The sequence below is a fragment of the Streptomyces sp. NPDC047706 genome, from assembly GCF_043204795.1.
Lineage (GTDB): Bacteria > Actinomycetota > Actinomycetes > Streptomycetales > Streptomycetaceae > Streptomyces.
Genome location: NZ_JBIDCW010000011.1, coordinates 163,803 through 218,861, shown reverse-complemented (window position 1 = coordinate 218,861; position 55,059 = coordinate 163,803). Strand labels below are relative to the sequence as shown.

Sequence of the window (55,059 nt, the reverse complement as noted above, 5' to 3'; positions counted from 1 at the left end):
GCGTGCCGTCGCCGCCGTTGTGACCCCGGCCCGTGAGTGGAACGATGCCCGGCACCACCCGTGAGAGGGGAAGCATCGTGACCGACGGGGATCACCGGCCGGACGCCGCCACCGTGTTCGACGCGATCGGGGAGTCGTACGAAAGGGCGTTCGCGGGTTCGCGGGCGCACCGGGCGTCGCTGGAGTGGCTGCTCGGGCAGCTGAAGCCCGGCAGCCGGGTGCTGGACGTCGGCAGCGGGACCGGACGGCCCACGGCACGGATGCTTGCCGACGCGGGCCACCACGTCCTCGGTGTCGATGTGTCGCCCGTGATGGTGGACCTCGCGGCCCGGCAGGTGCCGGGCGCCGCCTTCCGGTGCGCCGACATCCGCGAAATGTCCCTGCCGGACCGTTCGTTCGACGCGGTGTGCGTGTACTTCTCCCTGCTCCAGCTGTCCCGCGCGGAGCAGTCCGTCCTCGTCGGGCGGCTGGCGCGGGCGGTGCGGCCCGGCGGCCGTCTGGTGCTCGCCACCGTGCCGCTGGACGTGGAGGACGTCGAGGCCGTCTTCATGGGGCAGCCCGTGCGGGTGACGAGTTTCGGCGCAGAGGAGTTCGCCGCGACGGCGGTCGACGCGGGACTGACGGTGCTCCGGCAGGAGCGCACGGTCTTCACCCCGGCGCATCCGGACGCGATCCCCGAGCCGCACCTGTTCCTGTACTGCCGGCGCGACGAGGACCCGGCCGGCTGACAGGGCGCCGGGGCCGGTTCTGGGCGACGATGGCCGGAAGGTGATGGACCGCGACGAGGGGCCGAAGGCGACGTCCCCCGCGGGCGCCCGCCGGCGAAGGGACTGTGCCGTGCAGGAACTGGCGATCATCGAGGCGCCCTCCGTCCTGGGGCTGCGGCCGTCCGGCGTCGAGGACCTCCCCGCGGCACTGCTGGCCGCCGGGCTGCTGGACGTCCCGGGCGCGGTACGGGCCGGCCGGGTCGAACCGCCCCCCTACGACGCGACGCGGGACCCCGGCACCGGCGTCCTCAACTGCACCGGCATCGCGCAGTACTCGGTCCGGCTCGCCGACGCGCTCGGCGCCGTGCTCGACTCCGGCCGCTTTCCCGTCGTGCTCGGCGGCGACTGCAGCATCCTGCTCGGCAACCTGCTGGCCCTGAAGCGGCGCGGCCGCCACGGCCTGCTGTTCCTCGACGGGCACACCGACTTCTACCAGCCCGAGGCGGAGCCCGCGGGCGAGGCCGCCTCGATGGATCTGGCCCTGGTCACGGGCCGTGGCCCCCGGCTGCTCACCGACATCGGGGGCCGCGGGCCCCTGGTGCGCGACGGCGACGTGGTCGTCCTCGGTTACCGGGACGCCGTGGAATCCGCGGAGTTCGGCATGCAGCCCCTGCCACCCGGGCTGTACGCGCTGGACCTCGACGGGGTACGCGCCGTCGGCGCCGGAACGGCCGCGCGCCGGGCAGTCGAGCGACTGTCCGGCGTGCCCGGCGGCTACTGGGTCCACCTGGACGTCGACGTCCTGGACGACGCGGTCATGCCCGCCGTCGACTACCGCCAGCCCGGTGGGCTGACGTGGCTGGAGCTGGAGGACGTGCTGAGCACGGCCCTGGGTGACGAGCGGGCCGTCGGCCTGGACGTCACGATCTTCAACCCCCGCCTGGACCCCGACGGGAGCATCGCGGCCGATCTGAGCGAGTGCCTGCGTCACGGGCTGACGGCCCGCGCGCGGGCAGGCTGACCGCACACGCGGCGAGGGTGCCGTCCTCCGCGCCTGCCGTCCCCACGCCCGTGCTGGTCCGCCGGACCAGCGCCCCTTGACCGGTCGAAGTGTGAGTGGTTAAGTACTCACATGAAGACAGAACAGCGCCGGCTCTCCACCGCCGAGGAGCGCAGGGAGACCGTCCTGCGCACCGCCATCGGGGCGTTCGCGGCGCGCGGCTATTTCGGCACCACCACGACCGAGGTGGCCAAGGCGGCCGGGATCTCGCAGGCCTACGTCTACCGGCTGTTCCCGAACAAGGAGGCGCTGTTCACCGCCGTGGTGGAGCAGTGCTTCGTCCAGGTGCGCGCCGCCTTCGAACGGGGCGCCGCCGAGGCGAAGGGCAGCACGCCGGAGGCGGTACTGGAGTCGATGGGCGACGCCTACGCCCGCCTGATCAGCGACAACGACCTGCTGCTGGTGCAGCTGCACGCCCAGGCGGCGGCCATCTCGGAGCCGGCCGTCAGGGACGCCGTCAGGGCCGGGTACGCCCGGACGGTCGAGTACGTACGCGGCGCCTCCGGCGGCGGCGCCGAGCAGATCCAGCAGTTCTTCGCCACGGGCATGCTCTGCCACCTGATCGTCTCCATCGACGCCACCGCCGTCGACGCGCCCTGGACGCGCACGCTCGCGGCGGGCATCGCGCACTACTGACCCGAGCGAACCGACCCGGGCGGCCATCCGATCCCCCACCGGACCGACAGCAGCCTCCCCTTGCACCGCATGTGTGAGTGGTTAACCACACACACGCTGACCACTCACCCCGTGAAGAAGGAGCCTCAGTCATGAAGGCCACCGAAGTCGTCCTCCCCGCAGCCGGAGAGCCCGAGAGCCTCGAGCTGAGGGTCCGGGAGCTGCCGAAGCCGGGCCCGGGTCAGGCCCTGGTGCGGGTCGAGGCCAGCGGCGTGACCTTCGCCGAGCAGCAGATGCGGCGGGGCAAGTACTACGACATGCCGAAGTTCCCGTTCGTACCCGGCTACGACCTCGTCGGCGTCGTCGAGGAACTCGGTTCCGGACAGTCCGCCCACGTGGCCGTGGGGCAGCGCGTCGCCGCCCTCACCAAGACCGGCGGCTGGGCCGGCCACGCCCTCCTCGACGCGGCGGATCTGGTGGCCGTCCCCGAGGGGATCACGGCGGCGGAGGCCGAGACGCTGGTCACCAACGGCGCGACGGCCTGGCGGATGCTGTTCCGCACGGCGAAGACCCGCAGCGGTGACACCGTCCTCGTCCACGGCGCCAACGGCGGCGTCGGCAGCGTGCTGGTCCAGCTGGCCCGCAGTAGCGGCATCCACGTCATCGGCACCGCCTCCGCCCGCAACCAGGAAGCGGTCGCCGCCATGGGCGCCACCCCGGTCGACTACCGCGGCGACGTCGCCGCCCGTGTCCGCGAGCTGGCCCCGGGCGGGGTCGCGGCGGTCTTCGACCACGTGGGCGGCAAGGGCATCGACGACTCCTGGCGGATGCTCGCACCCGGCGGCACCCTCGTCTCGTACGGCAGCGCCTCGACCCGCGACCAGGCGGGCAGCGGCACGGTCGCGGTCCTGAAGCTGATCGCGAAGCTCGCGGTCCGGAACGCGCTGCCCAACGGGCGCAGCGCCTGCTTCTTCAATCTGTGGGCGGGCAAGGCGCGGCGCCCCGAGCGGTACCGGGCCGAGCTGCGGAAGGACCTGACGATGATCTTCGAGCTACTGCGGTCCGGCACGATCGAGACCAGGATCGACCGGGTCTACCCGCTCCGGGAGGCCGCCGCGGCGCTGCGGCACGCCGAGTCCGGCACCGCCGTCGGCAAGGTCGTGATCGCCCCGGGCGCCGGGCAGGCGGAGTGAGGCCCGGAGCGCGTTCCGGTGGACGGGCAGCACCGTCGCGGCTTCGCCCGCGGCCGGACGGCGGCGACGGATGGGCAGCGCAGGGCCGGCGGGCAGGTTCGCGCTCGGCCCCGGGCAGGGGTAGCGAAGCGACGGCGGGCGGCAGGCCCAGGGGCCCCACGAGCAACTTATGGTTCCCATAAGATGGCCTTATGAGCTCATAGAGCGGACCCGCGTACCAGGTTAGGCATGCCTTAGCTTAGGCTTCCCGTCGAGTCGCATCATCATCGCTCGAAGGGAACCTGATCATGACGCGCCCGCTGCGGGTAGCCATCGTCGGAGCCGGCCCGGCCGGGATCTACGCCGCCGACGCCCTGCTCAAGTCCGGCGTGGCCGCCGAACCCGGCGTGTCCATCGACCTCTTCGAGCGGATGCCGGCGCCGTTCGGTCTGATCCGTTACGGCGTCGCCCCCGACCACCCCCGCATCAAGGGCATCATCACGGCCCTCCACCAGGTCCTCGACAAGCCGCAGATACGGCTCTTCGGCAATGTCGACTACCCGGCCGACATCAGCCTGGACGACCTGCGCTCGTTCTACGACGCCGTGATCTTCTCCACCGGCGCCACGGCCGACCGCGCGCTGCCGATCCCGGGTATCGAGCTCGACGGCTCGTACGGTGCCGCCGACTTCGTGTCCTGGTACGACGGCCACCCGGACGTGCCGCGCACCTGGCCGCTGGAGGCGGAGAAGGTCGCCGTCCTCGGGGTCGGCAACGTGGCGCTCGACGTGGCGCGCATCCTCGCCAAGACCGCGGAGGAGCTGCTGCCGACGGAGATCCCGCCGAACGTCCACGAGGGCCTGCGGGCCAACCGGGCCAAGGAGATCCACGTCTTCGGCCGGCGCGGCCCGGCGCAGGCCAAGTTCAGCCCGATGGAGCTGCGCGAACTCGACCACTCGCCCAGCATCGAGGTCATCGTCGACCCCGAGGACATCGACTACGACGACGGCTCGATCGAGACCCGGCGCGGCAACAAGCAGGCCGACATGGTCGCCAAGACTCTGGAGAACTGGGCGATCCGCGACGTCGGCGACCGCCCGCACAAGCTGTTCCTGCACTTCTTCGAGTCCCCCAGCGAGATCCTGGGCGAGGACGGCAAGGTCGTGGGCCTGCGCACCGAGCGCACCGAGCTGGACGGCACCGGCAACGTCAAGGGCACCGGCAACGTCACCGACTGGGACGTCACGGCGGTCTACCGGGCCGTCGGCTACCTCTCCGACAAGCTGCCCAAGCTGCCCTGGGACCTCGACTCCGGCACCGTCCCCGACGAGGGCGGCCGCGTCATCGAGGAGGGCGGCACGCACCTTCAGTCGGTGTACGTCACCGGCTGGATCCGCCGGGGCCCGGTCGGACTCATCGGCCACACGAAGGGCGACGCCAACGAGACGGTGGCCAACCTGCTGGACGACTTCGCCCACAGCCGGCTGCACACCCCGTCGGCGCCGGCCCCCGAGGCCGTCGACGCCTTCCTGGCCGAGCGGAACGTCCGCTTCACGACGTGGGACGGCTGGTACAGGCTGGACGCCGCCGAGAAGGCGCTGGGCGAGCCGCAGGGCCGCGAGCGCGTGAAGATCGTCGAGCGTGAGGACATGCTGCGGGAGAGCGGCGCGTAGGCGCCGGGCGAACCCGGCGGTGAGGGGCCCGGCGATCCGCCGGGCCCCTCGGCGTCTTACGGACCGGTGACATGACGGGCGCGGTGCGGCTCCTGGCCCGGTGTGCCGACCTAGCGTGTGGCCATGCGCGTACTGATCACCGGCGGTGCCGGATTCATCGGGTCCCATGTCGTCGAGGCACTGGCGGCGGCCGGGCACGAACCCGTCGTGTACGACGTACGCGGGGATCCCCGCTCGGACGTACGGGACCTCGATGCCGTACGCCGCGCCCTGCCCGGCATCGACGCCGTCTGCCATCAGGCGGCGATGGTCGGGCTGGGCACGGGTTTCGCCGACGCGCCCGAGTACGTCTCCAGCAACGACCTCGGTACGGCGGTGCTGCTCACCGCCATGGGTCAGACGGGCGTACGCCGGCTGGTGCTGGCGGGATCGATGGTGGTGTACGGCGAGGGGCGCTACCGCTGCCCGCGGCACGGCACGGTGCGGCCCGGACCGCGAGCGGTCGCCGACCTGGCGGCGGGACGCTTCGAGCCCCCGTGCCCCGACTGCGGTGCCGCTCTGGAGCCCGGCCTGGTCGAGGAGGACGCGCCGCTCGATCCGCGCAACGTGTACGCGACGACGAAGCTCGCACAGGAGCATCTGGCGGCGGCGTGGGCGCGGGCCACGGGAGGCTCGGCGGTGTCGTTGCGGTACCACAACGTGTACGGGCCCCGGATGCCCCGCGACACGCCCTACGCCGGGGTGGCCTCCTTCTTCCGCTCCGCGCTCGCCCGGGGCGAGGCGCCGCGCGTGTTCGAGGACGGTCGGCAGCGGCGGGACTTCGTCCACGTACGCGATGTGGCGGCGGCCAACGTGGCCGCGCTGGAGGCGAGTTCGGAGCCGGGCGCGCTCACGGCGTACAACACCGGCAGCGGTGAGCCGCACACGGTGGGCGAGATGGCGCGGGCTCTGGCAGCCGCGTACGGCGGACCGGAGCCGGTGGTGACCGGCGAGTACCGGCTGGGCGACGTTCGCCACATCACCGCCGACTCCGCCCGGCTCCGCTGCCGGCTGGGCTGGAAGCCCGGCGTCGGATTCGCGGACGGGATGCGGGAGTTCGCGCGCGCCGAGCTGGGCGCGGAGCAGGGTCCCACGCTCCCCTGACGTCCGTGTTCCGTAAGCAGTCGGAAGCCCGATATGCCCGTTTCCCATTCGTAGGGTGAACCCGTGACAACCCCTCCCCCACCCCCGCCCGTCGACGTGGTCCTCCCCTGTCTGAACGAGGCCGAGGCCCTTCCCTGGGTGCTGGAACGCATCCCCGCCGGATGGCGTGCCCTCGTCGTGGACAACGGCTCCACCGACGGCTCGGCGGACGTCGCCCGCGCGCTCGGCGCGACCGTGGTCCACGAACCGCGCCGCGGCTTCGGCGCCGCCTGCCACGCGGGACTCACCGCCGCGACCGCCGACGTCGTGTGCTTCTGCGACTGCGACGCCTCGCTCGACCCGTCCCTCCTCGTCCCGTTCGTGCGCGAGGTGCGGGCCGGCGAGACCGACCTGGTCCTGGGCCGGCGCAGGCCGCGTGGCAGGAGGGCCTGGCCCGCGCACGCGCGTGCGGGCAACCTCGCCCTGGCGGTGCTGCTGCGTCGGCGCACCGGACTGCGGCTGCACGATTTGGGCCCGCTGCGGGCAGCCCGGCGTGAGGCACTGCTCACCCTGGAACTCACCGACCGGCGCAGCGGCTATCCGCTCCAGATGGTCGTGCGCGCCGCCGACGCCGGCTGGCGCGTCGCCGAGCACGACGTGCCGTATCTGCCCCGCACCGGCGCGTCCAAGGTGACCGGAACCTGGCGTGGCACCTGGCAGGCGGTACGGGACATGCGCCGTGTGCTGGCCGAGCCCGCTTCGGCACGGGAGGGTAGCCACCGATGACCACGCTCCTCGTCATCGCCAAGGAGCCACGCTCCGGACGCGTCAAGACGCGGCTCACGCCGCCGTTCACGCCCGCCGAGGCGGCCGCGCTGGCCGAGGCCGCCCTGGTGGACACGCTGCACGCGGTGGCCGCGACTCCGGCCCGCCGCCGGGTCCTGGTGCTGGACGGACGTCCGGGGCCCTGGCTGCCGCCGGGCTTCGACGTCGTACCGCAGTGCGCCGGCGGGCTGGACGAGCGGCTGGCGGCGGCCTTCGCCGGATGTGCCGGGCCGGCGCTGCTGATCGGGATGGACACACCGCAGGTGACGCCGGAGCTGCTGACCGTGGACTTCGCCCGGTGTGACGCGTACTTCGGCCCGGCCGAGGACGGCGGCTTCTGGGCGCTGGGGCTCGCCGAGCCCGCGCCGGAACTGCTGCGCGGCGTCCCCATGTCGACGCCCGTGACCGGAGCCGTTCAGCACGACCGGCTGACCTCCGCCGGGCTGCGGGTGCGGGAGCTGCCCCGGCTGCGGGACGTCGACACGGCCGCCGACGTGGCGGCGGTGGCGGAGCTGGCGCCGCGCGGCCGGTTCGCCGCCGAAGTGGCCCGGCTGCGGGCGGCCACCGGCCGATGAGCGCCCCCTACGAGGCGACGCGGACCGGGCGGCTGCTTCCCTGGACCGCCGACGACCCCTATGCGCGCGCCCTGCGCACCGGCCGCGGCCCGCTGTTCCTGCGCCGCAGCGACGGCCGGCTGCTCCCGCTGGACGTGGAGCGGTGGTGCGCCCGTCCGGACGAGGCCGACCTCACCGTGCTGGACCGCTGCGAGGGCGCCGTGCTCGACGTCGGCTGCGGCCCCGGCCGGCTGGTCGCCGAACTCGCCGCCCGGGGCCGGCGGGCGCTGGGTGTCGATGTCAGCGAGGCCGCCGTCGCGCGCACCGCGCGCCTCGGCGGCCAGGCCCTGCACCGGTCGGTCTTCCAGTCGCTGCCCGGCGAGCGCCGGTGGGGCACCGCCCTGCTGATGGACGGCAACATCGGCATCGGCGGCGACCCGCACGCGTTGCTCGGCCGGCTGGCCCGGCTGCTCGCGCCCGGCGGTCTGGTGCTCGCCGAGACGGTCACCGTGGACATCGACGAACGCGTACAGGTCCGTGTGACCGACGGGCAGGGCGCGACGGGCGCCCCGTTTCCGTGGGCCCGCCTCGGCACCCCGGCCCTGCTGCGGCTCGCGCGCGTGCTGGGCCTCGCCGTGGACGGTCAGTGGTCGGTGGGCGGCCGCCGCTTCGTCGCCCTGCGCACCCGCAGTGCCAGCAGCAGTGCCGAGCCGCCGAACAGCACGGCGGTGATCAGCAGCCAGCGGCCGAGGAATCCGTCCGCCGAGAGCCCGGTGACCAGCCGGTAGCGCTCGTCGACGCTCCCGCTGATCAGCGGGAACCACACGAGCAGCAACAGGCCGGACAGAACGGCCGGGACCCGGACGTACGGCACCCACTCCCGTCGCCGTGCGGCGCCCAGCGTGCCCGTGAGGGCCCGGTCGGCCGCCGAGTACAGCGGCAGCAGCACCAGGTCGTGCAGCAGGGCCGCGCCCACGAACCAGAGCACGACCCCGAACCAGTCGCCCGCGAGCAGCCGTACGCCCGCGTACCCGGCGAGCGCGAACGAGCAGGCGAGCAGCAGGATCTGGAACGGGCTCCCGACGGCGAGGCGCGGCCGGGGCAGCGTGGGGGGCATCAGAGGTCTCCGAAGGTCATCCGGGCCACCCATTTGGTGTTCAGCACGCCCGGCGCGGCGGGCACGATGATCCGGGCGGGGTAGCCGTGGTCGAGGGTCAGCGGCTCGCCGTTGACGTCCAGGGCAAGCAGGGAGCGCGGGTCGGCCACCTGGTTGGCGCGCAGCGCGGCCCGGCGGAAGGCGCCGCGCCGTTGCAGGGACTCCACCAGGACGTCGGCCGGCTCGTCGTACCCGGCGAGGGCGGCGAGGTCCCGCAGCCGTACGCCGCGCCACCACTGGTCGGAGGTCGACCAGCCCTCCACGCACGCGATCGGCAGGGCGGCGCTGTGCAGCGGCAGCCGCAGCAGCTCCTCCCGGCCGAGCAGGACGGCGCCCGCCGGACCCGTGACGACCAGCCGCCAGGTGTCGCCCGCGGTCTCCCGGTCGTCGATCCCGGCGTACGCCGCCGTCTTGTTGATCTGGAAGCCGCCGGGGCCGCTGCCCGGCTCCGGTCCCCCGCGCGGCACGAGGAGGGCGGTCTGGCGCAGCGGGCCGTCGAAGCTGCGGCCCGCGGAGGTGACGAACAGCAGCAGCGAGGCGCCGCCGACCAGCCCGAACGCGCCCCGCCGTGACACGGTGGGCTCGGCGGGCCGCGGCGAGAGAAGGTCGTTCTCCTCCGGTCTCCCGTCCCGCTCCGGGCGGAGCCGGCGCAGATTACGCAGGGCGATCGGCAGCTTCAGGGCGGCGTGCGCGGCGAACGCGGCGAAGAACACCCAGGCGCCGTAGAAGTGCAGCGTGTAGAAGGAGCCGGGGAAGAGGTAGTCCAGCTGGACGTTGAGCACCCCCGTCGTGAACTGGAAGAGGGCGCCCCCGACCAGCAGGAGCAGCGAGATCCGCTCCAGCGCGTGCGCCAGCGAGCGGGCCGGCGGCAGCGTGAACAGCCGGGGCACCACCGACCACAGCTTGGCCAGCAGGACGGGGATGAGTGTGATCCCGAGGGTGACGTGGACGCCCTGGCTGAGGCGGTACAGCCAGTACGGGCTCGTCGGCCAGGAGAACAGGTAGAAGCCGAGGATCCCCTTGCCGGGAGTCATGTCGTTCACCGGCGACAGGTTCGGGTTGTAGGCCGCGTACGACAGCAGTCCGGTCACGAAGAGCACCGTGATGCCCACGAGCAGGACGATCCCCAGCACGGCGGTGAACCGGGGGCCGCGCAGGGGGCTGCGCCAGAAGCCGGGCGAGGAGGGAAGCCGTTGGTCGCGCATGTCCTGACGGTAGGCCTGGAACGGCGGGGAAGGCGCCGCGCGACCCATGACAAAACGCTGACGTCGGGGCGCCGGACGCCCTCACGCGGCCGTCGGCGGCCTAGCGTCCTGCGTGTGATGCGCTCCTCTCATCTCCGTGACCTGGCCGCCGCCCTGGCCGCCGTGCTGCTCTTCGTGGCGGCGGTGCTGGTCGGCCGCCACATCGAGGACACCGACGGCACGCTGTTCGTCAACTGGCCCCCGCTGCTCGCCTCCTGGGGACCGCACCTCGGGCCCGGCACCCCGGCCGCCGTGGTGGTGGCCGTCGCGGTGGTGGTGTACGGGCCCGGGCTGGCAGCCCGGCTGCCGTGGCGCGCGCTGCTCGCCGTGGCCTGCGCCGCCACGATGGCGTGGACATGGTCGCTGGCCCTGGTCGACGGCTGGCACCGGGGCGTGGCCGAACGGCTGACGACGCGCTACGAGTACCTCCAGGTCATCGACCGCTTCCAGGACATTCCGGCGACGCTGCGGCACTTCACCGAGTACATCGTGATCCAGGGCCCCGACCACTGGCCCGCACACGTCGCCGGTCATCCGCCGGCGGCCACCCTCACCTTCGTGCTGCTCGACCGGATCGGGCTGGGCGGCGGTGCCTGGGCGGGCGTCTGGTGCATCACCGTGGGGGCCACCGCGGTGGTGGCCGTGCTGGTCACGGTCCGGGCGCTGGCCGCGGAGGGGCTCGCGCGGCGGGCGGCGCCGTTCCTGGTGCTTGCGCCGGGTGCGGTGTGGATGGGGACGTCGGCCGACGGGTACTTCGCGGCGGTCGCCGCGTGGGCCGTCGCGCTGTTCGCGCTGGCGGTGACGGGACGGCGGCCGCGCATGGCCGCCTTCGGGGCGGGACTGCTCTTCGGGCTGACCTGCTACCTGTCGTACGGGCTGACGCTCGTCGGCGTGATCGGGCTGGCGGTGCTGGTCCTCGGGCGGAACCGGCGGACGGTGTGGTTGCCGTTGACGGCCGGGGTGATCGTGGTGCCGCTGGCCTTCACCCTCGCCGGGTTCGACTACTGGGAGGCGTACCACCTGCTGGTGGAGCGTTACAACCAGGGCGCCGGGGGTGTCCGGCCGTACTGGTACTGGGTGTGGGCGAATCCGGCGTGCACCGTGCTGGTGGTCGGTCTGGCGACGGTGGCGGGGCTGGTGCGCGCGGGCGGGGCCCTCCTTCGGCCGCGCGGGGACGGGGATCCGGGGGGCGGCCACGAGGCCGGGAAGCCGGTGGGCCGACACGAAGGTCCGGGCCTGCTGGGCCGCCCGGAGTCACGTCTGGCCGTGCTCCTCCTCGCCGCGCTCGTCGCCGTCCTCGCCGCCGATCTGTCCGGGATGAGCAAGGCCGAGACGGAGCGGATCTGGCTGCCGTTCGCCGTGTGGCTCCTGGCCGCCGGTGCCTTCCTGCCCCGCCCCCGCGGCTGGCTGGCGGCCCAGGCCGCGGTCGCGCTGCTCGTCAACCACCTGCTGGTGACGGGATGGTGAGCCGCAAGAGCCTCCTCGGGGCCCCTAGGGCAGGATCGAGTCCACGTAGCCGCCGTCGACCCGCACCGCCGCGCCCGTGGTCGCGGACGCCAGGGGTGAGCTGAGGTAGACGACGAGGTTCGCGATCTCCTCGGGCTCGATCAGGCGCTGGAGCAGTGACTGCGGGCGGTGGTCCCGCATGAAGGCACGCTGGGCCTCGTCCCAGGGCAGATCCCGGTCGACGAGCCGGCGGACGAAGTCCTCGACACCCTCGGTGTGGGTGGGGCCGGCGATGACGGAGTTCACCGTGACGCCGCTGCCCGCCGCCTCCTTCGCGAAGCCGCGGCTCACCGCGAGCAGCGCGGTCTTCGACATGCCGTAATGGATCATCTCGGCCGGGATGACGACGGCGGAGTCGCTCGCGATGTTCAGCACCCGGCCCCACCCCCGGCCGGTCATCCGGGGCAGATAGGAACGGATCAGCCGGACCGCGGAGAGGACGTTGACGTCGAAGTAGCGGCGCCATTCGTCGTCGGTGATCTCCAGGGCGGGGGTGGGTCCGAAGATGCCGAGGTTGTTGACCAGGATGTCGACGTCGGGCAGGGCGTCCACGGCACGGGCGGCGTCCTGCTCGTCGCCCAGATCGGCGGCGACGGGGACGAAATCCCCCTCCGGCACCTCCGCCCGCAGTTTCCCGACGCTCCTTCCGAGGCGTTCGGCGTCACGGCCGTTGACGCCGACGCGGGCGCCCGCGCGGGCAAGGCCCGCCGCGATCGCCGCTCCGATGCCCTGGGAGGAGCCTGTCACCAGCGCGGTCCGCCCGCCGAGGTCCACGTTCACAGGGGGTCACTCCTTCTCGGGTCCGCAGCCGTGCGGCCGGCCGATGTCCTCCTGCCCACCATCGCCGACCTTGCACATGACCGCAGGTGGACCGCCGCCACGCCGGGTGACCCCCGGGGTGACCGGGACCGGCCGCGGCGACATACTGGCAGTCGCACCCCGCCCCCATTGACAGATGGACTCATGCCGACCTCCACCTCCGTCCGCCCCCTGACTCCCCCCACGGTGTGGCTGGCTCGTGGCCGCCATGCCGGATCCGCCGCGGAGGACGTGCTCCGGCGGCATGCGCAGCAGCTCAAGGAGAGCGGGGTGATCCGCGACTGGAGGGAGCTGCCCGGGACCGAGGACGCGCCGGAGCGGGTCTTCGAGGCGCGCTGGGAGACCGGCGACGCGGTGACCGTCCGGGCCAGGCTGTCGCTGGCGCACGAGGCGGCGGAGGGACTCGCGTGGATGCTGGCCGCGGAGGCCGAGGCCCCGTGGGATCCGCGGTGGCCGTCGCCGGTGACGATGTTCTGGCCGGACGGTGCCGGCACCGGCACGGCCTGGGACCACGACGCGGAGACCGGCGCCGGGCTGCGGTTCTTGGGCATCAACCCGCTCCCGCCGGACGACAAGGAGCTGCGGCGCGTCCTGAGGGGTGCCGCGCGCGCAGGCTGGGCCGTCCACGTCGTCGTCCACGAGGCGATGACCCCCGACGCGCGCGGCCGCCTGCCGTTTGCGCGGTTGCTGCCGCCCGGGCTGCGGCACCGCGTCGTGGAGCACCGCGCCGCGCCGCAGCAGCTGCGGTCCGTGAACTGGGCGCTGCGGGAGTTCGGGGTGCAGGTGCCGCGCGGCGGTGCCGTGGTGCTGCCCGGCGCCCCGGCGCCCGAGGGGTACGACGGTGACGACTACGCCGTACGGAGTGTCTTCCTCGACGGCTCGCAGCCGGCCGAGCTGCTCGCCGCCGTGACCCGCTTCGCCGCCTTGCCGCGCCCGCTGCCGGAGGGGGCCGAGGAGGTGCTGACCGCGCTGCGCCAGGACTGGCACCTGCTGACCCTGGAGGAGGAGCTGGCGCGCGAGCGGGCGCTGGTGAAGATGTACGCCGAGGCGCTGGAGGCGATGACCAGGTCCCGGGACCTGTACCGGGAGGCCGCCGAGCGCGCCCACGAGGCCCTCGCCGTCTACCGGGAGTCGGCCGCCGCGCAGCCCGAGCCGGCCGTCCCCGACCCGCGGCAGGATGCGCCCGCCACGTCCCCGCTCCAGCAGCTGACCCGCACCCTGGAGCGCTTCAAGGGCGGCGGGAAGGCCCGGCGCCCGGCGGGCGGGGCACAGGAGGGGCACCGCCCGGGTGGTACGGCGGACAACGCCGTCGGCCCAGGTGCGTGAGCAGCGGGACACGGGCCTGCCGCGGACACCTCGTTCCCCGCGTTCACGGACGCCAGCCCAGCCACAGCCGTGGCGGGCCGGGGTGTGCCGAGTGGCACAAACGCCGCAACGGAGGCAATACAGCAGCCGTATCAGGGAATCCAAGAAGAGGCACGCGCGTAGCGGTGCACCGGACCTAGGAGGGCCCGTGGATTCCACGACAGCAGTGCTCGCCGTCGTCGCCGTGGTCGCGGCGCTTCTGCTCGCCACGGCCGTGGGGCTGCTGGTACGGCTGGTACGGGCCCGGCGCGGACTGCGGCGGGCCGGGCTGCCGACGGGGCCACGCTGGGTGTTCTGGGGCGCCGTCGCGTACTTCGTACTCCCGGCCGATCTGCTGCCCGATCCGGTGTACCTGGACGACATCGGCGTACTCCTGCTCGCTCTGCGCACCCTGCGCACGTCCCCGGCAGCACGGGCACACCGCACCTCCGCCGAGGCCGTCCGGCCCGGCGAACACGTCTGACGTATCCGGACGGATCACCGCACTCCGCACCGCCGCCTCCCGGACGCCGGCCGAGGCACGCGCCCCGCGACCGCCCCGACGCGCCCCACCGCCGCAACGTGTGCGCGGCTCCCGACCCCACGACCAGTCAACCGACCGACTCCGTCGGCCGTCTCAGGTTCAGAGCCACCAACTCGCCCGCGATCACGGAGCGTAAGGAAACCAACCACCCGTTCGATTCGTATAAGTCCATGGAAGCCCCGGACATCGAGCGGAAGACGCCACCACACGCACCAGGCCGACGGCCTGACCGGGGCAGCACCGAGAGGGAGAGACGATGCAACCGTTCGCGCTCAACTACGCACGCCCGGCGGCGGAGTTGGACGTCGCCACGCCGTACGCGTACGACTCCGGCCTGCAGTTGAACGTACTGTTCGACGGGCGGATCGCCGCCACGGACCTCGCGCTGCTCAGAGAGCTGGGGACGACGACCTCGACCGCCGGCTCGAAGACGCACTTCGACGACTGACCCCGGGCCGTCGACGATGACCGTACTGATCCTGACCAATGACGAGGACGTCACCGCGGACATGGTGGTGGTCCACCTGAACGCGTCCGGGGTGCCGGTGGTCCGCCTCGATCCCGCCGATCTGATCGGCGGTGCCGCCCTGTCGGGCGAGTATGCGCACGGGTCGTTCCGCGGACACCTGTGGTCCGCGGGCCGGCTGGTGAGCATGGACGGCCTGCGGTCCGTGTGGGTACGCCGGCCGGGGGCCGCGGGAACCCGGGTCGCCGAGCCGTCCGCATGGCTGACGGAGGAGTCCTCGCAGGCGCTCTACGGCATGCTGCGCAGCTCGGGCACGCGCTGGATGAACCACCCGGACCCGGCCCGCCGGGCACGGCACAAGCCGTGGCAGCTGCGCCTCGCCCAGCGCTGCGGGCTCCCGGTGCCGGCGACGCTCATCACCACGTTCCCGCAGGCCGCCAGGGACTTCGCGAATCGCTTCCCCGACCTGGTCGTCAAACCCGTCTCGGGCGCGCATCCGCAGGAGCCGCCGAGAGCCGTGCCGACCAGCCGGGTGGCCCCCGACGCCGACTTCGCCGCGGTCGCCTTCGGACCCACCCTCCTGCAGCGGCGCATCGCCAAGCGGGCCGACGTCCGGCTCACCGTGGTCGGCGAGCGGCTGCACGCCGCCCGCAGACCCACCGCGCCCGACGCCGACCCGTCCGAGGTGGACGTCCGCTTCGCCACGGACCAAACGCCGTGGAGTTGCGTGGAGGTGCCGCCGCGGGTCGCCGAGGGCGTGCGGGCGTATCTGCGCGACGCCGAACTGGCCTACGGAGCCTTCGACTTCGTGGAGGACGCGGACGGGACGTGGTGGTTCCTGGAGTGCAACCAGTCCGGGCAGTTCGGGTTCATCGAGGCCGACACGGGCCAGCCGATCGCCCGGACCATCGCCGAGTGGCTGGCGAGACCCGCCGCCGAAGAGCAGCGGCGGGTCAACGGCACCACCAGGACAGTGCTGTGACAGCGCTGGACCGCCTGCGGGTCAGACGGCCAGCGACAGTCCGCTCTCCCCGTCCGGGCCGGTGGGGCGCCCGCTCGTGAGCAGGGCGTCCGCCTTGGCGATCGCGTCATGGATGCTGGTCGTGCCCATCATCACGCACAGCGTGTAGCTGACGTCCTCCAACTCCCGTGCGGTCGTCGACGTCTCGCTCTCCGCCTGGGCGATGCGCAGCGATGCGTACCTGGTCAGCAACTTCCTGACGGCCTTCGGGTCCGGAACAAGCACGGGGCGCCCCTCTCTCGACTTTTGCGCACCGTATGCCCGGACAGGGGCGGACCATTCACCTCTCCTGGCCCTGGACACCCATTTGACGCAATACCGTTGCCTACCGGGACAGCCTCGCCCCCTCGCCGTTCATCTCTCAGGCCGCCCGGCCGCACCGCGGGCGCCTCGTGCGGCGTCCTGACAGCCGGCCGGTCGGTGCGGTGGGTGAAAGCGCTCACCCCCCGCGCGCACGCGGGGAGCATGGGACCTCGCCCGGTCGCTACTCGCCGAGGGAACGCGCCAGTTCGGCGCAGGCGCCGACGACCTCGGCGTCCTCCTCCGCCATCAGCCGCCCGAGGACATCGCGCCGCGCGTGGACGGCACGGCGGGCGGCGCGCTCCCACACCACGTGGTTCTCGCGGTGGTTGAGCAGCTTCGGATAGGCCGTCGCGGTGTGCTCCCACTGCCGGGCGTCGGCGATGTTCTTGAGCAGCTGGATGATCCGGGGCCGGCAGGTCACCTCGGGCAGTTGGGCGAGCTCCCACAGGAACGGCACGGTCGCGGCCGTGGCCTGCTCCACCACGAAGCCGTACTGGCAGATGCGGTCGCGCAGTTCGTCGAGCGCACGGCCCGCGGCGTCGGGGCCGCCCCAGGCGACGGTGTTGAGCAGCAGGGGGATCGCGGCCGCGGATCCGGTGGAGTCGCGGATGTCCCGCCAGGGCACCTCGCCCAGCGCCCGGAGCGGCGTCGCTCCGCCGCTCGGCCGCGGGTCGCGGTCGGTGCGCTCGTGGCTGTGCTGTCCCGTCGAAGCGGTGCGCATGGCGTGGGGCCTTTCCGCAGCGGTCATGTCGGACGGGAGACAGGCCTTGCGACCTGCTCTTTCCTCTGAGGCGACGTCATGATCCGGCGCGTGCCGCCGGGTTGACGCCACGGCTATTATCCACGCTGTCAGCGCCCGCGTGCAATTGCACGAGAAATTGCGCGAGAATCGGGTAGGGACTCAGCACCGTGAACCGAGGGAGGTCGTGATGTCGGTGATGCCGAACGGAGTGCGGGCGAGCAAGCTGGACGCCCGCTGGACCAAGAGCCGGCACAGCAACGCCGAGGGCAACTGCGTGGAGGTGGCCGCGCTGGTGGATGGCGGCGTCGCACTGCGCAACTCCCGTGACCCCGACGGGCCCGCGCTCGTGTACACGGCGGCCGAACTGGCGGCGTTCCTGGCCGGCGCCAAGGAGGGTGAGTTCGACCACCTGGTGTGAGGACTCCGCCTGCTGCGGATCGGTGAAGTGCGGTAGCGTGAGGGGTACTTCTGCCGGTCCGCAGGGAGCAACGATGTCCGCCGAGTCGCAGCGCATCTCTCGTCTCCGACCCTATCTCGACCGTGCGGAGCCCGCTCCGACTCTGTTGAAGATGCTGGTCGGCGTGCAGTTGGCGGGCTTCCGCGAGGACGCCGGACTCGCCCAGGACCAGGCGGCGCGCGCCCTGGGATTCAGCCCGGCGAAGCTGTCGCGCATCGAGTCCGGCAAGGGCCGCAGGCCTCCGACCGAGGCCGATGTCCTGGCGCTGCTGAAGCTTTACGAGGTGGAGGAGTACGACGCGTCGATGCTGCTCCAGTTGCTCCGGCGGGCCGGGGAACCAGGCTGGTGGCAGCGGTACGACAAGCGGCTGATGCCCGAGTGGTTCGACCGGCTGGTGGGCCTGCAGGAAGCGGCCGCCTCGATCCGTACGTTCGAGATCCAGTACGTGCCGGGGCTGCTCCAGACGCCGGACTACACCCGGGCCGTGGTGGAGCGTGGGCTGCCGGTCGCGCCGCCGCACGAGGTACGGCGGCGGGTCGAACTGCGTTCCCGGCGCGCCGAGTTGCTGACGCGGCCGGACGCGCCCCAGCTGTGGGCGATCATCGACGAGTCCGTGCTGCTGCGCGTACTGGGCAGCCGGGCCGTGATGCGCGACCAGCTCGCACACCTGACCGAGATGGCCCAGCAGCCCCATGTGACCGTGCAGGTCGTGCCCCTGGACGTGACCAACGCGTCGGCACCGTCGATCCCGATCACCTATCTCCGCTTCGACGGCCTCGACCTGCCGGACGTCGTCTACCTGGAGCACATCAGGAGCGCGAACTTCCTGGAGGACCGGGACGAGACGGAGGAGTACCGCGTCGCCCTGGACCGGCTGGCCGACGAGGCGCTGACGCCGCGCGCGTCGCTCGCGCTGCTCCAGGAGACGGTGGAGCAGCGCTACGCGAAGGACTGACGGCCGGTCCTAGGGGGCCGGGATGCGGGCGACGCCGCCGAACTCGATCCACTCGTGGGTGAGCTGGCGGGGCGCCACCTCGGAGTCCGGGCGCCAGGTCGACACCTCCACGAGGCCCGGCTCGAGGATCTCCAGGCCGTCGAAGAGCGCGGCGACGTCCTTCTCCTGACGGACCCTGCCCCAGTGCCCCTGGGTGACCTCGTTCATGAAGTTGGTGACGAACTCGCGGACCTCGGCGTCCTCGCTGACCAGTTGGCACATCAGCAGGAAGCTGCCGGGGGCCAGCCGTTCGGACACGCGCTGGACGACGGCCTGCGGGCCGTCGGTGTCGCTGTCCGGGATGCAGTGGAAGACCGAGTTGAACAGCACGCAGACCGGCTCGGAGAAGTCGATCAGGCGCTGGGTGTCGGGGTGGGAGAAGATCGCGTCCGTGTCCCGCATGTCGGCGTGGATCACGCAGGTGCGCTCGTCCTGCTCCAGCAGCGCACGGCCGTGCACCAGCACCATCGGATCGTTGTCGACGTAGACGACATGTGCGGTGGGGTCGTACTGCTGGGCCACCTGGTGGACGTTGTCCTGGGTGGGCAGGCCTGAGCCGTGGTCCAGGAACTGGCGGATGCCGTGCTCGGCGGCGAGCGTACGGACCACGCGCTGCATGAAACGGCGGTTGTTGACGGCGAGCCGGCGGGTGCTGGGGACGACCTTGTCGAGTTCCTCGCAGGCAGCGCGGTCCGCGGCGTAGTTGTCCTTCCCGCCGAGGTAGTAGTCGTACATCCGCGCGGCCGTCGGGACGCCGGCGTCGATCTCCTTGGACAGCGGCTTGTCGGTGTGCATCGAGCCCCCTGCTCTCGCGCCGAGCGCCAACTCGGCTGTCATGACAGGGAGTACATCCTAGGGAGGCGGTCACGGCCCGTGCCAGCCCAAGTACGAAACAGAACGCCGTCCGGAGGCAGAATCCGGAACCGGGCGCGCCCCGCCGGTCCGGGCGGCGTCCTGCTCGGCCGGTCCCGGAGACGAGGACGAGGTCCGGGGCGGAGGTGGACCGCGGCGGATCACGGCGGGACGGCAACCGGAACGGGGCGGCACGGGAGACCCGGCGGGCGTCCGGGCCGTGCGCACGCGCTGCGGACGCGCGCAGCGTGTTGCGGCGAAACGGGCGACGGGGGGTGGGCGGTGCCTCGTTCGCCGGGCGCGGAAGACGCCGCCCCGGTGGCTTCCGGCGCCCGGAAGGTGGTGCCGAGTGCGTCGCGCGGACGCGGCTCGCGTGCGCTGATCGGGAAGTCCGGGGCGGCGGACAGCGGGGGACTCGGCTTCCGGCCACGCCGGTCAGGTCCCCCGCCGGCCGGGCCGAGGCCCGCGGTCGCGCCGCACCCGGCGCGACCGCCGACCCCGCGGGCCCCGGGTACGGTGACCGCGTCCGCACCCGCCCCCGCACCCACCGGCACCGGCACCGGCGCCAGACCCCCGCCGCCGAACCCACGGCCACCGGCGCCGGGCCCCCGCCGCCGAACCCGCGGCCACCGGTCGGCCCAGGCGCGGCCCCTCGACCACGCCCAGGGCGGCCGGTGGCAGGGGATCAGCCGCCCAGGGACGCCACGTACTCCTCCGCTCCCGGTGCCTCGTGGGCGTCCTCGGCGATCACCAGGCCGCCCAGTGCCTTGGAGTCGGGGCGCAGGACGTATGTGGCGAGGCTGGCGGGGCTGTTGACGTCGGAGAAGTCCTGGGGGGTGCCGAGGCCGGTGTCGGCGTTCTTCTGGGAGCGGTGTGCCTTGACCACGTCCTCGCGGGCGAGGCTGCCGGCCGCGCAGGCCTTCTTCAGGTCGGCGCCCATGAGCTGGGCGGCGTTGTAGCCGGACAGGACACCGGAGTCGACCAGGGCGCCGGGGTACTTCTTCTGGTACGCGGCGACCATGCCCTTGACGCCGGGGAGGTCGGAACTGACGGCCGGGGCGGCGCTCACCACGTGCAGCATGGCCTCGAGGGCCTTCGCCGCGGGGGTCTTCATCAGCTGGGGCGCGAAGCCCGGCGCGCTGCTGACGATCGGCACCCGCAGGCCCCGGGCCGCGGCCACGCCGGCGAGCGACGCGGTCTGCGCGGGCCCGGCGCTGACCAGGACGGCCTTCACCCCGGCCGCGCGCAGCGCCGAGACCTGCGCCGTGAGATCGGTGTCCGTCGCCTTGATCTTCTGGCCGGTCACCGTCATCCCGGCGCGTTCGGCCGCCCAGGTGGACCCTTCCAGCGCGTTGGCGCCGTAGTCGCCCTCGAAGTACACGTGTCCGATTTTGTCGCCCTTCTTCAGCCCCTTGGTGCGGGCCAGGAAGTCGACGGCGGCGATCATGTCGACGTCGTACGTGGTGCCGAGCACCTGGACGGAGTCCTTTCCGAGCAGGGAGGCCGCCCAGGCCTGCGGGAAGGTCAGCATGCTGTCCCGCTCGATGTCGTCGATCAGGGCGGCGACCACCGGGGACCCGATGACCTGGGGCAGCGCCACGACGTCCGCGGAGATGTCGGCGTAGGCGGTGACCGCCTTCTGCACGTCGTACCCGTGGTCCTCGACGACGATCTCGACCTTCCGGCCGCAGATCCCGCCGTCCGCGTTGGTCTCGTCGGCCCACATCTGCTGCGCCTGCACGATGCTCTTGCCGAGGGTGGCGTAGGGGCCGGTCAGGTCGGTCAGCGCGCCCAGTCTGACGGTCTTGTCGGTGACTCCCGGCCCGGACTTGACGCCGTCGGCGCCGTCCTCGGTGCTCTTGCCGTCCGCCTTGGAACTGCACCCCGTGGCGAGCAGCAGCGCCGACAGGGCCGAGGCGAGGAGGATCCTGGTGGGGTGGGTGACGTTCACGGGGTGTGCTCCTTGGCTCGTACGGCGGTTGCGGGTGGGGCGAGGACCGGCCGGCGGCGCAGGCGGACGCGGAGGCGGGCGGCCAGGCCGCGCAGGCCGTCGGGGGCGTACAGCAGGATCAGGACGATGGCCGCGCCGTAGAGGTAGCGGGCGGCCTCGGTCGGGCCGACCGCGCCCTCGGCGGACCCGGGTGCGGCGACCAGCGGGAGATGGTCGGCGTAACGGGTCATCAGCAGCGGCAGGGCGGTGACGAAGACGGCTCCGGCGGTCGCGCCGGCGACCGAGCCGAGGCCGCCGATGACGATCATGGCGAGGTAGTCGACCGAGAGGGCGAGCCCGAAGTAGTCGGGCACGATACGGCGGAAGCCGAGGGCGAGCAGGGCCCCGGCGAGGCCCGCGTACATCGAGGAGACGACGAACGCCGCCGAGCGGTGGCGGGCCACGTTCACGCCCATCACCGCGGCCGCGGTCTCGCTGTCGCGCAGGGCCACCAGCGCGCGCCCCGGACGCCCCCGCAGGATGCCGCGGGCGGTGAACCAGGTCAGGGCGAAGAGCGCGAGGCCGAGGTACCACAGGCGTTCCTCGGCGCCGAACGGCACGCCCATCAGGACGACTTCGGGGTCGCCGTCGGCGAAGGTGAACCCGCCGAGGCTCAGCGGCGTCACGGAGCGGCCGTTGAAGCCGCCGGTGACGGAGTCCGCGGTGAGCAGGACGTGGTGGCCGAGGAAGACGAGCGCGAGGGTCGCGACGCCGAGGTAGATGCCCCGCACCCGGCCGGCGACGGGGCTGAAGAGCCCGCCCGCGACGCCCGCCAGCAGCACGGCGAGCACCAGGGCGAGGGCCGGGGGCAGGCCGGGGCCGGGGTCGCCCGCGAGCCAGGCGTAGCCGTAGGCGCCGACGGCGAGGAAGAAGGCGTGCCCGAGGGAGAGCTGGCCGGCCGTGCCGGCCAGCAGGTTCAGGCCGACGGCGCCGATCGCCGCGGCCATCGCGAACAGGCCGATGCGCAGCCAGAACGCGTCCAGGTAGAAGGGCAGCGCGCACAGGACGACGACGGGCAGCGCGAGCCTGCCCCACTTCAGGAGGTCAGACACGGACCGCTCCCTTCGCGCCGAACAGACCCGTGGGACGCACCAGCAGCACCAGGACCATCACGGCGTACGGGGCGACATCCGCGAAGCCCTCGCCCAGGACGTGCAGATCGGACTGGTATCCCGCGACGAGCGCCTCGGTCAGGCCGATGAGCAGGCTGCCGGCCAGGGCGCCCGCCGGTGAGGCCATGCCGCCGAGGACCGCGGCAGGGAACGCCTTCAGGGCGATCTGCCCGGTGGTGCGCTCCAGTCCGGGGGCCGGGAACGCGGCGAGGAACAGCGCCGCCAGCGCGGCCAGTCCGCCCGCCAGGCACCAGGCGATCATGCGGACCCGGGTGAGCCGTACGCCCATGAGCGAGGCGGCCTCCACGTCCTCGGCCGCCGCACGCAGCGACAGTCCCCAGGAGGTGTACCGGAACAGCGCGAAGACCGCGCCGATGACGACCGCGGACACGGCGATCGCGGCGAGCCGGCTGCCGGCGACGGTCACCGGCCCGAACGCGCGCACCGAGTCGCCCCAGGGGTCGCCGAGGGTGAGCAGGTCGCCGCCGATGCGCCGGGCCAGGTCGGTGAGCAGGACGATGTCGACGCCGATGGTCGCGATGGTCGCCACGTGGGCGGCCCGCTGGTCCTGGCCGATGCGCTGGAGCAGCAGCCGGTCCACGGCTCCGGCCACGGCCGCCGTGACGAGGACGGCGAGCGCGAGGGCGCCGGCGAAGCCGAGGTCGTCGTGGAGTACGGCGGTGAGGTAGCCGCCGAGCAGCAGCAGTGAGCCGTGGGCGAAGTTCAGCACGCCCGATGCCTTGAAGATGATGACGAAGCCCAGGGCGACCAGGGCGTAGACCGAGCCCAGGGCGAGGCCGCCGAGAACGTGGTCGAGCAGCCCGGTCATGCGGCGCCCTCCTCGGCGTTGCCGGTGCCGAGGTAGGCCCGCAGCACCTCCGGGTCGCGCTGGACCTCCTCGGGGCTGCCGTGGGCGATGCGGCGGCCGAAGTCGAGGACGGTGACCTCGTCGGCGAGCCGCATGACCAGGCCCATGTCGTGCTCCACGAGCAGCACGGACAGGCCGAGCCGGGCCCGCACGTCCCGCACGACCTCGGCGGTGCGCAGGCGTTCGGCGGCGTTCATCCCGGCCACCGGCTCGTCCAGCAGCAGCACCTGGGGTTCCAGGCACAGGGCGCGGGCGAACTCGACGCGTTTGCGGTCGCCGTACGACAGGGCGGCGACGGGCGTGTCGAAGTGCCGGGCCAGTCCGGTCAGTTCGGCGATCTCACGGACCCGGGCGCGGTGTTCGCGCTGTTCGCGCACGGCGGTGGGCAGGCGCAGCGCGCTGGCGGCGAAGCCGGCCCTGGACAGGGCGTGCCGGCCGAGCAGCAGGTTGTCGGCGACCGTGCCCTCGGTGGTGACGATGTTCTGGAAGGTGCGGGCGACGCCCAGGGCGGCGATGCGGTGGGGGGCGAGCCGGGTGAGGTCGGTGCCGCCGAGCCGGACGGTGCCGGTGGCGGGGCGGCACAGGCCCGACAGGACGTTGAAGCAGGTGGACTTGCCCGCCCCGTTGGGGCCGATGAGGGCGTGCACCGTGCCCGGGGCGACGGTGAGGGAGAGGCCGTCGAGGGCGGTGAGGCCGGCGAAGCGGACGGTGACGTCGTGGACTTCGAGGGCGGGCGGGTCGGTTCGGGTGGTCACGCGGCCCCCTGCTCGCCGGCGGCCTCACCGAGATAGAGGCGGCGTACGGCGTCCGTCCGGGCGAGTTCCGCGGCGGGGCCGGACAGGCGCACCTCGCCGACCTCCAGGACGTGGGCGTGGTCGGCGAGCGACAGGGCCATGCCGGCGTTCTGCTCGACCAGCAGGACGGCGGTGCCCTGGGCGTTGATCTCGCGGATCACCTCGGCGATCCGCTCGACCATGCGCGGGGCGAGGCCGAGGGACGGCTCGTCGAGCAGGAGCAGGCGCGGGGCGGCCATCAGGGCGCGTCCGATGGCCAGCATCTGCTGTTCCCCTCCGGACAGCAGACCGGCCGCCTGACCGGTGCGTTCGGCGAGCCGGGGGAAGAGCGCGAAGACGCGGTCGCGGGCTTCGCGCACCCGCGCCGGGCTGCGCCGCCCGAGCCCGAGTCCGCCCGCGCGCAGGTTCTCCTCGACGCTGAGCCCGGCGAACACCCGCCTGCCCTCCGGGACCTGGACGACGCCGGCGCGTACCGCCGCCACCGGGTCCTGGCCGTCGAGCGCGGTGTCGCCGTAGCGGACACGGCCGGCGGTGACCGCGCCGCGGTGCAGGCGCAGGGTTCCCGACACCGCGCGCAGCAGCGTCGACTTGCCCGCGCCGTTGGCGCCCAGCAGGGCGACGACCGAGCGCGGCGGGACCGTCAGGGAGACCTGGCGGAGGGCGGACAGGGCGCGGCCGTACATCACGTCGAGTTCCTCGACGCGCAGGACGGCGCGATCGTCCGGTGGTGCTTCGGGCATCACAACTCCTCGGATCCGCGCCCGGGGGCGCGGACTTCGGGGGGAAGGGGTGCTCACGACAGCATGTGCCGTGAAGGGCGGTACAGGCCTGGGGGCGTGGTCGGGGCGGGGTCCCAAGCGTGGGCCGAGGGGGTTGTGCGGCTGCCCAGCGGGCGCACGCGCGGCTCAGGGCCGCAGCAGGCGGCGGGCGGTCAGCGCCAGGCTGATCTCGACCAGGTCGCGGGGGCGGGACAGCGATCGGCCGGTCATTTGTTCGAAGCGGCGGATGCGGTTCAGGACGGTGTTGCGGTGGCAGTACAGCCGGCGGCCGGCCCGCTGGGCCGAGCCGTCGCAGTCCAGCCAGGCGGTGAGGGTGTCGAGCAGGACGTCGCGGTCGGCCGGCTCCAGGCGGGACAGCGGGCCGAGGACCTGCTCGGTGAGGGCGGTGCCCAGTTCCGGGCCGGAGACGACCAGGGCCGCGGGGAGGTGCTCGGCCAGCCGGACCGTGCCGCCTTCCTCGGGGCAGATCCGCAGCGCGGTGTCGGCCTGGCGCCGGGCGTCGCCCACCGCGGCCAGGCCCTCGACGGTGCCGCCCACGCCGATGCGGACACCGGGCCGGGGCTCGGGGGGTCCGGGGAAGTCGTCCTCCGCCAGCAGGACTATGCCGTAGTCCACCTCCACGTCCGTGTGCCAGTGCACGCGCACACCCTCGGGGGCCGCCGCGGAGCGGGCGTCGGCGCATCCCTCGGCCGTGCCGCCGGTGACGGCGACGACGGCGTACCGGCCCTGCTCCGGAAGTTCCAGGGCGCGGGCGGCCTCGGGCAGGTCGGCGATGCGGGCGGCGCCGTCGAGCAGGGCGGCGGTCAGCAGCCGCACCCGGTTCTCGCGCCGCCAGGTCAGCTGCCGCTCGGTCTGCCGGTAGGCGTCGGCCACGAGGGTGCAGTGCTCGTCGACGAAGTTCCATATGTCGGACGCCACGTGCACCAGGAGCCGTACGTCCTCCGGCGCCGTCCGTGAGGTCTCCTCGACGAGGCCCTGCCAGACCAGGGAGCCACCGAGACGGAACGCGTGCAGCAACGCGTCCAGCGGCAGGCCCTGTTCGGCACGCGTGGCGCCGATCCGCCAGGTGCACCGGCGGGCCGCGTCCCGGGTGCCGCGCGGGTCGAGCAGCGAGGCCACGCTGTGCCGCAGCGACCGCTGGACCTCCTGCCAGGTCGTGCCGGGGTCGTTCTCCAGGGCGGCCCGGTAGGCGGGTTCGTGGTCCTGCAGGACGGCAACGAGCCGGTCGGTCAGCTCGGGCAGGTCGGCCAGCAGGACCCGGGCCGCGCGGTGCAGGACACGGAGGGCGTCGGCGTCGATCAGCGACCGGCCGGGCCGCGTCCGCGGCTGCGGTACGGCTCCCGGTGCGCTGCGGAACGCCGTTCGTGGCCGAAGGGCTTGCTGCATCGCGGTTCCCCCCAGGGTGGTTGGCCGGCGGCGCGCGCACCCGGAGAGCTGTCCGCCGGTTCCCGGTCGGCGGGGAGGGTCCGCGCGGTGGCCGGCGGCTTACTCGTGCTGCCCCGAAGAATGACATACCGCCCGGTCGGTCCCTAGAGGCGTGCACCGGACTTCTCGGCCTGTTCGACGATGCGGGCCAGCTCCACCCGGGAGCGCACGCCGAGCGCCGCGTAGACGTTGCGCAGGTGGTAGTCGATGGTCCGGGTGCTCACCGACAGGCTGCGGGCCACCTCCCGGTTCGTGGCACCGTCGGCCACGCACCGCGCGATACGCCACTGCTGCGGCGTCAGCCGCGCGAGCGCCCCGGGCCGCTCCCCGCTCGGCGCCGTCCCGTTGGCCCGCAGCTCGCCACGCGCCTGCCGCGCCCAGACCCCGGCGCCGCAGCGCTCGAAGCCGACCAGCGCGGCACCGAGCCGGTCCCGCGCCTCCCGCAGCCGGCGCCGGCGGCGCAGCCATTTCCCGTACGCCAGTTCGGTCCTGGCGCGTTCGAAGTCGCCGGCCGTGCGGTCGTGCAGGTCCAGCGCGCGCACGTACAGTTCGTCGGCAGCCTCCGGCCCGGCCAGCAGGGCGCGGCAGCGCAGCAGCTGGGCAGGCGCGTGCGGGTCGGCGCCGAGTCCGGCCCAGACTTCGAGGTCCGCGACGACCGGCCGCGCCTGCTGCGGACGTCCGGCGAGCACGGTGGCCTCCACGTAGCAGGGCACCGCGAGCATCCAGACCGCGAAGTGACCACGCCGGGGGCCGGGAAGCACCAGCGGCCCGAGCCGGTCGGCGGCGTCCAGCGGGCGCCCGCCTCCCAGGTCCGCCCGGGCCGCGGCCCAGTGCGCGAGGGTGGCCGCCTGGGCCAGACCGTGGCGGCGGGCGGTCGTGAGCGCGGCCGACACATGCCCGGCGACGACGTCCGGCTCCCCCTCGATCGACGCCGCGAGGGCGAGCACGGCGTGATGGTGGGCAGCCGTGTTGCGCTGCCCGCCGCGCTCGGCGGCACGCAGCCCTTCCTCGGCGTGCGTCCGGGCCTGGGCGTGCCAGCCGGCGCGGAGCTCGGCGTAGGCCAGGTACTCCAGGGCGCGCGGTTCGAGCGCCGCGGATCCGTGGTTCCTGGCCGCGGCGAGGGCGCGGGTGCCGGCCCGGACGGCCGCCGCCGGGTCGCCGAGCAGCAGGGCGGCGGCCACCGACCGCAGCAGGGCGTCGGGCTGATCACCGCTCAGCGCGTACGCGACCACGCGGCGCAGGCGGGGTGCCGCCGCCTCGAAACGGCCTTCGAGTGCCGCGAGCATGCCGAGGCGGTAGTCGCACTCCAGGCCTTGCCGGCGCCACCCGACGCCCGTGGGCTCCTCGGCCAGAGCCTCGTGACACTCCGCCATACGGCCTCCGGCCCAGGCCGCGTCGGCGGCGGCCAGCGTGGCCGCCGCCGCCCGCTCGGGCGCGGTGCCCGCCAGCAGCCGCGCGGCGGAGAGCAGGGAGGCGTGGGCGTCGGCGACCGGCCCGTCGTACCGCTCCGCGATCCCCCGGACGAGTTCGGCGCGCCCGCGTACGGCGGGCGGTGCCGCGTCGCCCGGCGGCTCGGGCAGCAGCCGGAGCGCGTGCCGGGAGTTCCCGGCGAGCAGCGCCTGTTCGGCGGCGTCCGTACGGCGGTCCGCCCGGAGCGTGCCCCGCGGCGTCAGCTCGGCGGCACGCACGTGGGCGACGGCCCGCAGCCGGGGCGAGGCCGGGGTTGCCGCCGCGGCGGCGGACAGTTCGTCGGCGAGAAGTGGTGCGGGCCGGTTCGCCGCCCAGGCCCGGTGGAGCAGCGCGAGGAGCCGGTGTCCGTCGGCCTCGTGGACGCGGGCGAGGGCGCGGTGCGCGGCGCGGCGGCGGTCGGGAGCCGCGGCGGCGTGGACGGCCCGGCCGACCAGGCCCGAGTGGAAGCGCAACCGCCCGTCGGCCAGGGCGAGGGCCTCGGGCAACGGGTGCCGGCCGGGCGGGGGGCCGTTCAGGGCGCGGTACACGAGGCCGGCGTCGACGTCCGCCGTGTCCGGTTCGCGCAACGCGGCGGCGACCGTCAGGAGCAGGTCGTCCACGTCGGCCCACGCCGTCCCACCGGGGCACTCCCCCACCACGCCGGTCAGCGCGGCGGCGTCGGCCAGCGGCCTGGACGGGGCCCGTTCGCCGCTCAGGTCGGCGGGCGAGAGGCGGCGCAGCAGGGCGAGCAGCAGAGCGGGGTTGCCCGCCGCCTCCTCCAGGAGGTCCGCCCGGAGCGCGGGCGGGACCGCCCCACCCGTGACGTCGTCGAGGAGCGCGTCGGCGTCCGCCGTGGAGAGCGGGTGCAGGCGCAGTACCGGCAGCGCGGCCAGGTCGTGGTCGAGGGGACCGCGGGTGGAGAGCAGCAGCCCGACCCGGCTCGCCGTCTCCAGGCGGCGGGCCGCGCCCGCCAGCGCGGCGCGGGAGGCGGGGTCCCAGAGGTGCACGTCGTCGACGCAGACGAGGAGTGGGGCGCCCGCGGCTGTGTCGCCGAGGGCGTCCAGCAGGTCCCCGGCCGCCGTGTCCGCCGTGACCTCCTGCCCGGGGGCGCCCACGATCCGCCGCAGGGCCCGTACGTCGTCGTACGGGCGCCCGGGCGTGGTCGGGTCGGTACGGACGTGGACGGCGGACCCGGCGGCGAAGGTGCGGGCCGCGTGGTGGAGCAGGGAGGTGCGGCCGAGGCCGGGCTCCCCGGTCACGACGAGTACGCCGCCGCCCGTCCCGAGCCGGTCCGACAGCGCCTGCACCGTGTGCAGTGGGGAGCGGCGGCCGTACAGCTGCGGGGGTGCCGTCGCGGTCGTCTGTCCGGTCATCCCCGTGACGTTACGGGCGGGCGGCGAGGCGCGGAAGCCGGGCGTCCGGGCCCGTCCGGCCTCCCCGGGCGCCCGTGACCTGCCCGGTCGTACGGCGGAGCGGCCCTACGGCGTGTGCCCGCGCCCAGGCGGACGGAGGTCCGCCGGTGCACGGGCACAGCTCCCCGGCGACCGGGTCAGGAGGTGTGCGGGCAGTTGCCCCGGTACTCCTGCACGGTCAGGCTCGGCCGGGGCAGCGGGCACAGGAACTGCTCGTAGCGGGTGTCGTTGTCGATGAACCGCTTGAGCCAGGACACGCTGTACTTCGCGATCGTCGTGTTGGACGTGTTCGGCGCGAAGTGGGAGGCGTTGTTGAGTTCCAGGTAGGCGCGGTCCAGGGAGCCGCGCAGGCTGTTGTAGAAGGGCTCGGCGTGGGAGGCGACCGGGGCGATCGAGTCGCCGTCGGCGCCCACGATCAGTGTGGGTGTGGTGAGTTCGGGCCAGCTCTTGTCGAGGTTCCAGGGCGTCAGCGGGATCGCCGCCTGAAGGGCGGGGCGTGACTTGGCGGCCTCCAGGCTGCCGCCGCCGCCCATGGAGTGCCCCATGACGCCGAGCCGGCTGCTGTCGACGCGGGTGCGTACCGAGCTGCGCTGGGTGAGGTAGTCCAGGGCGGCGAGGAGCTGGCGGCCCCGGGAGGCCGGCTGGTCCAGCGTGGTGAGGGTGTCGATGGTGAACACCACGAAGCCCTGGGAGGCCAGGCGGGGGCCGAGCCAGGAGATGGAGGACTGGGTGCCGGTGTAGCCGGGTGAGACGGCCACCGCGCCGAACGTGCCGTCCGCGGTGGTGGTCGGGTAGTAGATGGTGCCGCCGCCGAAGCCGCTGACGGCGAGGGAGGAGACGGTGGTGTCGGAGACGGCGTAGTGGCCGCGGACCGCCTCGATGGCGGCGGTGGTCGGCGCCGGGCCGCGCTCGTACGGGTTGTCGGCCGCGTGGGCGCCCGGGCCCGTGAGGGTGCTGAGCCCGACGACGGCGGCGATCGCCGCGGCGGCTCCGGTGAACCGGCGCGCACGGCGGCCGGCGCCTGTGGGCGACGGGGTGGAGACAGGGGTGGTGCGCGGGTGCTGCTGCACGACGAGTCGTCCTCTCGATCGTGGCGAGCCGCCCGCCCGGGGCACAGGGAAGCGCCGCGCGCTGCCCAGGGGCCCACCCGGCGGGGCGCCGCCGACTGACTGGCCGTGCCACTGTCGAGGGCGACCGGGCCCGGGGGCACCGGCAATGTCACCAGTCCCGGCGCGCGGTGGGGCGGCGTCGGTGGCGGTCCCGGGGGCCGTCCGCGGGGAGCCGGCGTCGGCGCGAGGTACCCCCTTGCGCCGTCCGTGTGACACTCTCAGCCGGGCCGGCAGCGTACGTGCCGGTCCTCACAGGACCTGGACCGTGGGAGAGGCAACGCATGCGTATCGGACTGCTCGGCACCGGCCCCTGGGCGCAGATGGTGCACGCCCCCGTCCTGAGCGGGCACGAGGAGCTGGACTTCGCCGGCGTGTGGGGGCGCCGCCCGGCCGCCGCGAAGGAGCTGGCGGAGCGTCATGGCACGCGTGCCTACGACGACGTGGACGCCCTGCTCGGCGAGGTGGACGCGGTGGCCGTCGCGCTGCCCCCGGCGGTACAGGCCGACCTCGCCGTGCGTGCCGCGCGGGCGGGGTGCCATCTGCTGCTCGACAAGCCCCTCGCTCCGACGGTCGCCGAGGGGCAGGCCGTGGCCGAGGCCGCTCGCCGGTCGGGCGTCGCCTCGGTCGTCTTCTTCACCACCCGCTTCCAGACCGGGCCCGGGGCCTGGATCGCCGAGCAGGCCGGGAGCGAAGGCTGGTTCGTCGGCCGCGCCCAGTGGCTGGGCGCGGTGTTCACCAGCGCCGACAGCCCCTTCGCCGCCTCACCTTGGCGACGCGAGAAGGGCGCCCTGTGGGACGTGGGTCCGCACGCCCTGTCCGTACTGCTGCCGGTCCTCGGCGACGTGACGGGCGTGGCGGCCGCGGCGCGCGGTCCGCAGGACACCGTGCACGCCGTCCTCGACCATGCCACCGGCGCCACCAGCACCCTGACCCTCAGCCTCACCGCTCCGCCCGCGGCGGCCGGCGCCACCGTCGAACTGCGCGGCGCGAGCGGGGTGACGTCCCTGCCGGAGAGCTCCGAAGGCGCGCTGCCCGCCTTCTCCCGGGCGGCCGACGCGCTGCTCGCCGCCGCCCGCACCGGCCGCCCGCACGCGTGCGACGCGGCGTTCGGGCTGCGGGTCACCGAGATCCTGGCGTCGGTGCAGGACGTGCTCGACGGGACCGCCGGCTGAGCCGCGCACGGCACGACGAAAGCGGGGGCACGGAACGGACGTCCGTTCCGTGCCCCCGCCTGTGGGGCTCCCGGGCCGCGGCCCGCTCCTCTGGCCCCGCCCTACGCGTGCGAGCGCCGCCCGCCGGTGACGGCTCGGTACAGCACGAGCAGGATGAGCGAGCCGACGATGGCGGCGACCCACGTCGACAGGTCGAAGAACCCGTCGATCGAGTCGACGCCGAAAATGACCTTCCCCAGCCAACCGCCGAGCAGACCCCCGGCGACACCGATCAGCATCGTGATGATGATCCCGCCCGGGTCCTTGCCCGGCAGCAGCAGCTTGGCGATGGCGCCGGCCAGAAGCCCGATCAGGATCCAGGCGATGATGCCCACGTTTCCTCCACCCTCCGTCGGAATTACGTTCCCCTACCGAATGCGCGGAGCAGCCGTTGTCAAACCAGAAACAGGTCGACCAGCGCGGCAGTTCCAGCCGTCGACCCGTCGACGTCCCGCTGTCCAGGGCGAGTTCGCGGGCCTGTTCCCCGCCGCTGATCACGTACCGGCTCGCCCTCGAACCGCACACCGCCTGCGTCGTCCGTCCGGTCCGCGCCTCGCGCGCCGCCGGCATGACACCGGCACCGCCAACCCGACGTGCGGCGCCCCGCCCGGCGTAGCAGCGTGGTGGTGTGGATACGGCGCACGTGCTGTCACCGCTCCGGCGCCTGGACCGCCGGGGCTGGCTGCGGGGCGCGCCTCCGCCACGCTGGGTGCGGGTGCTGCCGGTCGTCCTGATCATCGGCGTGACCACGGCCACGGCGCTCAGTGACGATCCGCTCGACATCGGATTCCTGCTCGGCGCCATCCCTCCGCTGGCCGTCCTGTCGTACGGGCCCCTGGGGACGGCGCTGCTCGGCGGCAGCGCGATCGTACTGCTGAACATTCCGGCGCTGCAGCTGGACCGGCCCGGCGACACCGACCTGTGGACCATCGGCTTCGTCGCCCTGCTGAGCGTGTTCGTGTCCTTCGTGCGCAGCCATCGCGACGCCCAGCTCGATCTGGAACGCACCATCGCCGAGGCCGCGCAGCGGGCCCTGCTCCCGCCGCTGCCCGAGGCGGTCGGCCCGGTGCGCTGCGCGGGCCTGTACCGGGCGGCGCAGCGCGGGACGCTGGTCGGCGGGGACTTCTACGACGTGCGGGACGGACCGTGGGGGGTGCGCGCCGTGCTGGGCGACGTCCAGGGGCACGGACTGGCGGCCATCGGCACGGTGGCCACACTGCTGGGTGCCTTCCGGGAGGCGGCGCTCGACCAGCCCGACCTGGAGTCGGTGGCCGGCCGGCTGGACCGCCGGCTGACGGTGGACGCGGCGGAGAGCCGGCACGCCGATCTGTTCGCGACGGCCGTGCTGCTGGAGTTCGCCCCCGACGCGCGCTCCGTCCGGGTGCTGACCTGTGGGCATCCGCCACCGGTCCTGCTGCGCTCGGGCACGGCCAGGGACGTCGCGGTCGAGGCGTGCACGCCGCTGGGGCTGGGCCTCGGCGGCACCGTCGCGCCCCGCGGGGGGACAGTCCCGCTGGAGCCGGGCGACCGGCTCGTCCTCGCCTCGGACGGGCTCTTCGAGGCCCGTGACCCGGCCGGCACGTTCTACCCGCTGACCGAGCGGCTGGCGCTGCTGTACGGTGACGGCCGCCCGGGGCTCCCCGACCGCGTATGGGAGGACCTGCTGCGGCACACCCGGAGCATCCACGACGACGTCACGATCCTCGTCCTCGCTCCCCGGGCTGCGGGGCCGCGGTGACTTCCGCCGCTGTTCAGGTGCCACAGGAGCCGCCGCGCGGGGGCGCTCACGACCACGGGCGGGGGCCCGGTGATCACGCTTGCGGATGCAGGGAGTGCTCCGGCGTTGAATGGTGTAAGTGGACCCGATGACCCCACCGGGTCCGCAGCAGAGCCCCGGACCGGAGGAGCAGAGATCATGTCGACGCCACAGCCCGACGCGTCCCGGGAGTCCGCGGACCGTGTCACCCCGGACGCCCTCCTCCACCCCCGTACCGGCACGGACGTGTCGCCGGAGGACGTGGTGCTTGCCTCGGGCAAGGACCTCACACCGAAGAACCTGGAGTGGGCACGGCGCAAGCTGGCCCAGGAGGGCGACGCGGCGCTCGACAAGCTGCTGCCCTAGGTGTTTCGACCCGCGGCGCCGCCCACGCGGCTGACGGACGGCCGTCCCGCGGGGGCTGACGTGTGCCGCGCCAAGGACGCCGGCGGAGTCCTACAAGGTGGCCGCCCTGGACGCCACGAAGGGCGCCACGAACAGGCTCCGGCAGACCGACCCGGCACAGCCCGCCCGGCGGTCACGTCCGGTCCTCGTCCACCACGTGCACGGCGGCCTCCTCGGCGCCGGCCGCCCCCGCGTCGACCCCCTTGTCCTCGGCCACCGCCTCCTTCGTCGTGTCCGGGTGCGCCCCCTCGTCCGGGGCCACCAGGCGCCCGGCGCGCTCGCTGCCCGCCTCGGGGTCGACCGGCTCGCCCGCGCCGCCGGGCAGGTCGCCGATGCCGTCCCCGGCGGCCTCGCCCACGTCGGGCCGCTCCTGGGCCAGGCGCTGGTCGAGCGTCTCGCCGGTGTGCTGCTCGGCGGCCGTGGTGCCGTGCCCGGTCACGCCCAGGGGCTTCTCCGGCGGCGAGTAGCCCTCGTCCAGGAGGTCGTCGTACGTGCGCTCGTCGACCGCGTCCTGCAGGTCGAGGGGCGCGGCGTCCTCCTGCTCCTCGTTGGTCCCGGTGGGCTGGTAGGCGTCGTCGGCCCTCGCGTCGTCCGCCATCGGTCCGGGGCGCGTGCCTTCGCTGCCCATGACTGCCTCCTGTCGCGTCGCGTCGGCTCGTCGGTCCTGGCTTCGGTCCCTGTCCGCGTTTCCCGCAGGCCGCGCTCCAATCACGCCTCCCGGGGTCCGGCCCCCGCGGCGGCGCGCCCGTTCCGCTTCGTCGGCCGCAAGGCGCCCGACCGGCACCGGAGTTGGCGGAGCGGCAGTCCGCGTCCGTTCCCCGGAGGTCAATCTTGCACGGCCCACGCGCGGGGCTATCATCACTCGCACACACGGTGTGACCGTCTGGCAACGGGACGGCCGGCACCGGCCCACCCTCCTCTCCTCCGCCGCCCCGACCCGAGGCCATCCCTCTTCGGCCGGGGGCGGGTTCACCCCCCACCACTTACGACGCCGGGGCGTCCCGACGGCGTGCAAGGCGAAAGCAGCGCAGGCATGAGCAAGAGCACGGGCAGAGGGCTTCAGGCAGGCGCCCTCGGTACGTTCGACACCGTGGTGATGGCGGTCGCGGGCAGCGCCCCGGCGTACTCGCTGGCCGCGACCACGGCCGTCCTGTTCGGGGCGGTGGGGCTGGCCGGCCCGGCGGCGCTGCTCTACTGCGCGATCCCCATGCTGGGCATCGCGCTCGCGTTCAGCTATCTCAGCCGTATCGACGTGAACGCGGGCGCCAGCTACTCCTGGGTGGGCCGCACGCTCCACCCGTTCCTGGGGTTCATCAGCGGCTGGGCGCTGGTGGTGTCGGCGACCATCTTCATGGTGGCCGGCTCACTGCCCGCCGGGGCGATGACGCTGGCCCTGTTCGACGAGGAGCTGGCGGACGACACGGCGACGGCCTCGGTGGTCGGCGCGGGCTGGTTCCTGGTGATGCTGCTGGTGGTGCTGGGCGGCGCGCGGCTCACCGTGCGCGCACAGCTGCTGATGTCGGGTGTGGAGCTGGTCGTTCTGGCGGTGTTCGCGGTGCTCGCGCTGCTGCACTCGGACAACGCCCGCGCGTTCGACTGGTCCTGGCTGGGGTTCGGCCACTTCGACGGGCTGTCGGGCTTCGCGTCCGGTGCGCTGGTCGCCGCGTTCTACTACTGGGGCTGGGACGTCGCCTGCAATCTCAGTGAGGAGACCCGCAACAGCCGCCGTACCACGGGCCTCGCGGGCCTGATCGGTGTGGGCATCGTCTTCCTGCTGTTCCTGGTGCTCACCATCGCCGTGAACGTCGTGCTGTCCACGGGGCAGATCGAGGAGAACGGCGCCGACGTGCTGGCCGTGCTCGGCGACGAGCTCTGGCCGGGGTGGGGCGGCAAGCTGATCGTCGTGGCGGTGATGCTGTCCACGATCGCCACCCTGGAGACCACGCTGATCCAGGTGACGCGGTCGCTGTTCGCGATGGGCCGGGACCGTACGCTGCCGGCCGCGCTGGGCCGGGTGCACCGCCGTTGGAACACACCGTGGGTGGCGATCGCCGTGGTCGGCGCGGTGGCGGTGGCGATGTTCGTCGCCGCGAACGCGCTGGGCTCGGTGGGCGAGATCCTCTCCGAGGCCATCTCCGCGATCGGACTGCAGATCGCCGTCTACTACGGCCTGGCCGGACTCGCCGCGGTCGTCGCCTACCGCGGGATGCTGTTGCGCTCGCCGGTGCACTTCGTGCTCGGTGGGGTGTGGCCGCTGCTGGGCTCGCTGTTCATGTTCTGGGTCTTCGTCGAGTCCCTGAGCGGGTTGAGCGCGGCGGCGGTCGCGATCGGCGTCGGCGGGCTCGCCGTGGGGCTGGTTCCGATGCTGTGGTACCGGCACCGGGGCAGCGACTACTACCGGCCCGACCGGCTGGACGCGACCCGCGCCATCGCGCCGTACCGTCCGCCCGGCGGCCGGCCGGCGGCGCACTCCCACCGCCACGAGGGTCTCTCCACCGACTTCTGAAAGAGACCCCGATGGCGCGTGACCGCTTCACTCCCGACTTCGACCCCGACGGCGGGGACGCGGACCTCACCGCGGCCCGCCACGACATCGTCATCGGCCGCTGGCAGGGGCTGCGCGAACTGCTGCGCTCCACCGGGTCCGACTGGCCCCTGCGGGGGCACCGGGTGCGGCTGCTCGCCCAGGCCTGCGCGGGCAGTTCGGCCCTGGAGTCCTGGCTGGCCGCCGAACCGTACAGCGGCGACGCGCTGGTCCTGCGGGCCGCGACCGAGACCGCCCGGGCGTTCGACATGGCCATCGCGGCCGGCCGTGGCGTGCCCATCGACCAGGAGCGCGTCGACGGCACGGTGCTGGCGTGCCTGCGCGCCAGCGAGGCCTGCCCGGCGGACCCGACGCCGTGGATCTCGCTGATCTCCGTCGCCCGCCTGTATCCGCAAGGGCTGCGCAGACGCGAACTCGGGCGCTGGTGGGACGAGTTGCACCGGCGCGACCCGTACAGCATGGAGGGCCACCTACAGATCCTGCACTACTACTCCTCCCGCTGGCACGGCACCCACGGCCTGATGTACGACTTCGCCCGCGACGCCGCGGGAGTGGCCCCGCCCGGCTGCGCGCTGCCGGTGCTGGTGCAGTACGCCCGCGTCGAGGAGTTCCGCTACGCCCTGGACGCCGCCCGCGGCCGCCACTCCTCGGTCGCGCTCGGTCAGCACTGGGACCACGACGGAGCCGTCAGCGACGTGCGCCGCACCTGGCAGCGCTGGATCCGGGAACGCCCGGACGTGCCGGTCACCCCGGTCGAGCTGCGCGACCTCAACCACCTGGCCCACGCGGCCTGTCACGCCGGTGCCCCGGACATCGCCGGCGAGCTGCTCCGCCTGCTCGGCGACCGGTTCACGCGAACCCCATGGTCGTACACGGGAGACCCGGTGAAGGAGATCACCAGGTGGCGGGGTCAGCTGCGCCTTTGAGCACTGCCACACTGGGGCGAGTTCACTCCACGCCCCGCGCCCGGGAGGCATGCCCGTGACCGCCGCACCCGCACCTCGTCTCGCGCTGCTCGGCGGGGGTTTCTCCACCGACGACGACGGGCTGCTGGACGACTGGGTGCTGGGCCTCGCCCGCACGTCCGGACCGAAGGTGTGCTTCGTCCCCACCGCGAGCGGCGACGCGCCCGCCTACGTCGAGCGGTTCCTCGGCGCGTTCGGGCCACGCCGGTGCGAGCCGTCCGTACTGCACCTGTTCCGGCGGGAGCTGGACGACGCAGGGCTGCGGGCGTTCCTGCTCGCGCAGGACGTGGTGTACGCCGGCGGCGGCAACACCGCGAACCTGCCGGCCGTCTGGCGCGCGCACGGTGTCGACCGGCTGCTCACCGAGGCCGCAGAGCGCGGCACCCTGCTGTGCGGGATCAGCGCCGGTGCCAACTGCTGGGCCGAGGGCTCGCACACCGACTCGTTCGGCCCGCTCACCTTCCTGCCGGACGGCCTGGGTCTGCTTCCCGGCTCGGTCTGCCCGCACTACGACGGCGAACCGGGCCGCCGCCCCTCGTACCGGGCGGCCGTGGCGGCCGGCGCGCTTGCCCCGGGGTGGGCACTGGACGACGGGGTCGGGGCACTGTTCCAGGGCGGGGAACTGGTGGAGACGGTGACCCGCGCGGCGGGCGCCCGGCTGTACCGGGTCGAGCCGGACGGCCGGGGCGAGGCGGTGGAGGACGCCCTGACGCCACGCCCGCTCGCCCGCTGAGACACAGGGCCGTGGCCGTCGCGGGCCGCCCGCCGGCGGTTCAGCGGGCGTTCGGGGCACGGTGCGGGGGCTGCTGCGGCGCCGGGCGGGTGGGCGTCGCGGGGACCGTGCCGACGGCGGGCTCGTCGGGGCCGACCTCCAGGGGTTCGCCGTGGTGACCGATCGTCAGGGGCGCACCGGACAGCAGGGTGTACGTGGCCTTGTCGGGGGCGATCTCCACATGCAGGCGGCGGTCCAGGAGCTGGATCGTGAACGCCAGCCTGCTGAACTGCTCGGGCAGCCGGGGCGCGAAGCGCAGCGTGTCGCCGTCGCGGCGCATCCCGCCGAAGCCGGCGACCAGCGCCGTCCAGGTACCGGCCAGCGAGGCCATGTGCAGTCCGTCGCGGGTGTTCTGCTCCAGGTCGGCCAGGTCCATCAGGGCCGCCTCGACGGTGTAGTCGTAGGCGAGGCCGAGGTGGCCGGCCTGGGCGGCGACGACGGCCTGGACGCAGGCGGAGAGCGAGGAGTCCCGCACCGTCAGCGGCTCGTAGTAGGCGAAGTTGCGGGCGATGTGCTCGTCGTCGAAGTGGCTGCCGCAGGTGTACATCGCGAGGACCAGGTCCGCCTGCTTGACGACCTGCTTGCGGTACAGGTCGAAGTAGGGGAAGTGCAGCATCAGCGGGAACCGGCCGGAACCGGTCGCCGCGAAGTCCCAGTGCTGGTAGCGGGTGAAGCCCGCGTGCTGCTCGTGCACACCGAGGTCGGCGTTGTACGGGAGGTGCATGGCGTGTGCCGCGTCCCGCCAGCCGGCGCTCTCCTCGGCGTCGGCGTCCAGCCGCGCGGCCTGTCCGGGGTGGCGCTCGACGACCTCGGCGGCGGCCAGCAGATTCGCCCGGGCCATCAGGTTGGTGTACGTGTTGTCGTCGGCAATGGCGCTGTACTCGTCCGGGCCGGTGACCCCGTCTATGTGGAAGGTGCCGTGGGGGTCGTGATGGCCCAGCGAGCGCCACAGCCGTGCGGTCTCCACCAGCAGCTCCACCCCGGTGTCGCGCTCGAAGTCGCGGTCGCCGGCCGCCGCCACGTAGCGCACCACGGCGTTGGCTATGTCGGCGTTGACATGGAAGGCGGCGGTACCGGCGGGCCAGTATGCCGAGCCCTCCGAGCCGTCGAAGGTGCGCCACGGGAAAGCGGCGCCGCGCAGGCCGAGTTGGGTGGCGCGTTCGCGGGCCGCGGGCAGGGTGGTCTGCCGCCAGCGCAGCGCCTCGGCGACGGCGCCGGGCTCGGTGTAGGTCAGCAGGGGAAGCACGAAGGTCTCGGTGTCCCAGAAGGCGTGACCGTCGTAGCCCGAGCCGGTCAGGCCCTTGGCCGGGATCGCCCGGCCCTCCGCGCGGGCGCCGGCCTGCAGGACGTGGAAGAGGGCGAAGCGGACCGCCTGCTGGATCTCCTCGTCGCCGTCGACCTCCACGTCGGCCCGTGCCCAGAAGTCGTCCAGGTACGCGCGCTGTTCGTCGAGCAGCCCCTGCCAGCCGCTGTGCGCGGCCGCCGCCAGCGCCGCCTCCACCTGGTCGCTCATCGCCGGCCGGGAGCGGACGCCGGACCAGCCGTGCGCGACCAGCTTCTCCACCCGCAGCCGCTGGCCGGGGTCGAGCACGGAGGTGACGGTCAGGCGGGACACGTCCACATTGCTCTCGCTGCCGGTCGTCGTGCGTTCGGGGCCGGTCACGACATGATCGGCGGCCACCGCCACACGCAGACCGCTGTGCCGGGTGCGGTGCACCAGTCGCAGCCGGGACCCGTCGGCGAAGTCCTCCTCGGGCTCCAGGGGCGACTTCAGCGCGCGTGCGGCCCGAGGGTCGCCGTCCGGCTCGGGCAGGCTCTCGTTGGCGACGAGCTCCGACTGGATGACCACCCGCGTACGGCTGTCGACCGGTTCGACCTCGTACGCCACGGCGGCGACGGCCCGTTGGGTGAGCGACACCAGCCGCGTCGAGCGCACCCGGACCGTCGAGCCGGCCGGCGAGGTCCATTCGCAGACCCGCTCCAGCACGCCCCGGCGCAGGTCGAGGGTGCGTTCGTGCGCGACGAGCCGGCCGTAGCGCAGGTCGAACGGCTCGTCGTCGACGAGCAGCCGGACCACCTTGCCGTTGGTGACGTTGATGACGGTCTGGCCGGACTCCGGATAGCCGTAGCCGGCTTCGGCGTACGGCAGCGGGTGCACCTCGTGCACGCCGTTGAGGTAGGAGCCCGGCAGGCCGTGCGGCTCCCCCTCGTCGAGGTTGCCGCGCCAGCCGACGTGGCCGTTGGACAGCGCGAAGACGGACTCGCTCTGTGCCAGCATGCCGAGTTCGAGGTCCGTCTCGCGCACGGTCCACGGCTCGACGGCGTACGCCCCCTGTGTGATCACTCCATGCCCCCCAGTTCGGCGAGATCCCGTACGACCCGGTCCGCCCCGTGCGCGTACAGGGCCTCGGCCTGTCCGGCACGGTCGACGCCGACGACGTAACCGAAGCTGCCCGCGCGGCCGGCGTCCATGCCGGCCAGCGCGTCCTCGAACACGGCCGCCCGCCGCGCCTCGACGCCGAGTTGCTGGGCGGCGGCCAGGAAGGTGTCCGGGCGCGGCTTCCCGGGCAGCCCGCGCTCCGCCGCCACGACGCCGTCGACACGGACGTCGAACAGGTCCTCGGCGTCGATCGCGCGCAGCACGTCACGGCAGTTGGCGCTGGACGAGACGATCGCGGTGCGCAGGCCCCGGGCGCGGGCCGCCTCGATGTAGCGCAGGGTGCTGTCGTAGGCCTCGACGCCGCCGGTGCGGATCTTCTCCAGCAAGACGTCGTTCTTGCGGTTGCCGACGCCGTGCACGGTCGGGGCGTCGGGCGGGTCGCCGGGGGTGCCTTCGGGCAGCCGGATGCCGCGCGAGGCGAGGAAGGTGCGCACGCCGTCCGCGCGGGGGCGGCCGTCCACGTACTCGTCGTAGTCGGCGACGTCGTCGAAGGGCCGGAAGGAGTCGCCCTCGCGCTCCCGCAGGAAGGCGTCGAAGGTCTCCTTCCAGGCGGCGGCGTGGACCACGGCCGTCCTGGTGACGACCCCGTCGAGGTCGAAGAGGCAGGCCAGGATTTCTTCGGGTGGACCGAGCTGCGTCATACAGGAACGCTTCCCCGCGGGGCGGGGTCCAGCGGGTGGCGCGGGCCACACGAGCCGCACGGAAGCCACCTGTTCGGGAGCGAGTGGTGGCCGGGTGCCTGCGTTGTCCGGTTCCTCACCGCCCCCGAGGCCCTCGCACCGGCCCGGATGACACACTTCGCCGTGTGCCGGTGACCTTCGACGACCTCCTCGCCCGCGCCCGCGGCCTCGCGACGGGCGGCCGCCGGGCCGTCCTCGGCATCACCGGCAGTCCGGGCGCGGGCAAGACGACCCTCGCCGAACGGCTCGTGCGGGAGCTGAACGGCACCGCTCGGCCCTGGGTGGCGCACGTCCCCATGGACGGCTTCCACCTCGCCGACGCCGAACTCGACCGGCTCGGCCGCCGCGACCGCAAAGGGGCCCCCGACACCTTCGACGCGGCCGGGTACGCCGCCCTGCTGCGCCGACTGCACGAGGACCGGCGGGACGTGGTGTACGCGCCGGGCTTCGAGCGGGTCCTGGAGCAGCCGATCGCGGGCGTGGTCCCGGTCCCGCCGGACGCCCGCCTGATCGTGACCGAGGGCAACTACCTGCTGCTCGGCTCGGGTGCGTGGGCACGTGTGCGGCCCGAGCTGGACGAGGTGTGGTTCTGCGAGCTGCCCGAGCCGGAGCGGATCCGCCGCCTCGTCGCCCGGCACGAGGAGTTCGGCAAGGGCCACGAGGAGGCGGTGGCCTGGGTGATGCGCACGGACCAGCGCAACGCGGAGCTGGTGGCGGCCACACGGGACCTCGCGGACCTGGTGGTGGAGGCGGACCAGGTGTACTGACCCGCGGCGTCGTCCGCGCGGCCGACGGGCGGCCGGCCCGCGGGTGCGGTGTGATCCGGACGGCAGGCCTCAGGAGGGCCGCAGCGTCAGTTCCGGTTCACCGTGGGCGTCGCCCGCCGCGTCGCCGATCAGGGCGGTGAACGCGTCGGTGCGGACTGTCAGACCGCGCGCGCCGGCCTCCAACTCCGCGGTGAACGGGCCGGCATCGCCGTAGCGCACGGCGAAGACGTGCAGCTCCGCCGGTGCACCGGGGGCCGGGCCCGCCTCCAGGGCCGTCGAGGAGACCAGATGGCGCCAGCTGTCGTCCGGGTTGCCGAAGACCCGTGGGTCGGCGGAGAGCGCGAACGCCGCCTGCTCCTGGGTGATCTCCGCGCGGGCGTCGAAGTGGTCGGTGCCCGCCGACGCGGGGTGCGTCAGACCCAGGCTGCCGGCCGAGGCCACACCGGCGGGCCGCGCGGTCCTGCGCACCCGGTCGCCGTCGTCCGCAGCGTAGGGCATTCCGGCCAGCAGATACGGCGTCCCGGCCAGCCGCTGCACGGCGACCGTCACCCACAGGCGCGTGCCGTCGGTGACGTACAGGGACCGCACATGGCGCAGGACGCGCTCGCGGTCCACGACCGGCTGGGTGACGAGCTTGCCCGCCAGGCCGCCGGTGCGGAGGTCACGGACGCGGACCTCGCCGAACGGGCGGCACAGCAGCAGCCCCCGCGTCACCGGGCCGAGGCCGTGCCGGCGGTGGACGGCGGCGGGGAGGTGGTAGGTGCCGGCCGCCTCGATCAGGGCCGGGGTCATCCGGTCGTCGAACGCCACCGAGACGCAGCCCGCGCGCAGTTGGTGCCGGGCGGGGGCCGCCGAGGGCGTGCGGTGCCAGCCGGGGGTGTCCTGGATCTGCCGGACGAGCATGAAGGCGAAGTGGCCGTCGACGCCGCCGTCGGGTTGTGCCGCGTGCCGGGCCCAGCGGGTGTCGCCCCGGTAGCGGCCGAGGTCGGCGCCGGTACGGCGGCCGAAATGGCGCAGGCCCAGGACCCCCTCGAAGCCGCAGTGCTGTTCGCTGTAGCGGGGCCCGCCGATGTCGAAGCCGCCGCCGGTGAGACGCGCGTCGAGGTAGCGGGCGAGGGTGTCGCCGTCCTCGGCGAAGACCTCCTCGCCGCTCACCCGGTGGGCCTGGGCGAGGAAGGACAGGGAGATCGGGCCGTAGTTGTTGTCGTAGGCGCCGCCGTGCTCGGGCGGCAGCAGCGCGCCCCGGGCGCGTACCCGGCGGGCGCGGATCTCACGGTCGTACAGGTCCATCGCGCGCAGCCGGACCGTCCTGCCCGCCGCGGGCGGGAGGTGGCGGGCCAGCATGAGGCCGCCGACGACGCAGGCGATCGCCTGGTTGCCGGCCCGCTGCGGGTTGAAGAAGGTGGCCTCGGTCAGCCACTGCCAGTAGCCCAGCCCCAACGCCGTCAGCTCCCGTCGGGCCCGGTCGTCGAGGAGGCCGTCCGCCGCGTCCAGCACGTCGACGGCGTGGAGCAGCGCCCAGACGGTGCTCGGCCAGTCGCCGTGCGGATGCGCGCCCGCGCGCAGCGCGAAGCGGGCGCAGGGCAGTCCCGAGTCGCGGACCCTGAGGTTGGGGTATCCGGGTTGTCCTCACGGAACACCCGCTCACGCAGATGGAAGGCGAGGCTGCGGCGCACCGCCTCCGGCAGTCGCGGGTCCCGGCCGCGCTGCCAGGCGAGCGCCAGCAGGGACGTGACGCCGAGGGAGGTGTCGCCGACGTCGAGCCGGACGGCGGGGTGTTCGAGGCTGCCGTCGGGTGTGATCCGGGCGAGCGCTTCCTCGGCGACGCCGGCGAGGACGGCGTCGTAGGCCCCGGGGGTGTCCGGCAGGTCGTGCAACGGGCCACGCTGGTAAGGGAGGTGCACGCCCGTCAGCCTTTCCGCGCGAGCGCCTCGGTGAACGCCGGGCGGACGCCCGGTGCGGCGTCCGGCGTCGCGCCGGGCTCCGCGGGGCCGCTCCCGGGTCCACCGCCGACGGTGTGCCGTGCGCTGCGGGAGCCGGATGCGGGAGCGGGCCCACCGCACGGCTCCGGTGGCCGGGGGCGATCCGCGTGCGCCCCTGATCGCCACGTTGCGTGAGCTATGTTGAAGCTTCGTGGGAAGCAAAGGAGGCGCACCGGTGCCATCGCCGCAACAGGCACGCGCACAGGCGTCCGCGATCACCTCGGGAAAGACCGCGCCGGAGGCGGACGCCGCCCCGACCTACCAGCTCAGGGCGCTCTTCGACCGCCCCCGGCTGTCACCGGGGCAGCGGCGCATCGCCCAGTACCTGATCGAGCACATCACCGAGGCCGCGTTCCTGCCGATCACCGAGCTCGCCGACCGGGTCGGGGTCAGCCAGCCGTCGGTGACGCGTTTCGCCGCCGCCGTCGGCTTCAGCGGTTACCCCGCGCTACGGGAGAAGCTCCAGGCCATCGCCCTCGGCACCCTGGCCGGCGGTGCCACGAGCGCCGAGGAGGAACGCGGCAACGAACTGCAGGCGGCCGTCGACGCCGAGATCGAGAACCTGGAGAACCTCCGCCGCGACTTCGCCGACCCCGGCCAGGTCGTCGAGATCGGCCGGCGGCTGTCGGACTCGGCGCCGCTGACCGTGCTGGGCCTGCGCATCTCCGCCTCCCTCGCCGAGTACTTCGCGTACGCCTCGCGCCGCATCCATCCGGACGTGCGGCTGGTGACGCGGGGCGGCACCGTCGCCTACGACGCGTTGCTGCAGGCCCGCGAGGCAGGCGGCACCTGGGTGCTGGCCTTCTCCCTGCCCCGGCACGCCCAGGAGACCCTCGCCGCCGTACGCCTCGCGCGCGACGCCGGGCTGCGCGTGGCCCTCGTCACCGACCGGGCCTTCGGGCCGCTGGCCGACGAGGCCGACGTCACCTTCGCCACCGGTACGGGCTCCCGGCTGGTCTTCGACTCCTACGCCGCACCCGGCGTGATGGCGGCCGCGCTGCTCCAGGCCATGACCGACGCCGACCCCGAGCGCACCCAGGCCCGGCTGGAGGCCTACGAGCAGATCTCCGACCAGCACCAGTTCTTCCTGCGGGACTGACCCCGCCTGCGCCCGAACGACATTACAAAGGGACCTTTCATTTCAAAGCACGCATGAATGTTTTCATACGTCTTGCAAAGCAGTCGGCATATATAAATACTGCTCGCGGATCCGCACCCGCCTCAGGAGAGCCGGTCACCCGCTCGCGCACAGGCCGACTCTCCAGGGCGCCCGCACGGACACCCGACGCCGATGTCCCCTACCCCACATCGGTGCCCCGGGTGTTCGGTAGGGGCGGTCCCGGCTATCCCCTAGGCCGGGACCGCCCCACCACCGCGGACCACCTCCGCACCGCAGCACACCGGAAGCGATGATCATGCCCCTGACGTCCACGCGCACCAGCCCGGACTGGCCGTGCCAGGTCAAGACCCCCGGCAGCTACGACTGGGAGCGCTCGGCGGCCAAGTGGCTGCGCGAGCTGGTACCGGCGCGGTACGCCGGCTACCCGGCGCTGATCCGTCACCCCGTGCTGCTCGCCCGGCACGCGCAGCTCCAGATCCAGCAGGAGGTCCGGGTCGCCCGCACCGCCCTGCAGACCGCGCGCGCCGATCTGCCGCGGCTGGGCATGCCGGAGTCGGTGATCGAGCACACGATCAAGCTCTACGCCGCCGAGTTGCTGCAGCTCCAGCACATCGCGCGCAGCGTGCGGGCGGTGACCGACGCGTTGGTGGAGTACAACTCGGGTCGCTGAGGGGCGCGTTCGTACGTGACCCTCGCAGCCCGCCCCGGCCCGGCGTGCGCCCGGCAACGCGCTCGGTGCCTGCCGCCGGCCTCGCGCCGGCACTTTCGAGTGGAATCCCGCCGGACGACCTTGCGCTCCCAGGGGGGTCCCTGTGCGATGCTCGACGCGTGACGAGCGACCCCGCAATCCCGGCGGAGAACGGCACCGGGTCCGGCAAGGTCACAGCGGCCGGATCCCGGGCCGTCCGACGCGCCGAAGGAGACCGGCTGCGGGACCTGGCGGCCACCTCCGCCGTCCTGGAGCGGGCCAAGGGCGCCGTCATGGCACGCACCGGATGCTCGGCGGACGCCGCGCACCAGGAACTCCTCCGGCGCGCGAGGGCCGGCGACCACACGCTGATCGAGGAGTGCCGGCTCACGCTCGGCGGCGACTCGTCGGCCCCGCCCGGCGGGACGCCGGGCACCTCCACAGCCGGAGACCCGGCCACCGGTGACGCACCGGTTCCCGGCGCCCCGGTCACCGCTGCCCCCGACGCCACCGGCGTCCCCAGCCCCGTCCCCGGCGCACGCGGCACCCCGGCATCCGGCGCCCCCGGTGACCCTGACGCCCCTCCCACCGAGGCCTCCGACGCCCCCAGCCCTCCCGTTCCCGGCACCACCGGCCCCGTCGGCACCGCTCCCGGCATCGGCACCGCCCACACCGCCGGCCCAAGCACCCCCGGCACCACAGGCACCGACGCCCCCACACCCCCGGGGCTGCCCCTCGCCGGGCGCGACTGTGATCCGGCCGACGACGTCTCCGCCGCGCTGGGGCGACTGGGCAGGGCGCTCGTCGGTGTGCGCGGTACGCAGGAGCTGGCGGGATGCCTGCTGGAGCATCTCTCGCGCACCGTCGCCGCCGACGCGGTCATGATCTTCGCCAGGCTGCCCACCGACGGCCTCGAACTCGTCGGGCACGCCGGCATCGACGCCACCCTGGCCGCGCAGTGGCGCCACGTGCCGCCCCTGACCGGCATCGCCGCGCTCGACACCCTGCGCACCCGCGAGGCGCGCTGGCTGGAGGACCTCGCGGTGGACCGGGAGCGGTTCCTGCTCATCGGTGGCACGCCCGAGCAGTGGCGCTCGCGCGCCTGGCTGCCCGTGGTGACCGACGGCACCGCCGAGATCTCCATCGGCGTCCTGCGCACCCGTCCCGGGCCGTTCACCCCCACCACCCGCGAGCACCTGCGGGCCGTCGTCCGGCTGTGCGCGGGCAGGCTGCGCGCGTTCGGCCCGCCCCCGGAACCGGCCACCGCCGGCATCGCCGGCACGGTGCAGACCGTGTTCGACACCTTGCCCGGAGCGGCGATGCTGCTCACCCCGCTGCGCGCCGCCTCCGGCGAGGTCGAGGACTACCGCATCGACGCGGTCACCCCGGAGGCCGTCGACGTCGTCGGGCGCATCGGCCGCGAACTGGTCGGTCTGCGGATCCTGGAGTGCTGGCCGCCGATCGCGGACGAGTCGCTGTGGCGGCGGTGCCAGGACGTGCTGAGCGCCGGAAAGCCCTACGAGGGAGCGCCGTTCGCACAGCAGGACGTGGTCGCCGGCAGCGCCGAGACGTCCACGTACTCGGTACGCGTGGCACGGCTGGGCGACCGGCTCGTCGTCAGCTGGGTCAGGCACGACCCCTCGGACCGCCAGGAACAGCGGCTTGCGGACGTACAGCGGCTGGGCAGACTCGGCTGGGCCAGCTGGAACCTGGTCTCCGGCGACATCACCTGGTCCGCCCAGGTCTTCACGGTCCTCGACCGCGACCCGGCCCACGGCCCGGTACGCCTTCCCGACCTGCCCGGCCTCGCGTTGCCGCAGGACGCGCCGTCGCTGACCCGCGCCATCGAGGCCCTGGTCGGCGAAGGGCGCCCGGCCGACGTGCCGTTCCGGATCCGGACGGCGCGTGGGGTACGGCATCTGCGGACCGTCGCCGAGACGGTTGCCGATCTGCAGGGCCGGCCCGTCGAGGTGCACGGCTTCCTTCAGGACCTCACGGCACAGCGCAACGCCGAACTCGCCCTGGTGAGGAGCGAACGGCAGAATCTCACCCAGCACGGAGCGCTCCAGGCCGAACGGGTCCTGGCCGCCCGGCTCCAGCACGCGCTGCTGCCCCTGCCGGACAAGCCGCTGCGACTGGCGGGGCTGCGGGTCGAGGTGACCTATCTGCCCGCCCAGTCGGGCATCCATGTCGGCGGGGACTGGTTCAGCGCCATCGAACTGCCCGACGGCACCGCGCTGTTCGTGGTCGGCGACGTCGCCGGTCACGGCATCGACGCGGTCGCCACGATGGCTCAGCTCCGGTTCACCGCCAAGGGCATGGTCATCACCGGCTCCTCCCTCACCGCTGCCCTCAGCGGGCTCAACACCCTGCTGCTGCACTCGCGCGACCCGCACGGCACGGCGACCATGGTGCTGGCCCACTACCACCCGGACGAGCGCCGGCTGGTCTGGGCCCAGGCGGGCCATCCCCCGCCGCTGCTCCTGCGTGCCGGTGAGGTACGCCGGCTCGGCCGGCCCGGTGGGATGCTGCTCGGCGCGAGCACGACCCCGGCCTTCGAGCAGATCGAGTGCAGGCTGGAGCCCGGCGACCGGCTGCTGCTGTACACGGACGGGCTCGTGGAGCGTCCGTCGGAGGCCATCGACCGCGGCATCGAACGGCTGGCGCGGGCCCTGCTCTCCCACCACACCGACGAGCCCGGCTCACTCGGCCCGCTGCTCACGGCGGTGCTGGAACGGGAACGGCGCGACGACGTCTGCGTCGTGGACATCCGCGTACCGGCGGACCTCACGTAGGCACGGCCACCGCATGGGTTCGGCCCGGAGCGCGCCGGATGCCCGCGGGGCCGCACGGTTCAGCCGTCGCGGCCCGTGGCCCCGCTGTCCGCGGGCTCCCGGCTCCGGTCCGCCTCGTCCCGGGCGAGCACGGCGAGCAGCGCGGCCACGGTGAGCCCCGCCTCGGCCGGGTGCCGCAGCACCTTGCCGGGTTCGATGCGGTACGCGTTTCCCCGCCCCTCACGCCGGTGGGAGAGATAACCGGCCTGCTCCAGATCGACGATGATCTTCTGCACGGCTCGCTCGGTGAGCCTGCAGTGTGCCGCGATGTCGCGTACGCGGGCGGTGTGATCATCGGCGATGGCGGCCAGCACCCGGGCGTGGTTGGTGAGGAAGGTCCATCCGGTATGCGGTTCAGGCACTTCACTCATGAGGGCCATCATAGGACCGAGGTTTCCCGTATTCAAAAACGCGAACTAGATTTCATGTATCTCTTGACGTATCGCGGCGTGAGGACAACCCTGATGAAGACGGCAGGCAGGAGGACCGAAGGAGTGTCGGCCATGCCGGAGTCTGCGTACACGACGCAGCCCGCCACCTTCGCGGCCTCGCGGCCGGGGCCGCTTTCGACCGCCGCGCTGCCCGACGGTGCCCGCACGGTGGTGACGGTGTGCGGGGAGCTCGACCTGCACGCGTCCGACGAGTTGAGTGCCGCCCTGGGTGGCGCGCTGGAGTCCGCGGCCGAGGGCATCGACCTCGACCTCCAAGGCGTGGTCTTCTGCGACTGCTCGGCCCTGAACGTTCTGCTCGCCCTCCGTGAACAAGCCCTCACGCAAGGGAAGACGGTGACGATCCAGGCCTCCAGCCCCGCGGCCGAACGGCTCCTCACCCTCACGGGCACCCTGCGTCTGTTCACCGGCGCGGCCCATGACGAGACCGGCGAGCACGAGCTGGGGACGGAGGTCGTCCAGCTGCGCAGGGCCATGCAGACCCGGCCGACCATCGACCTGGCCCGCGGGGTCCTGATGGCCACGTTCGGGCTGAGCCCGCAGGACGCGTGGCACGTCCTGGTGATGGTCTCGCAGAACACCAACACCAAGCTCCACCTGCTCGCCCAGGACCTGGTGACCGCCGTGCAGGGTGAACCGCTGCCCGACGCGACGCAGCGCCAGGTGTCCGCGGCGGTGAGCCGGCTGTCCGAGTCCGGCGTCGGAGCGCCGGGCCACGAGGGCGCGTGACCGGCGAGGAGACCCGACGCCTCACCCGCACGGCACCGAGTTCCCCGTCGGGGCGGCACTGAGTGCCACCAGACCTGTTCAGGTGCTGCGTTCCGTCCCATGAGCGTGAAACCGCCCATGCGGGAGGCCCTGGTCGCGGCGGCGTTCCAGTTGTTCCTGGAGCGGGGCTACGAACAGACCACCGTGGACGACATCGTGGCCCTCGCCGGGGTCGGGCGGCGGTCGTTCTTCCGGTACTTCCCGTCCAAGGAGGACGTGGTCTTCCCTGACCACGAGCGATGCCTGGCCGACATGACGGCCTTCCTCTCGGCCGCGGGTGAGGACGACGAGCCGGTCGGCCGGGTCTGCGACGCGGCCCGGCTGGTGCTGCGGATGTACGCCGAGAACCCGGCCTTCTCCGTACAGCGCTACCGGCTCACGAAGAAGGTGCCGGGCCTGCGGGCGGACGTGATCGCGGCCGCGGTGGTCGCGGCGCACAACAACGGGCTGCGGTCCTGGCTGCGTTCGGACGGCAGGGGTGACGCGGCCGTCGCGGTGGACCACGCCCTGGGCCTGGTGCAGGGCGCCTTCGGCGGCGGGCCCACTCCCCCGGCCGACGAGCGGCCGGAGGACGTGGTGGTCGTCGTCTCGCGGCGCGGCGCCCCCCTGTGGCGGGTGGTGCGGGAGATCGAGACGACCCTCGGGCGGGACTGACCCCCCGCAACGAGGGGGTACGGAGTGCCTTTACGAGTGACACTCAGTGCCATACGCTGTGGCCGTGCACGGTGGCACCGCGAGCCGCGCACAGGCGTGCGCATGGCGTCGCGCACGCGGATTTCCGGCCGAGCGCAGGGAGTTGACAGCGTGTACCACCACTCAGGAACCGTCGCTCAGCAGGCATCCGGCTCCGCGGCGGGCGTCCTCGACCACCGGGCCCCGGACCAGGAGGCCATGCTCTACCAGCGCTGCACCTGGTGCGGCACCGCGACGTACCACCGGCTGCTCTGCCCGGTCTGCCAGGGCAGCGAGCTGCGGACGGAACGCAGCGAGGGCACCGGCACGGTCCGCCACACGACGGTGGTGCACCGCAACACGCCCGCCGCGCGCAACGTGTCCCTGATCGAGATGGCCGAGGGGTTCGTGGTGCGGGGCCGCGTGATGGGCCCGCCCATCGGCATCCACAGCGGCGACCGCGTGCGGCTGTCCACCGCCAAGGACCCGGTACGGGGCGAGCCGGTGTTCCAGCTGCTCGACGAGCCGTACCGGGCCTGGACCTGACGCGCCCGGACCGCACGGGCCGGGCGCGCGGCCGGATCGCCCGGCGTCCCTCAGGCGTTCAGGGTCACCCGGATGCCGACCGTGCCCTGCGGGCCGCGCCGCAGCCGGCTGCCGAGCAGCGTGAGGCGGCCGACGATGCCGTACTTGCGGGCGATGAGCCCGCGGTAGCGGGCCGTGGTGGCCGCGTCGGTGATCTCGGCGGTGCCGGGCACCTTCTCACCGGTCGGGTTGCCGCGCAGGTCGCAGGGGCCCACGAGGACGTCCGAGCGGCGCCGGATCCGCTTGACCTTCCAGGAGTCCGCGACCGTCCACACCCCGAGCGCGTCACCGTCGGCGACGACCCAGACGGGCGTGGGGACCGGGGTGCCGTCCTTGCGGTAGCTGGTGATCAGCAGGTACTTGCCGGCTCCGAGCCGTGTCGCGTCCATGGCCGGAAGTGTAGGCATGCCGCCGTCACTTCAGCGCGGCGGCCATCCGCCGTACCGCCTCCGTGACGATCTCCGGCGACGTGGCCAGGTTCAGCCGTACGTGCCCGGCGCCCCCCGTCCCGAACGGCAGGCCGGAGTTGAGCGCCACCCGGCCCCGGCGCAGAAAGACGTCGGCCGGATCGTCGCCCAGGCCGAGCGCCCGGCAGTCGAGCCAGGCGAGGTAAGTGGCGTCACCGGGGCGGTAGGCCACGGCGGGCAGCCGCTCGGCGAGCAGCCCGGCGAGCAGGCGCCGGTTCTCGTCGAGGCCGGCCAGCAGGGCGCCGAGCCAGGCCGTGGCGTCGCGCAGGGCGGCGGTGTGGGCCAGGGCGCCGAAGTGGCTGGGGCCGTGGCCGACCTCCTCGGGAAGCCGGGCGAGGTCGGCGGCGGACTCGGGGCCGGCGACGGCGAGGGCCGCCTTGAGCCCGGCGAGGTTCCAGGCCTTGGAGGCCGACATCAGCGACAGGCCGCTCCCGCCGCCCGGCACGCTGAGGTACGGCACGAAGTCCGTGGCGCCGAGGACCAGCGGGGCGTGGATCTCGTCGGCGACGACGCGCACGCCGTACTCCCCGGCGAGGCGGGCGACGGTGGACAGTTCCTCGGCGGTGTGCACGGTCCCGGTCGGGTTGTGCGGGCTGCACAGCAGGTACGCCGCACGCCGCCCGGCCGTCACGGCCTGCCGGAAGGCATCTTCAAGGACGCCGAAGTCGATCCGCAAATCCGGCCCCAGCGGCGCCTCGACCACCCGCCGGTCCATGTGCGCGACGAACTGGAAGAACGGCGGGTACACCGGCGGGTTGACCACCACGGCGTCACCCGGCCCGCAGACCAGCTTGAGCATCTCGACCACGCCGAGCATCACGTCGGGCACGATCGCGGTGCGCCCCACGTCGATGCCGGACCAGCCCCACCACTTCTCGGCGAAGCCGGCCAGCGCCTCGGCGTAGGCGGTGCCGGCCGGGTAGCCGGTGTCGCCGAGGGCCACCGCGTCGGTGAGGGCGCGGGCGACGGGCGCGGCGAGCGGCACGTCCATCTCCGCCACCCACAGCGGCAGCACGTCGTCGGGGTAGGCGCGCCACTTCATGCTCGTACGGCGCCGCAGCTGATCGAGGTCCAGCGCGCGCAGGGGGTTCGGTTCACCGGACGTGCCGTGCGGGATCCTGGTCATGAGCCCACGATAGGGGGCCGTGGAACGAGCTCACGAGCACGGGGGTGCACCGAAAACGCACAAGCACCGGCAAAGATCAATTCGTCGGTCTAGATTGCGTCTTGACACCGCACGGGGCGTCCCCGCGCCCTGCACCAGGCACCCCCAGGAGCTGATTCCGTGACCGAGAACCCGCCAGCCGCGGACGGTATGGCCCAGTCGCTGCGCGAGCGCATCAACACGTCCCAGCCGCACACCGCACGGATCTGGAACTACTGGCTCGGCGGCAAGGACAACTACGAGGTCGACCGGGCGGCCGGCGACCAGATCCGCCAACTGCACCCGGGAATCGGCGACTACGCCCAGGCGGACCGCCTGTTCCTGGGCCGGGCCGTGCGCCACCTGGTCTCCGACGTGGGCATCCGCCAGTTCCTGGACGTCGGCACCGGCCTGCCCACCGCCGACAACACCCACGAGGTCGCCCAGCGGCTCGCCCCCGACGCCCGGATCGTGTACGTCGACAACGACCCGCTCGTCCTGGCCCACGCCCGCGCGCTGCTCACCAGCACCCCGGAGGGCCGCACCGACTACCTCGACGAGGACCTGCGCAACGTCGACGCGATCCTCGAACACGCCGCGAAGACGCTGGACCTCACCCAGCCGGTGGCGCTGATCCTGCTCGGCGTCGTCATCTTCCTCCGCGACGACGAGGACCCCTACGGCGTGGTGCGGCGGCTGATGGAAGCGCTGCCGCCGGGCAGCCATCTGGTGCTGTCGCACACCATCACCTCGCCCTCGATGCCGGACGTGGACGAGGCGGTGAAGTTCTGGAACGAGCACGGCACTCCGAAGCTGACCCAGCGCACCCCCGAGGCCGTGACGGGCTTCTTCGACGGCCTCGAGCTGCTGGAGCCGGGGGTCGTGTCCTGTTCGCGCTGGCGTCCGGAGCAGGGCGACGGTGCCGAGCCGGAGGAGGTCGCGATGTTCGGCGGGGTGGCACGCAAGAACTGAGCCGGCCGCCGCGCGGGTGAACGCTGCCGGACCCCGGCACGTATGGAGAGAGGGCGCTCGACGACCCGGGCGCCCCGCGGTGCCATCGCGCCGCGTGTTCGGGGTTCGGGAGCCATGCATGAGGCACGCACGACGACGGATCGTCCGGCGAGTGGCACGGCTGGCGTCAGTCGGCGGGATCGTCCTCGGGGCGGCGATGGTCACGCAGGCGGTCGCGAGCGAGCCCCCCGCCGCGTCCCCGGGGGTGCTCGCCGGGGACTCCGGCGCGGGCCTGGTCGAGAAGCTCGGCTCCTCCCGCACGGCGGGCAGCTGGATGGACGGCCGGGGGCGGCCGGTCGTCGCGGTCACCGACGACGAGGCGGCCGCCGAGGTCCGCAGGGCGGGTGCGACGGCGAAGCTCGTGCGGCACAGCATGCGCGAGCTCAAGTCCGCGACGGAGGAACTGCGTTCGGCCCCGCGGGTGCCGGGCACGGCGTGGCTGGTGGACTACCGGTCGAACGAGGTGGTCGTCCGGGGGGACAGCACCGTCTCCGCAGGCGACTGGTCCGAGCTGACCGACCTGGCGGACGGCATCGGGGGCTTCGTGCGCATGGAACGCACCGAGGGCACCTTCACCACCCGTATCAACGGCGCCCTGCCGATCCTGTCCACCGCCGGGCGCTGCTCGGCGGGCTTCAACGTCACCGACGGGAAGACCGACTTCATCCTCACGGCCGGGCACTGCGGGCCGGACGGTTCGGTCTGGTTCGCGGACGACCGGGGCGACCGGCCGGTGGGCCGTACCGTCACGGGCAGCTTCCCGGGCAACGACTACTCGCTCGTGCAGTACGCGGGCGGGCGGGCCGGCGACGGGGCGGGCATCGTGGCGATCGGCGACGGACAGGGGGTGCGGATCACGGCCGTGGGCGAGACGTCGGTCGGTCAGCGGGTGTTCCGCAGCGGCAGCAGCAGCGGTTTGCGGGACGGCGAGGTGACCGCGCTCGACGCGACGGTGAACTACCCCGAGGGCACGGTGACCGGCCTCATCGAGACGAACGTGTGCGCCGAGCCCGGGGACAGCGGCGGGCCGCTGTTCTCCGAGGGCATCGCGCTCGGTGTGACCTCGGGCGGCAGCGGGGACTGCCGGGAGGGTGGGACGACCTTCTTCCAGCCGCTGCCGCAGGCGCTGTCCGCGCTCGGCGTCCGGCTGATCACGTCGGGCCCGCAGAACGGCCAGGGCGCCGTTCCGCCCCCCACGGATCCGCAGAGCGCCGCGGCACCAGGGGGTTCCGCCCCGGTCTCGGGTGAGGCGGGCAGGGAGCTGCTGGCCCGGCTGGCGGACCCGAGGAACGTCGGGCCCGGCCTGCTGGTCGTCGCGGGCAGTCTGATCGCGCTGGTGGCCACGCGGTGGATCCGTACGGAACAGGACCGCAAGGCCTACCAGCGCTACTACTCGGCCACGTGGGGCTGACGGAGAGATCCGGGCCGGACAGGTACCGGGCCCGCCGCGAGCGGGTCAGGCGGCCTGCGCCGGCTGCGGCGCCGCGGCGGCCCACTCCAGGACGAGGCGCTGGTACTCCTCGCGCTGCTCGGTGGTCAGTGTCCCGCCCGACCGGCGCCACAGCGCCCGGATCTCCTCGTTGACCTCCGCGGCCGATCTCTCGGTGACGGCTTCAACACTGGTGGACATGCTGTGAAGCATACGGCGGGCCAGGTGAAGGCGCGGTGAGTAATCACGAGCCAA

The 55,059-nt window shown here is 73.8% G+C and carries 52 protein-coding genes and 1 pseudogene; 31 read left to right on the top strand and 22 right to left on the bottom strand.

Going from position 1 to position 55,059, the window contains the following annotated elements; genetic code table 11:
- Positions 1-44 precede the first annotated feature (44 nt).
- The 9 genes from ACGF8A_RS16145 (at position 45) to ACGF8A_RS16105 (ending at position 8,516) form a co-directional block, all read left to right on the top strand.
- A complete protein-coding gene (locus tag ACGF8A_RS16145) occupies positions 45-728 on the top strand; it encodes a class I SAM-dependent methyltransferase (protein WP_393108486.1) in 684 nt (227 codons plus the stop codon).
- A gap of 43 nt (positions 729-771) precedes the next feature.
- A complete protein-coding gene (locus ACGF8A_RS16140; RefSeq protein ID WP_393108484.1) occupies positions 772-1,728 on the top strand; it encodes an arginase family protein in 957 nt (318 codons plus the stop codon).
- Between the two features lie 111 nt (positions 1,729-1,839).
- Positions 1,840-2,403 (top strand): TetR/AcrR family transcriptional regulator, encoded by a 564-nt coding sequence (locus ACGF8A_RS16135; protein ID WP_393108482.1) that lies wholly within the window; start codon positions 1,840-1,842, stop codon positions 2,401-2,403.
- Positions 2,404-2,534: 131 nt separating this feature from the next.
- Positions 2,535-3,575: a medium chain dehydrogenase/reductase family protein gene (locus ACGF8A_RS16130; protein WP_393108480.1), complete on the top strand. Its 1,041-nt coding sequence runs from the start codon at positions 2,535-2,537 to the stop codon at positions 3,573-3,575.
- A gap of 287 nt (positions 3,576-3,862) precedes the next feature.
- Complete coding sequence (locus ACGF8A_RS16125; RefSeq protein WP_393108478.1) at positions 3,863-5,227, top strand: FAD-dependent oxidoreductase; 1,365 nt, start codon at positions 3,863-3,865, stop codon at positions 5,225-5,227.
- A gap of 123 nt (positions 5,228-5,350) precedes the next feature.
- Positions 5,351-6,370, top strand: a complete 1,020-nt coding sequence (locus ACGF8A_RS16120) for an NAD-dependent epimerase/dehydratase family protein (RefSeq protein WP_393108476.1) — start codon at positions 5,351-5,353, stop codon at positions 6,368-6,370.
- Between the two features lie 63 nt (positions 6,371-6,433).
- Positions 6,434-7,135 carry a glycosyltransferase family 2 protein gene (locus tag ACGF8A_RS16115; protein WP_393108474.1) on the top strand — a complete coding sequence of 234 codons (702 nt, stop codon included), beginning with the start codon at positions 6,434-6,436 and terminating at the stop codon, positions 7,133-7,135.
- A complete protein-coding gene (locus ACGF8A_RS16110) occupies positions 7,132-7,749 on the top strand; it encodes a DUF2064 domain-containing protein (protein WP_393108472.1) in 618 nt (205 codons plus the stop codon). The genes ACGF8A_RS16115 and ACGF8A_RS16110 overlap by 4 nt, the downstream gene beginning before the upstream one ends.
- Positions 7,746-8,516, top strand: coding sequence for a methyltransferase domain-containing protein (locus tag ACGF8A_RS16105; protein ID WP_393108470.1), 771 nt, complete (start codon positions 7,746-7,748; stop codon positions 8,514-8,516). Before ACGF8A_RS16110 ends, ACGF8A_RS16105 begins: the two co-directional genes overlap by 4 nt.
- A 328-nt stretch (positions 8,517-8,844) precedes the next feature.
- Here the strand turns inward: ACGF8A_RS16105 and ACGF8A_RS16100 are convergent, their stop codons facing one another.
- Positions 8,845-10,089, bottom strand: coding sequence for a molybdopterin-dependent oxidoreductase (locus tag ACGF8A_RS16100; RefSeq protein ID WP_393108468.1), 1,245 nt, complete (start codon positions 10,087-10,089; stop codon positions 8,845-8,847).
- Between the two features lie 117 nt (positions 10,090-10,206).
- Between ACGF8A_RS16100 and ACGF8A_RS16095 the strand changes: the two genes are divergently transcribed.
- On the top strand, positions 10,207-11,595 hold the full coding sequence (locus ACGF8A_RS16095) for a hypothetical protein (protein ID WP_393108528.1): 1,389 nt from the start codon (positions 10,207-10,209) through the stop codon (positions 11,593-11,595).
- A gap of 24 nt (positions 11,596-11,619) precedes the next feature.
- Here the strand turns inward: ACGF8A_RS16095 and ACGF8A_RS16090 are convergent, their stop codons facing one another.
- Positions 11,620-12,414: an SDR family NAD(P)-dependent oxidoreductase gene (locus tag ACGF8A_RS16090; protein WP_393108466.1), complete on the bottom strand. Its 795-nt coding sequence runs from the start codon at positions 12,412-12,414 to the stop codon at positions 11,620-11,622.
- A 183-nt stretch (positions 12,415-12,597) separates the two neighbouring features.
- Between ACGF8A_RS16090 and ACGF8A_RS16085 the strand changes: the two genes are divergently transcribed.
- From ACGF8A_RS16085 to tgmB, 4 genes are all read left to right on the top strand, one after another.
- Complete coding sequence (locus ACGF8A_RS16085) at positions 12,598-13,779, top strand: hypothetical protein (protein WP_393108464.1); 1,182 nt, start codon at positions 12,598-12,600, stop codon at positions 13,777-13,779.
- A 187-nt stretch (positions 13,780-13,966) separates the two neighbouring features.
- Positions 13,967-14,281: a DUF1232 domain-containing protein gene (locus ACGF8A_RS16080; protein ID WP_393108462.1), complete on the top strand. Its 315-nt coding sequence runs from the start codon at positions 13,967-13,969 to the stop codon at positions 14,279-14,281.
- A gap of 316 nt (positions 14,282-14,597) precedes the next feature.
- The gene (gene tgmA, locus ACGF8A_RS16075; protein WP_393108460.1) at positions 14,598-14,789 is read left to right on the top strand and encodes a putative ATP-grasp-modified RiPP; all 192 of its coding nucleotides are present in this window, start codon (positions 14,598-14,600) and stop codon (positions 14,787-14,789) included.
- A 16-nt stretch (positions 14,790-14,805) separates the two neighbouring features.
- On the top strand, positions 14,806-15,789 hold the full coding sequence (gene tgmB / locus ACGF8A_RS16070; protein ID WP_393108458.1) for an ATP-grasp ribosomal peptide maturase: 984 nt from the start codon (positions 14,806-14,808) through the stop codon (positions 15,787-15,789).
- 21 nt (positions 15,790-15,810) lie between these two features.
- Here the strand turns inward: tgmB and ACGF8A_RS16065 are convergent, their stop codons facing one another.
- Together ACGF8A_RS16065 and ACGF8A_RS16060 are read right to left on the bottom strand one after the other, a co-directional pair.
- Positions 15,811-16,053, bottom strand: a complete 243-nt coding sequence (locus tag ACGF8A_RS16065; protein ID WP_393108456.1) for a DUF5133 domain-containing protein — start codon at positions 16,051-16,053, stop codon at positions 15,811-15,813.
- Positions 16,054-16,312: 259 nt separating this feature from the next.
- Positions 16,313-16,852 (bottom strand): hypothetical protein, encoded by a 540-nt coding sequence (locus tag ACGF8A_RS16060; protein WP_393108454.1) that lies wholly within the window; start codon positions 16,850-16,852, stop codon positions 16,313-16,315.
- Between the two features lie 208 nt (positions 16,853-17,060).
- On the opposite strand from ACGF8A_RS16060, the gene ACGF8A_RS16055 reads away from it, so the two are divergent.
- Together ACGF8A_RS16055 and ACGF8A_RS16050 are read left to right on the top strand one after the other, a co-directional pair.
- A complete protein-coding gene (locus tag ACGF8A_RS16055) occupies positions 17,061-17,291 on the top strand; it encodes a DUF397 domain-containing protein (protein ID WP_393108452.1) in 231 nt (76 codons plus the stop codon).
- Positions 17,292-17,364: 73 nt separating this feature from the next.
- Positions 17,365-18,285, top strand: coding sequence for a helix-turn-helix domain-containing protein (locus ACGF8A_RS16050; RefSeq protein ID WP_393108450.1), 921 nt, complete (start codon positions 17,365-17,367; stop codon positions 18,283-18,285).
- Positions 18,286-18,294: 9 nt separating this feature from the next.
- Here ACGF8A_RS16050 and ACGF8A_RS16045 read toward each other — a convergent pair whose 3' ends face one another.
- The 9 genes from ACGF8A_RS16045 to ACGF8A_RS16005 form a co-directional block, all read right to left on the bottom strand.
- Positions 18,295-19,119 (bottom strand): SAM-dependent methyltransferase, encoded by an 825-nt coding sequence (locus ACGF8A_RS16045; protein WP_393108526.1) that lies wholly within the window; start codon positions 19,117-19,119, stop codon positions 18,295-18,297.
- Between the two features lie 742 nt (positions 19,120-19,861).
- Positions 19,862-21,127, bottom strand: a complete 1,266-nt coding sequence (locus ACGF8A_RS16040; protein ID WP_393108448.1) for an ABC transporter substrate-binding protein — start codon at positions 21,125-21,127, stop codon at positions 19,862-19,864.
- Entirely contained in the window at positions 21,124-22,218 is a 1,095-nt protein-coding gene (locus ACGF8A_RS16035; RefSeq protein WP_393108446.1) for a branched-chain amino acid ABC transporter permease, read from the bottom strand. The genes ACGF8A_RS16040 and ACGF8A_RS16035 overlap by 4 nt, the downstream gene beginning before the upstream one ends.
- Entirely contained in the window at positions 22,211-23,107 is an 897-nt protein-coding gene (locus ACGF8A_RS16030) for a branched-chain amino acid ABC transporter permease (protein WP_393108444.1), read from the bottom strand. The genes ACGF8A_RS16035 and ACGF8A_RS16030 overlap by 8 nt, the downstream gene beginning before the upstream one ends.
- Positions 23,104-23,901: an ABC transporter ATP-binding protein gene (locus ACGF8A_RS16025; RefSeq protein WP_393108442.1), complete on the bottom strand. Its 798-nt coding sequence runs from the start codon at positions 23,899-23,901 to the stop codon at positions 23,104-23,106. Before ACGF8A_RS16025 ends, ACGF8A_RS16030 begins: the two co-directional genes overlap by 4 nt.
- The gene (locus tag ACGF8A_RS16020; protein ID WP_393108440.1) at positions 23,898-24,680 is read right to left on the bottom strand and encodes an ABC transporter ATP-binding protein; all 783 of its coding nucleotides are present in this window, start codon (positions 24,678-24,680) and stop codon (positions 23,898-23,900) included. The genes ACGF8A_RS16025 and ACGF8A_RS16020 overlap by 4 nt, the downstream gene beginning before the upstream one ends.
- A gap of 165 nt (positions 24,681-24,845) precedes the next feature.
- Entirely contained in the window at positions 24,846-26,105 is a 1,260-nt protein-coding gene (locus ACGF8A_RS16015; protein WP_393108438.1) for a helix-turn-helix domain-containing protein, read from the bottom strand.
- Positions 26,106-26,248: 143 nt separating this feature from the next.
- A complete protein-coding gene (locus tag ACGF8A_RS16010) occupies positions 26,249-28,966 on the bottom strand; it encodes a LuxR C-terminal-related transcriptional regulator (RefSeq protein WP_393108436.1) in 2,718 nt (905 codons plus the stop codon).
- A 176-nt stretch (positions 28,967-29,142) separates the two neighbouring features.
- A complete protein-coding gene (locus ACGF8A_RS16005) occupies positions 29,143-30,075 on the bottom strand; it encodes an alpha/beta hydrolase (protein WP_393108434.1) in 933 nt (310 codons plus the stop codon).
- Between the two features lie 320 nt (positions 30,076-30,395).
- Between ACGF8A_RS16005 and ACGF8A_RS16000 the strand changes: the two genes are divergently transcribed.
- Positions 30,396-31,286 (top strand): Gfo/Idh/MocA family protein, encoded by an 891-nt coding sequence (locus ACGF8A_RS16000; protein WP_393108432.1) that lies wholly within the window; start codon positions 30,396-30,398, stop codon positions 31,284-31,286.
- A gap of 101 nt (positions 31,287-31,387) precedes the next feature.
- Here the strand turns inward: ACGF8A_RS16000 and ACGF8A_RS15995 are convergent, their stop codons facing one another.
- Positions 31,388-31,660 (bottom strand): GlsB/YeaQ/YmgE family stress response membrane protein, encoded by a 273-nt coding sequence (locus ACGF8A_RS15995; protein WP_393108430.1) that lies wholly within the window; start codon positions 31,658-31,660, stop codon positions 31,388-31,390.
- Between the two features lie 293 nt (positions 31,661-31,953).
- Here ACGF8A_RS15995 and ACGF8A_RS15990 point away from each other — a divergent pair, with 293 nt between their 5' ends.
- On the top strand, positions 31,954-33,063 hold the full coding sequence (locus ACGF8A_RS15990) for a PP2C family protein-serine/threonine phosphatase (RefSeq protein ID WP_393108428.1): 1,110 nt from the start codon (positions 31,954-31,956) through the stop codon (positions 33,061-33,063).
- A 177-nt stretch (positions 33,064-33,240) separates the two neighbouring features.
- Positions 33,241-33,447 (top strand): hypothetical protein, encoded by a 207-nt coding sequence (locus ACGF8A_RS15985; RefSeq protein WP_393108426.1) that lies wholly within the window; start codon positions 33,241-33,243, stop codon positions 33,445-33,447.
- Between the two features lie 172 nt (positions 33,448-33,619).
- On the opposite strand, the gene ACGF8A_RS15980 is transcribed toward ACGF8A_RS15985, so the two are convergent.
- Complete coding sequence (locus ACGF8A_RS15980) at positions 33,620-34,084, bottom strand: DUF5709 domain-containing protein (RefSeq protein WP_393108524.1); 465 nt, start codon at positions 34,082-34,084, stop codon at positions 33,620-33,622.
- Positions 34,085-34,519: 435 nt separating this feature from the next.
- Between ACGF8A_RS15980 and ACGF8A_RS15975 the strand changes: the two genes are divergently transcribed.
- The 3 genes from ACGF8A_RS15975 to ACGF8A_RS15965 are packed head-to-tail and all read left to right on the top strand — an operon-like array spanning position 34,520 to position 37,729.
- Positions 34,520-35,992, top strand: coding sequence for an APC family permease (locus tag ACGF8A_RS15975; RefSeq protein ID WP_393108424.1), 1,473 nt, complete (start codon positions 34,520-34,522; stop codon positions 35,990-35,992).
- 11 nt (positions 35,993-36,003) lie between these two features.
- On the top strand, positions 36,004-36,957 hold the full coding sequence (locus ACGF8A_RS15970; protein ID WP_393108422.1) for a hypothetical protein: 954 nt from the start codon (positions 36,004-36,006) through the stop codon (positions 36,955-36,957).
- 49 nt (positions 36,958-37,006) lie between these two features.
- Complete coding sequence (locus ACGF8A_RS15965) at positions 37,007-37,729, top strand: Type 1 glutamine amidotransferase-like domain-containing protein (protein ID WP_393108420.1); 723 nt, start codon at positions 37,007-37,009, stop codon at positions 37,727-37,729.
- A 40-nt stretch (positions 37,730-37,769) separates the two neighbouring features.
- Here ACGF8A_RS15965 and ACGF8A_RS15960 read toward each other — a convergent pair whose 3' ends face one another.
- Entirely contained in the window at positions 37,770-40,112 is a 2,343-nt protein-coding gene (locus ACGF8A_RS15960) for a glycoside hydrolase family 65 protein (protein WP_393108418.1), read from the bottom strand.
- Positions 40,109-40,849, bottom strand: a complete 741-nt coding sequence (locus tag ACGF8A_RS15955; RefSeq protein ID WP_393108416.1) for a beta-phosphoglucomutase family hydrolase — start codon at positions 40,847-40,849, stop codon at positions 40,109-40,111. The genes ACGF8A_RS15960 and ACGF8A_RS15955 overlap by 4 nt, the downstream gene beginning before the upstream one ends.
- A 164-nt stretch (positions 40,850-41,013) precedes the next feature.
- Between ACGF8A_RS15955 and ACGF8A_RS15950 the strand changes: the two genes are divergently transcribed.
- Positions 41,014-41,655, top strand: coding sequence for a nucleoside/nucleotide kinase family protein (locus ACGF8A_RS15950; protein WP_393108414.1), 642 nt, complete (start codon positions 41,014-41,016; stop codon positions 41,653-41,655).
- A gap of 69 nt (positions 41,656-41,724) precedes the next feature.
- Here the strand turns inward: ACGF8A_RS15950 and ACGF8A_RS15945 are convergent.
- Positions 41,725-43,559, bottom strand: a pseudogene (locus tag ACGF8A_RS15945) (hypothetical protein).
- A gap of 253 nt (positions 43,560-43,812) precedes the next feature.
- On the opposite strand from ACGF8A_RS15945, the gene ACGF8A_RS15940 reads away from it, so the two are divergent.
- The 3 genes from ACGF8A_RS15940 to ACGF8A_RS15930 all read left to right on the top strand — a co-directional run bounded on the left by ACGF8A_RS15940 (position 43,813) and on the right by ACGF8A_RS15930 (position 48,240).
- On the top strand, positions 43,813-44,736 hold the full coding sequence (locus tag ACGF8A_RS15940; RefSeq protein WP_393108412.1) for a MurR/RpiR family transcriptional regulator: 924 nt from the start codon (positions 43,813-43,815) through the stop codon (positions 44,734-44,736).
- Positions 44,737-45,046: 310 nt separating this feature from the next.
- Positions 45,047-45,427, top strand: coding sequence for a hypothetical protein (locus ACGF8A_RS15935; protein ID WP_393108410.1), 381 nt, complete (start codon positions 45,047-45,049; stop codon positions 45,425-45,427).
- 158 nt (positions 45,428-45,585) lie between these two features.
- Positions 45,586-48,240 (top strand): SpoIIE family protein phosphatase, encoded by a 2,655-nt coding sequence (locus ACGF8A_RS15930; RefSeq protein WP_393108408.1) that lies wholly within the window; start codon positions 45,586-45,588, stop codon positions 48,238-48,240.
- Between the two features lie 59 nt (positions 48,241-48,299).
- On the opposite strand, the gene ACGF8A_RS15925 is transcribed toward ACGF8A_RS15930, so the two are convergent.
- Entirely contained in the window at positions 48,300-48,650 is a 351-nt protein-coding gene (locus ACGF8A_RS15925) for a MarR family transcriptional regulator (protein WP_393108406.1), read from the bottom strand.
- Positions 48,651-48,782: 132 nt separating this feature from the next.
- Here ACGF8A_RS15925 and ACGF8A_RS15920 point away from each other — a divergent pair, with 132 nt between their 5' ends.
- From ACGF8A_RS15920 to ACGF8A_RS15910, 3 genes are all read left to right on the top strand, one after another.
- A complete protein-coding gene (locus tag ACGF8A_RS15920) occupies positions 48,783-49,457 on the top strand; it encodes an ANTAR domain-containing protein (protein WP_393108404.1) in 675 nt (224 codons plus the stop codon).
- 117 nt (positions 49,458-49,574) lie between these two features.
- Positions 49,575-50,150, top strand: a complete 576-nt coding sequence (locus tag ACGF8A_RS15915; protein WP_393108522.1) for a TetR family transcriptional regulator — start codon at positions 49,575-49,577, stop codon at positions 50,148-50,150.
- A gap of 150 nt (positions 50,151-50,300) precedes the next feature.
- On the top strand, positions 50,301-50,714 hold the full coding sequence (locus ACGF8A_RS15910) for a Zn-ribbon domain-containing OB-fold protein (RefSeq protein WP_393108402.1): 414 nt from the start codon (positions 50,301-50,303) through the stop codon (positions 50,712-50,714).
- Between the two features lie 50 nt (positions 50,715-50,764).
- Here ACGF8A_RS15910 and ACGF8A_RS15905 read toward each other — a convergent pair whose 3' ends face one another.
- Positions 50,765-51,142, bottom strand: a complete 378-nt coding sequence (locus ACGF8A_RS15905) for a PPOX class F420-dependent oxidoreductase (protein WP_393108400.1) — start codon at positions 51,140-51,142, stop codon at positions 50,765-50,767.
- Between the two features lie 25 nt (positions 51,143-51,167).
- Positions 51,168-52,346: a MalY/PatB family protein gene (locus ACGF8A_RS15900; protein WP_393108398.1), complete on the bottom strand. Its 1,179-nt coding sequence runs from the start codon at positions 52,344-52,346 to the stop codon at positions 51,168-51,170.
- 159 nt (positions 52,347-52,505) lie between these two features.
- Between ACGF8A_RS15900 and ACGF8A_RS15895 the strand changes: the two genes are divergently transcribed.
- Entirely contained in the window at positions 52,506-53,336 is an 831-nt protein-coding gene (locus ACGF8A_RS15895) for an SAM-dependent methyltransferase (RefSeq protein ID WP_393108396.1), read from the top strand.
- A gap of 118 nt (positions 53,337-53,454) precedes the next feature.
- Complete coding sequence (locus ACGF8A_RS15890; protein ID WP_393108394.1) at positions 53,455-54,786, top strand: S1 family peptidase; 1,332 nt, start codon at positions 53,455-53,457, stop codon at positions 54,784-54,786.
- Positions 54,787-54,831: 45 nt separating this feature from the next.
- On the opposite strand, the gene ACGF8A_RS15885 is transcribed toward ACGF8A_RS15890, so the two are convergent.
- Entirely contained in the window at positions 54,832-55,017 is a 186-nt protein-coding gene (locus ACGF8A_RS15885) for a hypothetical protein (protein WP_393108392.1), read from the bottom strand.
- Positions 55,018-55,059 lie beyond the last annotated feature (42 nt).

Excerpts from the sequence above, each read along its gene's own strand:
- ACGF8A_RS16145 (WP_393108486.1), top strand. The coding sequence starts at position 45 with ATGCCCGGCACCACCCGTGAGAGGGGAAGCATCGTGACCGACGGGGAT.
- ACGF8A_RS16140 (WP_393108484.1), top strand. The coding sequence starts at position 772 with ATGGACCGCGACGAGGGGCCGAAGGCGACGTCCCCCGCGGGCGCCCGC.
- ACGF8A_RS16135 (WP_393108482.1), top strand. The coding sequence starts at position 1,840 with ATGAAGACAGAACAGCGCCGGCTCTCCACCGCCGAGGAGCGCAGGGAG.
- ACGF8A_RS16130 (WP_393108480.1), top strand. The coding sequence starts at position 2,535 with ATGAAGGCCACCGAAGTCGTCCTCCCCGCAGCCGGAGAGCCCGAGAGC.
- ACGF8A_RS16125 (WP_393108478.1), top strand. The coding sequence starts at position 3,863 with ATGACGCGCCCGCTGCGGGTAGCCATCGTCGGAGCCGGCCCGGCCGGG.
- ACGF8A_RS16120 (WP_393108476.1), top strand. The coding sequence starts at position 5,351 with ATGCGCGTACTGATCACCGGCGGTGCCGGATTCATCGGGTCCCATGTC.
- ACGF8A_RS16110 (WP_393108472.1), top strand. The coding sequence starts at position 7,132 with ATGACCACGCTCCTCGTCATCGCCAAGGAGCCACGCTCCGGACGCGTC.
- ACGF8A_RS16105 (WP_393108470.1), top strand. The coding sequence starts at position 7,746 with ATGAGCGCCCCCTACGAGGCGACGCGGACCGGGCGGCTGCTTCCCTGG.
- ACGF8A_RS16100 (WP_393108468.1), bottom strand. The coding sequence starts at position 10,089 with ATGCGCGACCAACGGCTTCCCTCCTCGCCCGGCTTCTGGCGCAGCCCC.
- ACGF8A_RS16095 (WP_393108528.1), top strand. The coding sequence starts at position 10,207 with ATGCGCTCCTCTCATCTCCGTGACCTGGCCGCCGCCCTGGCCGCCGTG.
- ACGF8A_RS16085 (WP_393108464.1), top strand. The coding sequence starts at position 12,598 with ATGCCGACCTCCACCTCCGTCCGCCCCCTGACTCCCCCCACGGTGTGG.
- tgmA (WP_393108460.1), top strand. The coding sequence starts at position 14,598 with ATGCAACCGTTCGCGCTCAACTACGCACGCCCGGCGGCGGAGTTGGAC.
- tgmB (WP_393108458.1), top strand. The coding sequence starts at position 14,806 with ATGACCGTACTGATCCTGACCAATGACGAGGACGTCACCGCGGACATG.
- ACGF8A_RS16060 (WP_393108454.1), bottom strand. The coding sequence starts at position 16,852 with ATGCGCACCGCTTCGACGGGACAGCACAGCCACGAGCGCACCGACCGC.
- ACGF8A_RS16055 (WP_393108452.1), top strand. The coding sequence starts at position 17,061 with ATGTCGGTGATGCCGAACGGAGTGCGGGCGAGCAAGCTGGACGCCCGC.
- ACGF8A_RS16050 (WP_393108450.1), top strand. The coding sequence starts at position 17,365 with ATGTCCGCCGAGTCGCAGCGCATCTCTCGTCTCCGACCCTATCTCGAC.
- ACGF8A_RS16045 (WP_393108526.1), bottom strand. The coding sequence starts at position 19,119 with ATGCACACCGACAAGCCGCTGTCCAAGGAGATCGACGCCGGCGTCCCG.
- ACGF8A_RS16030 (WP_393108444.1), bottom strand. The coding sequence starts at position 23,107 with ATGACCGGGCTGCTCGACCACGTTCTCGGCGGCCTCGCCCTGGGCTCG.
- ACGF8A_RS16020 (WP_393108440.1), bottom strand. The coding sequence starts at position 24,680 with ATGCCCGAAGCACCACCGGACGATCGCGCCGTCCTGCGCGTCGAGGAA.
- ACGF8A_RS16015 (WP_393108438.1), bottom strand. The coding sequence starts at position 26,105 with ATGCAGCAAGCCCTTCGGCCACGAACGGCGTTCCGCAGCGCACCGGGA.
- ACGF8A_RS16010 (WP_393108436.1), bottom strand. The coding sequence starts at position 28,966 with ATGACCGGACAGACGACCGCGACGGCACCCCCGCAGCTGTACGGCCGC.
- ACGF8A_RS16000 (WP_393108432.1), top strand. The coding sequence starts at position 30,396 with ATGCGTATCGGACTGCTCGGCACCGGCCCCTGGGCGCAGATGGTGCAC.
- ACGF8A_RS15985 (WP_393108426.1), top strand. The coding sequence starts at position 33,241 with ATGTCGACGCCACAGCCCGACGCGTCCCGGGAGTCCGCGGACCGTGTC.
- ACGF8A_RS15980 (WP_393108524.1), bottom strand. The coding sequence starts at position 34,084 with ATGGCGGACGACGCGAGGGCCGACGACGCCTACCAGCCCACCGGGACC.
- ACGF8A_RS15975 (WP_393108424.1), top strand. The coding sequence starts at position 34,520 with ATGAGCAAGAGCACGGGCAGAGGGCTTCAGGCAGGCGCCCTCGGTACG.
- ACGF8A_RS15970 (WP_393108422.1), top strand. The coding sequence starts at position 36,004 with ATGGCGCGTGACCGCTTCACTCCCGACTTCGACCCCGACGGCGGGGAC.
- ACGF8A_RS15965 (WP_393108420.1), top strand. The coding sequence starts at position 37,007 with ATGCCCGTGACCGCCGCACCCGCACCTCGTCTCGCGCTGCTCGGCGGG.
- ACGF8A_RS15955 (WP_393108416.1), bottom strand. The coding sequence starts at position 40,849 with ATGACGCAGCTCGGTCCACCCGAAGAAATCCTGGCCTGCCTCTTCGAC.
- ACGF8A_RS15935 (WP_393108410.1), top strand. The coding sequence starts at position 45,047 with ATGATCATGCCCCTGACGTCCACGCGCACCAGCCCGGACTGGCCGTGC.
- ACGF8A_RS15925 (WP_393108406.1), bottom strand. The coding sequence starts at position 48,650 with ATGAGTGAAGTGCCTGAACCGCATACCGGATGGACCTTCCTCACCAAC.
- ACGF8A_RS15920 (WP_393108404.1), top strand. The coding sequence starts at position 48,783 with ATGCCGGAGTCTGCGTACACGACGCAGCCCGCCACCTTCGCGGCCTCG.
- ACGF8A_RS15915 (WP_393108522.1), top strand. The coding sequence starts at position 49,575 with ATGCGGGAGGCCCTGGTCGCGGCGGCGTTCCAGTTGTTCCTGGAGCGG.
- ACGF8A_RS15905 (WP_393108400.1), bottom strand. The coding sequence starts at position 51,142 with ATGGACGCGACACGGCTCGGAGCCGGCAAGTACCTGCTGATCACCAGC.
- ACGF8A_RS15900 (WP_393108398.1), bottom strand. The coding sequence starts at position 52,346 with ATGACCAGGATCCCGCACGGCACGTCCGGTGAACCGAACCCCCTGCGC.
- ACGF8A_RS15890 (WP_393108394.1), top strand. The coding sequence starts at position 53,455 with ATGAGGCACGCACGACGACGGATCGTCCGGCGAGTGGCACGGCTGGCG.
- ACGF8A_RS15885 (WP_393108392.1), bottom strand. The coding sequence starts at position 55,017 with ATGCTTCACAGCATGTCCACCAGTGTTGAAGCCGTCACCGAGAGATCG.